Origin of the sequence: Globicatella sulfidifaciens DSM 15739 (assembly GCF_900167405.1) — a bacterium.
GTDB lineage: Bacteria > Bacillota > Bacilli > Lactobacillales > Aerococcaceae > Globicatella > Globicatella sulfidifaciens.
Genome location: NZ_FUWO01000009.1, coordinates 2,484 through 60,154 on the forward strand (window position 1 = coordinate 2,484; position 57,671 = coordinate 60,154).

52 protein-coding genes and 2 pseudogenes (1 of these 54 only partly in view) are annotated in these 57,671 nt (G+C 35.7%); 38 read left to right on the forward strand and 16 right to left on the reverse strand.

What is annotated here, in order from left to right; translation table 11 throughout:
* The 6 genes from B5D12_RS10430 to pyrR all read left to right on the forward strand — a co-directional run.
* Window positions 1-185 (forward strand): hypothetical protein (locus B5D12_RS10430; protein ID WP_234982925.1); only part of this gene is annotated, 185 nt, incomplete at its 5' end.
* A 182-nt stretch (window positions 186-367) separates the two neighbouring features.
* Window positions 368-919: a 5-formyltetrahydrofolate cyclo-ligase gene (locus tag B5D12_RS05770; RefSeq protein WP_078755910.1), complete on the forward strand. Its 552-nt coding sequence runs from the start codon at window positions 368-370 to the stop codon at window positions 917-919.
* A 12-nt stretch (window positions 920-931) separates the two neighbouring features.
* A complete protein-coding gene (locus B5D12_RS05775; protein ID WP_078755911.1) occupies window positions 932-1,627 on the forward strand; it encodes a rhomboid family intramembrane serine protease in 696 nt (231 codons plus the stop codon).
* A 13-nt stretch (window positions 1,628-1,640) separates the two neighbouring features.
* Window positions 1,641-2,615 carry an ROK family glucokinase gene (locus B5D12_RS05780; RefSeq protein WP_078755912.1) on the forward strand — a complete coding sequence of 325 codons (975 nt, stop codon included), beginning with the start codon at window positions 1,641-1,643 and terminating at the stop codon, window positions 2,613-2,615.
* 8 nt (window positions 2,616-2,623) lie between these two features.
* Window positions 2,624-3,019 carry a rhodanese-like domain-containing protein gene (locus B5D12_RS05785; RefSeq protein ID WP_078755913.1) on the forward strand — a complete coding sequence of 132 codons (396 nt, stop codon included), beginning with the start codon at window positions 2,624-2,626 and terminating at the stop codon, window positions 3,017-3,019.
* A gap of 88 nt (window positions 3,020-3,107) precedes the next feature.
* Entirely contained in the window at window positions 3,108-3,647 is a 540-nt protein-coding gene (gene pyrR, locus B5D12_RS05790) for a bifunctional pyr operon transcriptional regulator/uracil phosphoribosyltransferase PyrR (protein ID WP_078755914.1), read from the forward strand.
* Window positions 3,648-3,808: 161 nt separating this feature from the next.
* Here the strand turns inward: pyrR and B5D12_RS05795 are convergent, their stop codons facing one another.
* A complete protein-coding gene (locus tag B5D12_RS05795; protein WP_078755915.1) occupies window positions 3,809-5,512 on the reverse strand; it encodes an Rqc2 family fibronectin-binding protein in 1,704 nt (567 codons plus the stop codon).
* Between the two features lie 130 nt (window positions 5,513-5,642).
* On the opposite strand from B5D12_RS05795, the gene B5D12_RS05800 reads away from it, so the two are divergent.
* The 7 genes from B5D12_RS05800 to B5D12_RS05830 all read left to right on the forward strand — a co-directional run bounded on the left by B5D12_RS05800 (window position 5,643) and on the right by B5D12_RS05830 (window position 17,591).
* Complete coding sequence (locus tag B5D12_RS05800; protein WP_268762617.1) at window positions 5,643-6,839, forward strand: MFS transporter; 1,197 nt, start codon at window positions 5,643-5,645, stop codon at window positions 6,837-6,839.
* Window positions 6,839-7,360, forward strand: a complete 522-nt coding sequence (gene rimM, locus B5D12_RS05805) for a ribosome maturation factor RimM (protein WP_078755917.1) — start codon at window positions 6,839-6,841, stop codon at window positions 7,358-7,360. The genes B5D12_RS05800 and rimM overlap by 1 nt, the downstream gene beginning before the upstream one ends.
* On the forward strand, window positions 7,350-8,090 hold the full coding sequence (gene trmD, locus B5D12_RS05810; protein ID WP_078755998.1) for a tRNA (guanosine(37)-N1)-methyltransferase TrmD: 741 nt from the start codon (window positions 7,350-7,352) through the stop codon (window positions 8,088-8,090). Before rimM ends, trmD begins: the two co-directional genes overlap by 11 nt.
* Window positions 8,091-8,140: 50 nt before the next feature.
* Window positions 8,141-9,058: a manganese-dependent inorganic pyrophosphatase gene (locus tag B5D12_RS05815; RefSeq protein ID WP_078755918.1), complete on the forward strand. Its 918-nt coding sequence runs from the start codon at window positions 8,141-8,143 to the stop codon at window positions 9,056-9,058.
* Window positions 9,059-9,578: 520 nt separating this feature from the next.
* Window positions 9,579-13,127: a PD-(D/E)XK nuclease family protein gene (locus B5D12_RS05820; protein WP_078755919.1), complete on the forward strand. Its 3,549-nt coding sequence runs from the start codon at window positions 9,579-9,581 to the stop codon at window positions 13,125-13,127.
* Entirely contained in the window at window positions 13,128-17,111 is a 3,984-nt protein-coding gene (gene addA, locus B5D12_RS05825) for a helicase-exonuclease AddAB subunit AddA (protein ID WP_078755920.1), read from the forward strand.
* 96 nt (window positions 17,112-17,207) lie between these two features.
* Window positions 17,208-17,591: a VOC family protein gene (locus B5D12_RS05830; RefSeq protein ID WP_078755921.1), complete on the forward strand. Its 384-nt coding sequence runs from the start codon at window positions 17,208-17,210 to the stop codon at window positions 17,589-17,591.
* 868 nt (window positions 17,592-18,459) lie between these two features.
* Here B5D12_RS05830 and B5D12_RS05835 read toward each other — a convergent pair.
* On the reverse strand, window positions 18,460-19,296 hold the full coding sequence (locus B5D12_RS05835) for a DUF7973 family transport facilitator (protein WP_078755922.1): 837 nt from the start codon (window positions 19,294-19,296) through the stop codon (window positions 18,460-18,462).
* A 173-nt stretch (window positions 19,297-19,469) separates the two neighbouring features.
* On the opposite strand from B5D12_RS05835, the gene B5D12_RS05840 reads away from it, so the two are divergent.
* The 5 genes and pseudogenes from B5D12_RS05840 to B5D12_RS10060 form a co-directional block, all read left to right on the forward strand.
* Entirely contained in the window at window positions 19,470-21,221 is a 1,752-nt protein-coding gene (locus B5D12_RS05840) for a DUF2075 domain-containing protein (RefSeq protein WP_078755923.1), read from the forward strand.
* Complete coding sequence (locus B5D12_RS05845) at window positions 21,222-21,566, forward strand: nucleotide pyrophosphohydrolase (RefSeq protein ID WP_078755924.1); 345 nt, start codon at window positions 21,222-21,224, stop codon at window positions 21,564-21,566. It begins immediately after the preceding gene.
* A 596-nt stretch (window positions 21,567-22,162) separates the two neighbouring features.
* Window positions 22,163-22,684, forward strand: coding sequence for a ClbS/DfsB family four-helix bundle protein (locus B5D12_RS05850; RefSeq protein WP_078755925.1), 522 nt, complete (start codon window positions 22,163-22,165; stop codon window positions 22,682-22,684).
* A 77-nt stretch (window positions 22,685-22,761) separates the two neighbouring features.
* Window positions 22,762-23,373 carry a DUF6088 family protein gene (locus tag B5D12_RS05855; RefSeq protein ID WP_078755926.1) on the forward strand — a complete coding sequence of 204 codons (612 nt, stop codon included), beginning with the start codon at window positions 22,762-22,764 and terminating at the stop codon, window positions 23,371-23,373.
* Window positions 23,366-23,533, forward strand: a pseudogene (locus B5D12_RS10060) (nucleotidyl transferase AbiEii/AbiGii toxin family protein); the annotation flags it as partial. The gene B5D12_RS05855 and the pseudogene B5D12_RS10060, both read left to right, overlap by 8 nt.
* A 162-nt stretch (window positions 23,534-23,695) precedes the next feature.
* Here the strand turns inward: B5D12_RS10060 and B5D12_RS10725 are convergent.
* Window positions 23,696-23,866 (reverse strand): annotated as a pseudogene (locus B5D12_RS10725) (transposase); the annotation flags it as partial.
* Between the two features lie 1,138 nt (window positions 23,867-25,004).
* Here B5D12_RS10725 and B5D12_RS05860 point away from each other — a divergent pair.
* Window positions 25,005-27,125: a heavy metal translocating P-type ATPase gene (locus B5D12_RS05860; RefSeq protein WP_078755927.1), complete on the forward strand. Its 2,121-nt coding sequence runs from the start codon at window positions 25,005-25,007 to the stop codon at window positions 27,123-27,125.
* 450 nt (window positions 27,126-27,575) lie between these two features.
* Here the strand turns inward: B5D12_RS05860 and B5D12_RS05865 are convergent, their stop codons facing one another.
* Together B5D12_RS05865 and B5D12_RS05870 are read right to left on the reverse strand one after the other, a co-directional pair.
* The gene (locus B5D12_RS05865) at window positions 27,576-28,925 is read right to left on the reverse strand and encodes a putative glycoside hydrolase (protein ID WP_078755928.1); all 1,350 of its coding nucleotides are present in this window, start codon (window positions 28,923-28,925) and stop codon (window positions 27,576-27,578) included.
* Between the two features lie 10 nt (window positions 28,926-28,935).
* Window positions 28,936-29,577 (reverse strand): YkyA family protein, encoded by a 642-nt coding sequence (locus B5D12_RS05870; RefSeq protein ID WP_078755929.1) that lies wholly within the window; start codon window positions 29,575-29,577, stop codon window positions 28,936-28,938.
* Between the two features lie 117 nt (window positions 29,578-29,694).
* Between B5D12_RS05870 and lspA the strand changes: the two genes are divergently transcribed.
* From lspA to B5D12_RS05890, 4 genes are read left to right on the forward strand one after another with little or no spacing between them, the layout of a single operon-like run.
* Window positions 29,695-30,168: a signal peptidase II gene (gene lspA / locus B5D12_RS05875; protein WP_078755930.1), complete on the forward strand. Its 474-nt coding sequence runs from the start codon at window positions 29,695-29,697 to the stop codon at window positions 30,166-30,168.
* Window positions 30,152-31,087: an RluA family pseudouridine synthase gene (locus B5D12_RS05880; protein WP_200803004.1), complete on the forward strand. Its 936-nt coding sequence runs from the start codon at window positions 30,152-30,154 to the stop codon at window positions 31,085-31,087. The genes lspA and B5D12_RS05880 overlap by 17 nt, the downstream gene beginning before the upstream one ends.
* 12 nt (window positions 31,088-31,099) lie before the next feature.
* Window positions 31,100-31,816, forward strand: coding sequence for a DUF2786 domain-containing protein (locus B5D12_RS05885; protein WP_078755932.1), 717 nt, complete (start codon window positions 31,100-31,102; stop codon window positions 31,814-31,816).
* Window position 31,817: 1 nt separating this feature from the next.
* Window positions 31,818-32,426: a class I SAM-dependent methyltransferase gene (locus tag B5D12_RS05890; RefSeq protein ID WP_078755933.1), complete on the forward strand. Its 609-nt coding sequence runs from the start codon at window positions 31,818-31,820 to the stop codon at window positions 32,424-32,426.
* Window positions 32,427-32,697: 271 nt separating this feature from the next.
* Here B5D12_RS05890 and nth read toward each other — a convergent pair whose 3' ends face one another.
* From nth to B5D12_RS05920, 6 genes are all read right to left on the reverse strand, one after another.
* Complete coding sequence (nth, locus tag B5D12_RS05895) at window positions 32,698-33,321, reverse strand: endonuclease III (protein WP_078755934.1); 624 nt, start codon at window positions 33,319-33,321, stop codon at window positions 32,698-32,700.
* 171 nt (window positions 33,322-33,492) lie between these two features.
* Entirely contained in the window at window positions 33,493-34,467 is a 975-nt protein-coding gene (locus B5D12_RS05900) for a Gfo/Idh/MocA family protein (protein ID WP_078755935.1), read from the reverse strand.
* Between the two features lie 384 nt (window positions 34,468-34,851).
* Window positions 34,852-35,691 (reverse strand): SDR family oxidoreductase, encoded by an 840-nt coding sequence (locus tag B5D12_RS05905; RefSeq protein WP_078755936.1) that lies wholly within the window; start codon window positions 35,689-35,691, stop codon window positions 34,852-34,854.
* 15 nt (window positions 35,692-35,706) lie between these two features.
* Entirely contained in the window at window positions 35,707-36,753 is a 1,047-nt protein-coding gene (gene uxuA, locus B5D12_RS05910; RefSeq protein ID WP_078755937.1) for a mannonate dehydratase, read from the reverse strand.
* Between the two features lie 26 nt (window positions 36,754-36,779).
* Window positions 36,780-37,397, reverse strand: coding sequence for a bifunctional 4-hydroxy-2-oxoglutarate aldolase/2-dehydro-3-deoxy-phosphogluconate aldolase (locus tag B5D12_RS05915; protein WP_143412053.1), 618 nt, complete (start codon window positions 37,395-37,397; stop codon window positions 36,780-36,782).
* Between the two features lie 127 nt (window positions 37,398-37,524).
* Entirely contained in the window at window positions 37,525-38,199 is a 675-nt protein-coding gene (locus B5D12_RS05920) for a FadR/GntR family transcriptional regulator (RefSeq protein ID WP_078755999.1), read from the reverse strand.
* Window positions 38,200-38,365: 166 nt separating this feature from the next.
* Between B5D12_RS05920 and uxaC the strand changes: the two genes are divergently transcribed.
* Window positions 38,366-39,787, forward strand: a complete 1,422-nt coding sequence (uxaC, locus tag B5D12_RS05925; protein WP_078755939.1) for a glucuronate isomerase — start codon at window positions 38,366-38,368, stop codon at window positions 39,785-39,787.
* A gap of 282 nt (window positions 39,788-40,069) precedes the next feature.
* On the opposite strand, the gene B5D12_RS05930 is transcribed toward uxaC, so the two are convergent.
* Window positions 40,070-40,693, reverse strand: coding sequence for a bifunctional 4-hydroxy-2-oxoglutarate aldolase/2-dehydro-3-deoxy-phosphogluconate aldolase (locus B5D12_RS05930; RefSeq protein ID WP_078755940.1), 624 nt, complete (start codon window positions 40,691-40,693; stop codon window positions 40,070-40,072).
* A 338-nt stretch (window positions 40,694-41,031) separates the two neighbouring features.
* Between B5D12_RS05930 and B5D12_RS05935 the strand changes: the two genes are divergently transcribed.
* From B5D12_RS05935 to B5D12_RS05955, 5 genes are all read left to right on the forward strand, one after another.
* Window positions 41,032-42,348: an ABC transporter substrate-binding protein gene (locus B5D12_RS05935; RefSeq protein WP_078755942.1), complete on the forward strand. Its 1,317-nt coding sequence runs from the start codon at window positions 41,032-41,034 to the stop codon at window positions 42,346-42,348.
* Between the two features lie 89 nt (window positions 42,349-42,437).
* Window positions 42,438-43,322, forward strand: a complete 885-nt coding sequence (locus B5D12_RS05940; protein ID WP_078755943.1) for a carbohydrate ABC transporter permease — start codon at window positions 42,438-42,440, stop codon at window positions 43,320-43,322.
* Window positions 43,323-43,325: 3 nt separating this feature from the next.
* Window positions 43,326-44,180, forward strand: coding sequence for a carbohydrate ABC transporter permease (locus B5D12_RS05945; protein ID WP_078755944.1), 855 nt, complete (start codon window positions 43,326-43,328; stop codon window positions 44,178-44,180).
* A gap of 18 nt (window positions 44,181-44,198) precedes the next feature.
* Window positions 44,199-45,329, forward strand: a complete 1,131-nt coding sequence (locus B5D12_RS05950; protein WP_078755945.1) for an ABC transporter ATP-binding protein — start codon at window positions 44,199-44,201, stop codon at window positions 45,327-45,329.
* A gap of 2 nt (window positions 45,330-45,331) precedes the next feature.
* On the forward strand, window positions 45,332-46,069 hold the full coding sequence (locus B5D12_RS05955) for a glycerophosphodiester phosphodiesterase (RefSeq protein ID WP_078755947.1): 738 nt from the start codon (window positions 45,332-45,334) through the stop codon (window positions 46,067-46,069).
* A gap of 404 nt (window positions 46,070-46,473) precedes the next feature.
* On the opposite strand, the gene B5D12_RS05960 is transcribed toward B5D12_RS05955, so the two are convergent.
* Window positions 46,474-47,253, reverse strand: a complete 780-nt coding sequence (locus B5D12_RS05960) for a DeoR/GlpR family DNA-binding transcription regulator (protein ID WP_159443873.1) — start codon at window positions 47,251-47,253, stop codon at window positions 46,474-46,476.
* A 196-nt stretch (window positions 47,254-47,449) separates the two neighbouring features.
* Here B5D12_RS05960 and ulaG point away from each other — a divergent pair, with 196 nt between their 5' ends.
* The 9 genes from ulaG (at window position 47,450) to B5D12_RS06005 (ending at window position 54,681) form a co-directional block, all read left to right on the forward strand.
* Window positions 47,450-48,514, forward strand: a complete 1,065-nt coding sequence (gene ulaG, locus B5D12_RS05965) for an L-ascorbate 6-phosphate lactonase (protein WP_078755950.1) — start codon at window positions 47,450-47,452, stop codon at window positions 48,512-48,514.
* A 27-nt stretch (window positions 48,515-48,541) separates the two neighbouring features.
* On the forward strand, window positions 48,542-48,982 hold the full coding sequence (locus B5D12_RS05970) for a PTS sugar transporter subunit IIA (protein WP_078755952.1): 441 nt from the start codon (window positions 48,542-48,544) through the stop codon (window positions 48,980-48,982).
* Window positions 48,983-48,989: 7 nt separating this feature from the next.
* Complete coding sequence (locus B5D12_RS05975; protein ID WP_078755953.1) at window positions 48,990-50,453, forward strand: PTS ascorbate transporter subunit IIC; 1,464 nt, start codon at window positions 48,990-48,992, stop codon at window positions 50,451-50,453.
* Between the two features lie 50 nt (window positions 50,454-50,503).
* On the forward strand, window positions 50,504-50,794 hold the full coding sequence (locus B5D12_RS05980) for a PTS sugar transporter subunit IIB (RefSeq protein WP_078755954.1): 291 nt from the start codon (window positions 50,504-50,506) through the stop codon (window positions 50,792-50,794).
* Between the two features lie 66 nt (window positions 50,795-50,860).
* Window positions 50,861-51,499, forward strand: coding sequence for a 3-keto-L-gulonate-6-phosphate decarboxylase UlaD (locus B5D12_RS05985; protein WP_078755956.1), 639 nt, complete (start codon window positions 50,861-50,863; stop codon window positions 51,497-51,499).
* Window positions 51,500-51,504: 5 nt separating this feature from the next.
* A complete protein-coding gene (locus B5D12_RS05990) occupies window positions 51,505-52,365 on the forward strand; it encodes an L-ribulose-5-phosphate 3-epimerase (RefSeq protein ID WP_078755958.1) in 861 nt (286 codons plus the stop codon).
* Entirely contained in the window at window positions 52,355-53,065 is a 711-nt protein-coding gene (locus B5D12_RS05995) for an L-ribulose-5-phosphate 4-epimerase (RefSeq protein ID WP_143412052.1), read from the forward strand. Before B5D12_RS05990 ends, B5D12_RS05995 begins: the two co-directional genes overlap by 11 nt.
* Before the next feature lie 253 nt (window positions 53,066-53,318).
* Window positions 53,319-53,978, forward strand: coding sequence for a nitroreductase family protein (locus B5D12_RS06000; protein WP_078755960.1), 660 nt, complete (start codon window positions 53,319-53,321; stop codon window positions 53,976-53,978).
* A gap of 139 nt (window positions 53,979-54,117) precedes the next feature.
* Window positions 54,118-54,681, forward strand: coding sequence for a DUF3267 domain-containing protein (locus B5D12_RS06005; RefSeq protein ID WP_078755962.1), 564 nt, complete (start codon window positions 54,118-54,120; stop codon window positions 54,679-54,681).
* Window positions 54,682-55,685: 1,004 nt separating this feature from the next.
* Here the strand turns inward: B5D12_RS06005 and B5D12_RS06010 are convergent.
* The 3 genes from B5D12_RS06010 to B5D12_RS06020 form a co-directional block, all read right to left on the reverse strand.
* Window positions 55,686-55,874: a hypothetical protein gene (locus tag B5D12_RS06010; RefSeq protein WP_078755964.1), complete on the reverse strand. Its 189-nt coding sequence runs from the start codon at window positions 55,872-55,874 to the stop codon at window positions 55,686-55,688.
* 730 nt (window positions 55,875-56,604) lie between these two features.
* Window positions 56,605-57,390 carry an ABC transporter ATP-binding protein gene (locus B5D12_RS06015; RefSeq protein ID WP_078755966.1) on the reverse strand — a complete coding sequence of 262 codons (786 nt, stop codon included), beginning with the start codon at window positions 57,388-57,390 and terminating at the stop codon, window positions 56,605-56,607.
* Window positions 57,390-57,671: the end of an ABC transporter substrate binding protein gene (locus B5D12_RS06020; RefSeq protein WP_078755968.1), read on the reverse strand. 1,611 nt of this gene lie beyond the right edge of the window; only the last 282 of its 1,893 coding nucleotides appear in the window; the start codon falls outside the window, past its right edge; the stop codon is at window positions 57,390-57,392. The genes B5D12_RS06015 and B5D12_RS06020 overlap by 1 nt, the downstream gene beginning before the upstream one ends.

Here is a 57,671-nt window from a genome sequence, read left to right on the forward strand (position 1 = left end):
CGCAGTGGTTGAGTGGTCTCAATCTGCGTCTTAATGAGATTGAACATAAATTTGAAAATTTCAGTCAAATTAGTGCTTATTCATTAAAAGCGCAGTGGTTGAGTGGCCTCAATCTGCGTCTTAATGACTTGTTTGAGGCCTACTCAACTGTGCGGGGGTGGACAGACAAAGCGAAATTCAACTGATTTTCTACTTGTTGCCCACTCCCAATTTGTATCCAATGTTATAAACGATAAGCTTAACTTTATCTAATGCTATTTTGTCCACTCTCAGCATGATTTTGATAACGTTATTATTACTTGAAAGAACGCTCCCATTTTTCATTAAAATATGTTAAAATAGACTAGTAAACTTAGAGGGAGGTACTATGAAAAAAGATAAACAAACCCTTAGATTAGATATTATCAATAAACTTCAACATTTGAATGGTGAACAACGACATCAATGGGAAAGTGATTTAAAGCAACAATTTTTTGAGTATTTACAAACTATTAATGTTCAAAGAATGGCTTTATTTTATAGCTTTCATCCTGAAGTTAATGTTTTACCTATATTAGAAGAATTAGAAGCACAAGGTTATGAAGTGTATTTACCTTGTTTAGCTCCCAATTATCAATTAGAGTTTGCTCCTTATCAAACAGGAGACACACTTAAAACTGTCTATCGCAAAGTAGTGCAACCAAAGACTGATCAACGACTAGAACCTGAGCAATTAGATTTAATCATTGTACCAGGCTTAGCTTTTTCACGAAATGGGTATCGAGTCGGCTTTGGTGGCGGTTATTATGATCGTCTATTAGCAAAATTACCTACCACCAAAACGGTTTCGCTCGTTTTTCCCATTCAAATGGTCGACAATGATTTATTGCCTGTTGAATCATTTGATCAACCTGTTAAAAAGCTCTTCATTGCGAGATAGAGAGGAGCAATAATGGAAAAAATTAAAAATCCTGAATGGTGGCGTCAGGCGCCATTTGTAACTTATATTTTATTAACACTTAATATTGCTGTTTTTATATGGATGTTATTCGTTTTTGGGACGACACAATCGAGTGAAGCATTAGTAAGAACAGGTGCAAATTTTAGACCTTTCATTGTTCATTTTAATGAATGGTGGCGGTTATTGACTGCCGGTTTTATTCATATTGGAATTGAACATATCTTGATGAATATGGTTTCCCTTTATTTTGTGGGGATTGAACTGGAAAAAATATTAGGTCATGGACGCTATTTAGTTATTTATTTAATCAGTGTGCTAGGTGGAAATGTCGTTTCATTTGGCTTAGCGAGTGCGGGGGCTCTTTCTGCAGGGGCTAGTACTGGTATTTTTGGTTTATTTGCGGCTTATATTGTATTGGGGCGTTTATATCCACAATCAAGCTATTTAAGACAGCGTGGTCAAACCTTTATGACACTATTTGTTATTAATGTCTTGATGAATTTATTTTCTGGAACGATCGATAATTGGGGGCACATGGGTGGCGCTTTAATGGGAGCTTTGATGACTGCGGCGATTGGTATAAAACAATATCATCCATTAACGAAGAAACAAAGATTATTATTATTCATTAGTATCATTTTATTATTGATTTTATTTATTTTTATTGGGATACAAAGAGAATTTTAAAGGAGTAGGAAAAATGGAGAAAAAAATTATTGGGATTGACTTAGGTGGCACTTCAGCAAAATTAGCAATTTTAACACCCGAAGGGGAAATTCAAAAAAAATGGAGTGTTCAAACGAATATCTTAAATGATGGTGAGCATATTGTACCGGATATTATTGATTCGATTAAAGAGCAATTATCATTATTAAACTTAACAGAAGAAAGTTTTTACGGTATCGGAATGGGAACTCCCGGGAAAGTAGATGCTGAAAATAAAACAGTTATTGGTGCTTACAATTTAAACTGGAGTGAATTACAAGAAGTTGGAAAACAATTTGCCGAAGCTTTTAATTTACCTTTTTATATTGATAATGATGCGAATGTGGCTGCTTTAGGAGAACAATGGAAAGGTGCCGGTAATGGTGAACCCAATGTCGTGATGTTTACTTTAGGTACTGGTGTTGGTGGCGGTATCGTTTTAGATAATAAATTATTACATGGTGTCGGCGGTACAGCAGGCGAAGTGGGCCATATTTTTGTTGATGCGGAAAATGGTTTTGAATGTACTTGTGGTAATAAAGGCTGTCTAGAAACGGTTGCTTCAGCAACAGGAATTGTTAATCTTGCACGTCATTACTCAAATGAATTTGCAGGTGATTCAACGATAAAAGCGCGTATTGATAGTGGCGATCAAGTAACGGCTCGTGATATTTTTGATGCGGCAAAAGATAGCGATACATTTAGTGAACATGTAGTTGATATGTTTTCTCACTATTTAGGTATCGCGACTTCCCATATTGCGAATATTTTAAATCCAAGTACGATTGTTTTAGGTGGTGGCGTTTCGGCAGCTGGCAATTATTTAAAAGAACGTGTTGAAAAATATCACCGTCAATATTCATTCCCACAAGTACGTGATGTAACTAAAATCCGTTTAGCAACAATTGGCAATGATGCTGGTGTTATCGGGGCTGCTCGATTAGTACCAGTTGATGAGTTAGGAGAGTAATTAATTTAATGGAAATTTTGAAATTTATTTTAGCTTTAATTGTTTTAGGATTAGTGATTTATGGTGGCTACTTACTCTATTTATGGTGGATTGCACGTAATTCCGCACAGATGATTGAAGCAACTGAATTAGAAGCATTACGTGCTGGAGCACAAATTGTGGATGTGCGTGAAACGCCGGAATTCGAGGCGCGTCACATTTTAGGGGCACGCAATATTCCAATGTCACAGTTTAAACAACGTCAAGCCGAAGTCCGCCGTGACAAACCCGTTTATTTATACGACGAAGATGGTAATTTAGCACCACGTTGTGCTCGTATTTTAAAGAAAAATGGACATGATAATGTCTTTATCTTGAAAAATGGTTTCTCTACTTGGGGCGGCAAAGTGAAATCAAGAAAATAGTATATTTTAGTCAATAAAGATGGTGATAGTTTCATTTTTAATGGGCTATGACGATCTTTATTTTTATCACATTGAAAGGAGTGTTGAAATGGTTGAAAATATTTTAATGGATGAAATGGCCATCAATCGGACACTTAAGCGAATTGCCCATGAAATCTTAGAACGCAATAAGACTTTAGAGGATGTTGTATTAGTCGGGATTAAAACGCGTGGCGAATACTTAGCAAATCGCATTGCGACGAAGATTAAAGAAATTGAAGGGCATGAAGTAGCGGTCGATTATGTAGATATTACCTTTTATCGCGATGATTTGACTCATGCGACTGTTTCCGATGAACCTGAAGTAACTGAAGCGACCTTTAGTCATGATTTAACAGGCAAAAAAGTCGTCATCGTCGATGATGTATTATATACCGGACGTACCGTTAGAGCTGCGATGGATGCGATTTTAGACCAACATCGTCCTTCGCATATTCAATTAGCTATTTTAGTGGATCGTGGACACCGAGAATTACCGATTAGAGCCGATTTTGTGGGTAAAAATGTACCGACTGCCAAAACAGAGCGAATTGCGGTACGTTTAAGTGAAGTCGACAATGGTGAAGACCAAGTGGTCATTGTAAAATAAAAAAGAAACTGAAGTTATGATGTGGTTGTGAGGTCTACTCGACACTCAACTAATTTTGTAACTTCAGTTTTTTTTATTATATTTTTATCATCGTGATAGACGAAAGATATTGCTCGTCACCAAATGGACTGCCTAATACTTGAAAAGTCCATCAGCTTTAGTTAATTGTCAATTTGATAGGTACGTAGTTTCTGTTCATCAGGTGTCACATAAATGGTGCGTTGTCCTTCATAAATCACATAGCCCGGTTTGGCGCCACTGGGTTTGCGTAAATGTTTGACTTGTAATAAGTCTACTGGAACGGAAGCTGAATCACTAAACTTAGAATAATAAGCCGCGAGTTCTCCCGCTAGCGTAATGGTTTCATCACTTGGTTGGTCACTTTCAATAATAACATGAGAACCAGGAATATTTTTGGCATGGAGCCACCAGTGATTTTTACTGGCTTTTTTAAGACTAAGTTCATCATTTTGATGATTATTGCGTCCAACATAAATCATCACCCCATCATCACTGCGATAGCGTCTTGGTTTTGAAGTGGATTTTGAACGTTTTTTAATATTTTGTTTGCGTTGTGCGACATAACCTTCGTTGGTTAATTCTTCTTTAATATCCTCAATGTCTTCTAAATCAGCTTGTTGAATTTGGACAAGTACCGTTTCTAAATACTCATTCTCTGCTTCAGCCAGTTGGGTTTGGTGGTCAATATATTTTAATGAATCACGATATTTAGTATATTTTTTAAAATATTTTTGGCTATTATCAATTGCTGATAACCGTGGATCGAGTTCAACTAATAATGGTTGATTATTGTCGTAATAATTATCCAATGTTACTGCTGTTTGACCTTTTTCAATTTGGTAAGCATAGGCTTTTAAGAGTTCACCTTTTATCCGATAGGTATCCGCAGCTTGGGCTACTTTGCGATCTTCTGCTAATTTGGCAATTTTAATTTGATTGCGTTCAATCACATGTTCTATTCTTTGTATTAAATCGCCTGATAATTGACGAATACGATCTAAATGAATTTTTTGTTGGAAAAAGGCTGTTAATAAAGTTGAAAGTGAAGGGTAGTTAATTTGTTCAGCTTCAAGATGCGTAACTGGATAATAATAAAAGGATAATTTGTCATTTTTTTGCTTGAAAATTGTGGGTTGTGCATTAGTTGTGGCGGCCATCAATTGATTGATGGCTTCACTGGCTGTCATTTTTTCTTGATTCATTAAATACTCAATTTCACTGGCACCGAGTCTTCCTAATCCTTCAATAATGCGTGAAGCGAGGCCATCTGCTAATAGCTGATGATGTTCATTCGCCCAACTATCTAAATCGGTTAAAGCAAAGACATTCGTTTGTTGTGGATTTTTGGGTGGTTGAACATATTCAGCCCCTGGTTGTAAACCACGATAGCTATTAAGACTTGGGGAGACATGTTTAATACAGTCAATAATCGTATTTTTAGCCGGATTAACTAATAGAATATTACTGTGGCGTCCCATCAATTCAAAATAAAGATGGTAATTTTGTTGATCACCTAATTCGTCTAAGCCACTGACAATAAATTGCACGATACGATCATTGTCAATTTGGCGGATGTCTAACACAATGGCATTTTCTAAATGTTTGCGCATCAACATACAAAACATCGGTGCATGAGTGGGATTACTTGGACGCTCATCTGTTAAACCTAAATGGTAGTAAGTGGGATGAATCGAGCTATTTAAACGATAATTGGTGCGATGATTACGAATTACCAATTGTAATTCTTGCTCGAAAGGTTGATATATTTTGGAAATACGGCCACCAATCAGTTGGTCCGCTAATTCCTTGACTAAGGCACGTGTAAAAAAGCCATCAAATGTCATACTTGTTTCCTCCTAAAAAGAGATATAAGTACATTTTACATGATTATCAACTAAAGTGAAAGTTATCGCGATTAATAAACGGTTTTGATAGCGAATTTACGCGAACTGTCGTATAATAGTGAAGGTTATTATGTTAGATTGGAGAGGTTACATGATTCATTTATTATTAGTCATGATTTATTTATCATTTATTAGTCTTGGCTTACCGGATGCTTTATTAGGTTCTGCCTGGCCCGTAATGCATCAAACCTTAGCAGTTGACGTTTCTTATGCTGGCGTTATTTCGTTGATTATTTCTTTTGGAACGATTATTTCCAGTTTGCAAAGTGATCGCTTAACGAAGCAATTTGGCCCTGGTAAAGTAACGGCTTTTAGTGTGCTTTTAACGGCGATGGCTTTATTTGGTTTCTCAATTAGCAATCAATTTTGGATGTTATGTTTATGGGCGATTCCTTATGGTTTAGGTGCCGGCAGTGTCGATGCTTCATTAAATAATTATGTTGCTTTACACTATAAGAGTCACCATATGAGCTGGTTACACTGTATGTGGGGTGTAGGAGCAGCGATTGGACCTTATATTATGTCTTATGCCTTGACGAATGGTTCTGGGTGGCAAAGTGGTTATTTATATATTGCGATCATTCAAATTGTTTTAACGACAAGTCTCTTTATTAGCTTACCTTTATGGCAAACGCATGAAGCCAAAAGCAATGGCAAACGTGCTGAAGGCAAACCACTGAGTATTCCAGAAATTTTATCATTAAAAGGCGCTAAAGAGATTATGATTGCTTTCTTTTGTTATTGTGCGATTGAATCAACTGCAGGACTTTGGGCAAGTAGTTATTTTGTCTTAGTAAAAGGCATTGAACCTGAGACTGCTGCCGGTTATGCTGCTTTATTTTATATCGGTATCACGATAGGACGTGCTTTGAGTGGCTTCTTAACCTTTAAATTTAATGACGAACAAATGATTCGCATTGGGATCGGTGTACTAGCAACCGGGATTATCTTGTTATTATTACCAATCAAAATGCCAGTGATTGCGCTCATTAGTTTAATTATTATGGGATTAGGGTGTGCGCCAATCTATCCAAGTATTATTCATATGTCACCACGTTATTTTGGAAAAGATAAATCACAAGCCATTATTGGGGTGCAAATGGCCAGTGCCTATGTAGGCGCAATGGCGATGCCACCTATCTTTGGTTGGATTACGAAAGTAACAGGCATGGGAATTTTACCGATTTATTTAGGATTATTAACCATTTTAATGTTATATATGTCAGAACGTTTTACCCAAAATGGTCCGATTGAGGAGGAAGGATAATGTATAAAGTAGGGCGAATTGTCAATACTTTTGGTATTAAAGGTCAAATTAAAGTCATTGCGGATACGGATTTTCCTGATGAACGCTTTGCTCCAGGTGAAAAATTAGCGATTGTCGATGGAGACAAGGTGCTAACTAAATTAACCGTAGCGGATGCTTATTTACATAAAGGGACTTATATTTTGAGTTTTGAAGGAATCCATAATATTAATGATATTGAACACTATAAAAATTATTGGTTAGCGATTGAAAAAGACCAACAACAGGCACTGCCTGAAGATGAATTCTATCATCATCAAATTATTGGCTTAAAGATTATCACAACCGATGGTGATGAATTAGGAACTGTTAAGGAGATTCTATCGTTAGGTTCGAATGATGTTTGGGTAGTTAAACGTCATGAACCGAAAAAACGCGATGTGTTATTGCCCTTTATTAATGATGTCGTGAAAGAAGTTGATTTAGCTAATGGTATAGCGACAATTGAATTGATGGAAGGTTTGATTGATGATGCAAATTGATGTGTTAACTTTATTCCCAGAAATGTTTGCACCACTTAATACCTCTTTAATGAAGGAAGCGCAAAATAAAGAAAAAATGACTTTAAATTTACATGATTTTCGTCAAAAAGCGGTCAATAAACATGGCCATGTTGATGATTATCCTTATGGTGGCGGAGCGGGCATGTTATTACGCGTTGAGCCTATTGTAGAAACACTCGAAGCAATTGAACGTAAGGATAAATCGAAAGTCATTTTAGTTGATCCAACCGGCAAGCCTTTTACCCAACAAATGGCTCAAGAATGGTCAACAGCTGAACAATTAATCTTTATTTGTGGTCATTATGAAGGTTTCGATGAACGAATTCGTGATTATGTAACCGATGAGGTGTCACTCGGTGATTATGTTTTAACCAATGGTGAAATGCCGACAATGGTGATGATTGATGCGACAGTCCGGTTAATTCCCGAAGTTTTAGGAAATGCCCACTCAATTGTAGACGAGTCACATCAACGTCATTTATTAGAACATCCACAATATACGCGACCAAGAGAGTTCAGAGGAAAAGTCGTTCCAGATGTCTTATTAAGTGGCCATCATGAAAAGATTGAAAAATGGAAAGCCAAAGAAGCTATCCGCAAAACCTACGAAAGACGACCAGACTTACTTGAGAAGGCTGATTTAACAGAACAAGAACAAGAATGGTTAACAGAAATTCAACAAGAAAATGAAAATATTTCTTTAAAATAGCTTAAGATGTGATAAAATATAGAAAAGACCTTTTTAGGAGGAATTAATAAATGTCTAAATATTTAGTGTTCGGACACAAAAATCCAGATACTGATACGATTGCTTCAGCCATTGCGATGAGCTTCTTTTTAGAGCGTCAAGGATATGACGCAGAGCCTGTTGCTTTAGGAACCCCAAATGAAGAAACCGAATTTGCTTTAAATTATTTTAATGTCGAAGCGCCACGTGTGGTAACCACGGTTGCGAACGAAGTTGAGCATGTTGCCTTAGTGGACCATAATGAACCCCAACAATCAGTCGATGATTTAGCGGACGTGACTGTTGATTATGTCATTGATCATCACCGTATTGCTGGTTTTGAAACAGCGCAACCTCTATATTACCGCGCTGAACCAATTGGATGTACCGCTACTGTATTATTAAAAATGTTCAAGGAACATGATTATGATATTCCAAAATCAATTGCAGGTTTAATGTTATCGGCTATTATTTCTGATACTTTATTATTTAAATCACCCACTTGCACGAATCAAGATGAATCTGCAGCGCGTGAATTAGCGAAAATCGCAGAAGTTGATTTAGAAAAATATGGTTTAGAATTATTAAAAGCAGGAACCAATTTATCAACTAAAACAATTGATGAATTATTAACATTAGATGCGAAATCATTCGATATGAATGGTAGAAAAGTACGTATTGCGCAAGTAAATGCGATTGGTTTCGAAGAAATGCAAGCGCAAAAAGCTGAATTATTAACTGCAATGGATGCTTCAGGATATGATTTATTCGTGTTAATCGTAACCGATATTTTAGAAAGCAATTCATTCGGTTTAGTATCTGGTGATGATTTTACACAAGTAGAAGCCGCTTTTGGTACTACGGTGATTGACAATGAACTATTATTACCAGGTGTCGTTTCACGTAAGAAACAAGTCGTACCGCAATTAACGGCTGCTTACGAAAAATAATAAAACAAGACTGACAGAAAGATGATCTGACTGCCTCCTGAAAATAGCAATAATTAACTATTTGAAGCGAAACCGAGCATGTATTTCTGTTCGGTCTTTTTTTGTTTGTCCTTATCCATCCAGTTTCTGGCATTAGGCAATATAAGATGAGCTTTTATTCAATTATTGGGGCTAAATATGAATTGTGCCAGTAGCTCCTATAAGCATGGGGGATTACTCAATTGTATTGGCTAAACTTCTTTTTGAGGGTAGGACGACGAAGCAAAAATCATTTCATTTTCTACTTCTGGTCTACTCCCAATCATGTGGAGGCTATAATTAACGCAAAAACTAATTGATTTGAGAAATAGTTTTTGCGTTCTAATAAAAGTTAGCATCACTCATTTTACCCTAAAGCATGAAGAATTATCTGTGAGTGGATCATGCATTATTCATCAATAATCAACCAGGAGCTATTTTTAAACAGAAGTGAATTTGATACAATAGGACTATCGATATTATTATAAGGAGGGACGAGAGTATGGCTTTACAAATTGTAACAGGCGATTTGTCAGTTAATAAAAAAGCTCCCCTAATTCAAGAGCTATTTAAAATTAAAGCACAAGATCCGCAAGCAATTATTTATTATTTAGTGCCGGAACATATCAAGTTTGACATGGAAACCTTTGTACTAAAAGAAAGTCAAAAAATGAGCGGTCGTCAAGAATCGGCCATGATGGACATTCAAGTGGTCAGCTTTACACGTTTGGCTTGGTTTATGTTAGATGAGAAACAACATCAACGGACTAATCTATCTGATATCGGGTTAACGATGGTGATTAAGCAAATATTAGATCAATATCAAGACCAATTGATTGTTTATAAAGGGCAACAACATCACTTAGGTTTCGTTGAGAAATTATTGGCGCTATTCGAAGAGTTATATCAAGGCAATGTTAATCCAGAAGCCTTAACCGATGATATGGTGAGTGAACAAGTCATTGATGCGACGATTTTAAATATGGAAGCGCAACGTATTAAAGAATTACAATTATTATATACCGCTTTTATTGATACGATTGAAACGCAATCATTAGCTAATTATCAAACGTATTTGGATTTATCACACTATTTAGCCCAACATGAAGCATTTGAGCATCATTATTTGGTAGTGGACCATCATTATTTCTTTAATGCACAACAATATCAATTATTAGTAGACCTCGCTCAAAAATTTAAACGGGTATGGTTAACTTTACCGATTAAACAATCCCAAATTAGCAGTGCTGAATGGTTACCAATGGTTCAAGTAGTAAAAGACACTTATCGTCAACTTAAACATTATGGACAATTATTTAATTTTGAAGTGTTGCCCGATTGGGAGATTCAAACGCATTATTTTAATTATCAGCCCGCTATTTTAGAAGTCGCCGCACGTTTCCAACAACAACAATCACAATTATTAGCGCCACAAGCTTTAAATAACGCCACAACACATCATTATTTTTGGCAATTTGAAACAGTGCAAAGTGAATTACGTCATATTAGCAATCAAATCCATTATTTAGTGACGATTGAAGGGTATCGTTATCGTGATATTTTAGTGCTGACCCGCGATATGGATTTATATCAACAAATGCTCGGACCAATCTTTGAGATGAATCAGATTCCTTACTTTTTTGACCATGAAGCCAATATGTCGCAACATCCCTTAGTCTTGTGGTTAGAAGCAGTACTCAATTTGTCCTTAAATCATTGGCGTTATCAAGACTTAATGCTTGTCATCAAATCGGATTTATTAATGCCGGAATGGCTTGAAGGGAATATTGAAGAGGCACGCCATCAAAAAGCCCTCCTAGAAAATATTTTAATTGCCAATGGTTATTTTGGTTTCCGCTTTTATAGTGAAAAGTTTGATTGGCAATTTCCGCAATCAGAGCAAAGTTATGTGAATTATCAAGGTGATGAAACGAATGAAACCATTTTTGAGGTGGTCAGTCGTTGGCGTCAGTGGTTAGTATCCTATCTATATCAACCCTTAAGTCGTTGGGACAAAGGGCTGTTAGGTCAACAAGCCGGAGAATGGTTATATCAATTATTAGTCGATACCCAAGTGCATCAGCGTCTTATAGCTTTGCGCGATCAAGCGATTGAACGGGGGCAAATTGAGTTGTCACGTCGCTTTGAACAAGTATGGCAAGTATTGATGGATGCCTTAGATGAATTCCATCAACTTTATGGTGAAAAGAACTTGTCATTAGCGTTGTTTGCTGAATTATTACTAACTGGTTTACAACAAGCGACCTATCATATTATTCCACCAACGATGGATCAAGTGACGGTTACCAGTATTGAAAGTCCACAAGTGCAACCGGCTAAAATTTGCTTTATTCTAGGAGCCGATGATCATAGTCTACCGAAGACCTATACCAGTGATTCTCTCTTAACAGAAGATAATCGTGTGGCAATTCAAGAACGTTTACTACCACATCAAAACCTTGCCGATACCGCGAAGCAACGCAATCAAATGGAACAGCTCATTGGCTATCAATTATTATTGGATGCGACCGATCAATTATATTTTTCAGTGGCACTCAGTGTAGGTGATTCACAAAGACAATTTTCACCTTATATCCTAAATCTGATTAAAGCTTGTCAATTTAAAGTAGAATCATTTGGGAGTGAACAACATCCTTTTTTAAATGAACAGATCCACAGCAATCAATTAGGACGTTTGCCAATGCAATTATCACCTTTACTCGGTGTATTACGTCATCAATATCAAAATAGTTTGCCTATGACGCATCAACAAAAACAATTATTACATCAAGTATTGTATGCGCCAGAAGCCATTGAAAAGAATTGGCAACAGTTGGTTCATCAGATTTTTAAATTTAATGTTTTACCAACGGCACTCACACCTGAAACCGCCATTGCTTTATTTGGCCAAAATATTTCAGCCTCTGTGTCGAAGATCGAGGCATATTACCAAGACCCATTCAGTCACTTTTTAACCTATGGTTTAAGATTAAAAGAGCGTGAACAGTATGAAATTGATGCGGCTAAAACCGGGGATTATTTCCATCATGCATTGGACTTGGTGATGGCTAAAATTATTGCTTCCGGTCGTACTTTAGTCAATTTAACCGCTGAAGAATTAAGGGTCATTTTAAATGAAAGCATTGAGGCCATTAATCAAGAGTGGAAATTCAATATTTTCAGTGGTTATCCACGAATGCAGGCCATTAAGTTACAACTTGATCAACAATTATGGCGCTTTTTACAATTTAGTTATCAACAACAAGCTAAAATTAAGATGCGCACCTTAAAAACGGAAGCCATCTTTGGGATGAATCCACAACATGATTTAAAAGGGATGAGTTACCCATTGTCCAGTGGCGGTAAATTATATATTACCGGGAAAATTGACCGTATTGACGAATTAGTGGGGGCGAATAAATTACAAATCATTGACTATAAGTCAGGTAAAAAGCAATTTAAGCTAGAAGATGCTTATTATGGTCATGATTTACAAATTCTAACTTATTTAAATATTGCCTTACAAAACTATCCGCAGTTTGAAGCATTAGGGGCTTTTTATCAGCCATTGATTCATAATTTTAATGAGGTAACGCCAGATGTCTTAGCCCAAGCGTCCCAAGGAGCCCTTTATGATACCCAATTAAAAAATAATCTTTTACATGGTTTTGTAGCCGCTGATGAAGCGGATTTAATGCAAATTGATCCCGATATTGAGGAACAGTCGGATAGTTTGATTTATCCAGTATCATTAAAGAAAGATGGTCAATATAAGGCCAGTTCAAAAGTCATTCGTGGTGACGATTTACAATTAGTTTTACGCATGACCGATGAGCGCTTTATCCAAGCCGCTGAAGAAATGCAGTCGGGTCGTATTGACTTAGCGCCGTATAAAGATAATCCTTATACAACGGCTTTACAACCGGGGTATCGAGTCATTTCAGGCTTTGATGCTACCGAACATTATCATTTATATCGCCGTAAAACAATCAAAGCTAAAGAAGTTATGAACCAATTGAAAATTGACTTTGAAGGGAAGGAGGAAGGATAGATGTTAATTGAACCAAAACCTAAAGATGCGCAATACAATGACGAACAGTGGCAAGCGATTCAACAAACGGGATCTAACTTACTGGTCGCAGCCTCAGCGGGTTCGGGTAAGACGACGGTCTTAATTGAGCGAATCTTAACCCATATCCGTAAAGAGTTTGCACAAATCGATGAATTACTAGTGGTCACCTTTACCGAAGCTGCCGCTAAGGAAATGAAGGAACGGATGGAAACCAAACTTAAAGCGGTTATTTACCAACCGGAGTACCAAGACAAACAAGCTCTCTTTTTAGAACAAATTACCAAATTACCCGCAGCCCATATACGGACCTTGCATAGTTTTTGTTTACAGGTGATTCAACAATTTTTCTATTTAATTGATTTTAATCCGAGCTTTACTTTATTAGTGGACGAGACTCAAAAGGCCTTGATTTTCCAAGATGTTTGGGAAGTATTAGTGGCTGATATTATTGAGGGCAAGGTTTCTGGACTGGATGCGAATGACTTACAAGAATTATTAAGTCGTTATGCTAATCCTAGAAGCGACCAAGATTTATTTGATTTAGTGCTTAACTTGCATCTCTTTTCTTCATCCCATCCTGAACCGGAAATCTATTTACAAAACTTATCACAATATAGCCGTGATTTTAATCAGTTTAGTCAAACAACCTTATACAAACAACAATTAGCGCCTAATTTACAAAGTAATCTTCAATCGGCTTATCAATTATTATTAAAAGCTGAAAACTTATTAGCAGGTGCTAGTGATGAAATAGCACAAAAATATGGGGATTTCTTAGCGACTGAACGAGAAATGATCGGTCAGTTATTAGATAATCTATACCAAGATCAATTAGCGAACTTTGCTAATATGTTGGCGGGGGTGGAATTTAAGCGTTGGCCAAGTAAACCACGTAAGACCGAAGAAGGCGACTTAATCGATGCGATGAAAGAGGCCCGTGACCAAGCCAAAATACTGATTACCAAAAATGTGCAACCGGTCTTTCCATTAGCTTATCCCGAATTGGAAAAAGTCGAAGCCCAGTTAGCCCCGATTATTGATAAATTAAGCCAACTGACCTTACACTTTAAACAAGCAGTCGCTCAGCATAAAGCTAAACTCAATATTATTGATTACAATGATTTAGAGCATTTAACCTTAAATATTTTAGCGCCTTATAATCAACAGACTGGACGTCGTGAGGCCAGCATTGCCGCTACTTATTATCAAAATCTCTTTAAAGAAGTCATGGTTGATGAATACCAAGATATTAATGAAATTCAAGCGACGATTTTATCTTGGTTATCACATGAACAACGACCGGATTTAACCGGTAATTTGTTTATGGTAGGGGACGTCAAACAATCGATTTATGGCTTCCGTATGGCTGAACCAAGCCTATTTATGAAAAAATATCGGCAATACCAAGCACATGAAGACGGCGAATTAATTGTGTTAGACAAGAATTATCGCTCACGCGATGAAGTGCTGCAATTTACCAATTATGTATTTGAGCGCATTATGGACGAGCAATTTGGCGAAATGAACTATGGCGAACAAGAGTCCTTGAAAACGGGTAATCTGACCTTTGAACCTGTTTCGCCTTCACCACGCTTTAATATTCAACTGTTATTGCATGAAAAAGCCGAGGACGGTGATGAAGAAGCGACAACCAGCTTTAATGAAGAAGCAACTGATACCGATGAGCTAGCAGATGAACTCGCTTTTGATAGTTCGATTGAAGCCCAAGCCCATTTAATTGCCCAAGATATCCGTCAAAAAGTACTGTCTAAGTGGCAAGTCTATGATAAAAAAGCCAAAGGCATGCGTCCGGTTGAGTACCGCGACTTTGTCATCTTATCGTCTACTAAAAAGCCATTTTTAGAAATCCAACGGGCTTTCCAACAGTATGAGATACCGATTAATGCGCAAAAAATCGATACTTATTTCCAAAGACAAGAGATTCAATTAATGATTGCACTCTTAAAAATCATTGATAATCCCCGACAAGACTTGCCTTTAGTGGCGATTTTACGATCATACTTTGTCGGACTGAGCGATGAAGCTTTAAGTAAAATCCGGATTCATCATCCTAGTGGGACTTATTATGAAGCCGTCTTAGATTATATGACTCAAGTAGATGATGCGCTTGCGGATCGATTAAGACAATTTAATCAACAACTGATTCATTGGCAAACGCTCGCCAGTGAGAAACGCTTAGTCGAATTGATATGGCAAATCTATCAAGAAACGTATTTCCTAGACTATGTTGCAGGCTTAACTAATGGAGCCCAACGTCAAGCGAATTTACATGCGTTTTACCAACAAGCCGCTATCTTTGAAAAGAGTAATTTTAAAGGGGTATTTGGCTTTATTCGATATATTGAAGAATTAACCGAACATAATCAAGATATTGCTGAACCGGTCTTATTAGGCGATAATGAAGACTATGTGCGCATGATGACCGTGCATGGTAGTAAGGGATTAGAGTTTCCAATTGTTTATTTGATGAATATTGAAAAGCAATTTAATATGCAAGATATTAATCACAAACGCTATGTTTTATCGAAAAACTCAGGCATGGGTACCGATTTATATGATTTTACCACGATGTTAAAATACCCATCGATGGTAAATAAAGCTATAAAAATCGAAAAAACCATGCAAGCTAAAGCGGAAGAAATGCGTAAATTGTATGTGGCTTTAACCCGTTGTGAGCAACAATTAATTCTAGTTGGGACGATTGATTCACAGGATAAATGGCAAGAAAGAAATGAAAAAACCCGTGAATTAACCGATAAACAAGATAAATTAGTCGTCTTACAAGAACGTCAAGCTGCTAATTCATGGTTAGAGTGGATTCGTCAGGCATTAGCAGTACCGGATACTTTAGCCGAAAAAGTTACTGATTTTGATATAGCCCAAGTTGATGTTATTTTTAAAAATCAAGCAGAGATTTTCCAAACGCAAGGCGAATTAATTCAACAACGACAATTCATCACCGAAGAAAGTTGGCTCGACTTTACACTGAAAGCGATAGAAGAAGTTTCGATGGATGAACCTCTTTCATCCTTAGCGCAAACGATGGCCGCACTAGCTAACCCTGTCTATCCGTATCAATTGGCGAGTCATACGTCCTCTTATCAATCGGTATCCGAGTTAAAACGTTTGTATGAAGAACCGGCACATGATCAATTAAGTCATTTTATTGACCGAACTAAGCCAGTCAATACTGCAACGGACCATCAACTCAAGCTAAGAGAAGGGCAGTTGTCCGCTACTAACAATCAGTTAGCAGCATCGTCAGCAACTGACGTCACTGAACAAGCAGGGATTCAGAGTATTCGCTATACACAGGACACCTTTGAACCGCCACAATTTATGAAACCAAAAACGATGACTTATGCCGAAATCGGTAGCTTAACCCACTTTGTGATGCAACATTTGGCCTTTGAACAGTATCAAGGTGAAGCGATTGAATCCTGGTTGGCAAGTGAAATCAGCCGCTTAGTCAGTGAAGAGTATTTAACACAAGAAGAAGCGGCCTTAATTAAAGTGGAGACTTTAGTATGGTTCTTAAAAGACCCGTATGGTCAACAATTATTTAAGCATCATCAAACCTTACAACGTGAACAGGCTTTTTCTTATTTGTTGCCTGCTAAATGGTTGTTTAAAGCCCAGTTAACCGAGGAAACAATGCCACAGTTGGCCGATGATCAATTATTAGTCCATGGGATTATTGATACCTTTTACGAAACAGACGATGGGTTGGTTATATTGGATTATAAGACAGACCGCTATCGTCAATATGGTAATATCCCGCGCAGTGAGCAAATTGAATTGATTGCCGATAAGTATAAATTCCAGTTGAGTTTGTATGCACAAGCCTTGAGTCAAGCCAAAGCTAAGCCAGTTAACGATGTATGTGTGGTATTGTTAGATTTTAATGTAGTGTATCGTTATGACGAATTATATACCTTTTAGTTGCAATATTTCTGATATATCATAAAAAAGTCCATAGTCTTGAAAGAGATTATTTGCTAAACTATAATTAACAAACTTGAATAGTGAGGGAAATCTATGAAAATTGAACACGTAGCGATATATGTTAATCATTTAGATGATGCGAGAGATTTCTTTGTTAAATATTTTGAGGCAAAATCAAATGAATTGTATTTCAATCCGAACACAGAATTTAGCTCATATTTTTTAACATTTGAGGATGGCGCTCGCTTAGAGTTAATGACAAGACCAGACATGGTGGATACTTATAAAGGCTTAAATCGAACCGGATTTGTTCACATGGCAATGAGTGTAGGCAGTAAGGAAAAAGTCGATGCGCTAACCAAAACATTAGAAAGCGATGGCTATGAATTAATTGATGGTCCACGTACAACCGGTGACGGTTATTATGAGAGTAAGTTCATAATCTTTGAAGGCAATCAATTAGAAATTACGGTTTAAATCAAAGTAATAATGATGACTTGATCGTGAAAATCATTAAAGACTAAGAAAGTAATTTTATATACCTTGATTCAGCATGAGAGAGGAATGGCAATAAAGAATTTGCTGTTCGATGCGACCAGAAGACTGGTTGTTGGAGTGGGCAAGAAGTAGAAAATTAAATAATTTTCGCTTCGTCTGCCCACCCCCGCACAGTTGGGAGTGGACCAGAAGTTGAAAAGCGAATGATTTTCACTTCGTCTGTCCACCCCCGCACAGTTGAGTAGGCCTCAAACAAGTCGAAAGACGAAGTTCGAGGCCACTCAACCACTGCGCTTTTAAATACCGAGCAATCATTTGATTGAATTTGTCAACTTTATCCTCAACCTCATTAAGACGTAGATTGAGACCACTCAATCACTGCGCTTTTAATTTAACAACAATAACTTGATTAAGTTTACCAAATTTATCTTTAACCTCATTGAAGACGCCATTTGAGACCACTCAACCACTGCGCTATTAACTAATGAACAATAATCTTAACTAAATTTATCAAGTTTATGCCCAGCCTCAAGGTATTTTGAATGCTGTTGAAAGGGAATAGGAAATGGGAGCGGTCTAGACTCGTTAAGACGTTATTTGAGACCACTCAACCACTGCGCTATTAATTAATGAACAATAATCTTAACTAAATTTATCAAGTTTATGCCTAGACTCTTCAAAAGCATGTTGTATTGCTGTACCGATATAAGAAAAGACAAGCCCATCTTCCATTATTGTTGCGCCCCAGCTAATAAAGTATTGTGATACCGATATAAGGGCAGACACACAAAAAGTAATAGCCTAGCAAACCCGATGTGAGTTTGTTAGGCTATTTCTATTGCTTCAATTATTTAATGAAGAATGTATTTAAGATGAATGAAAATAATGCTATTGCATAAGCGGGTGGGTCAATATGTGTTTTGACATTGGTATTGAAGAAACGAGCGACTAACTCAAATACGAACCAAGCCATCACACCAAATAAAATCGCTAAGAAATAGTTATTAAAAGCAACCATTGCTAAAGCTGAGATAATCCCGACATGATGTCCAACCGGGAAGTTGGCACCAAAGATGGTAAAGAAGAATAAGAATGCTCCAAAGCCAAAGCCAAAGAATGGAATACCTGTTAATTGGGTTACATAAGCGATGATAGCAGAGTATGCTGCTGACCATAATAAACCAAATACTAAATCATTGGTACTCATATTGAAGACTGGTTGTCCTTCTTCTGGTTGCGACATAAATTCGCCACCACCAAATACTAAACGAGTAATGATTGAACCAATTACGATACCGATTGCGCCACCATCAACTTTTAATCCTAATACTTCGGTAATTAAGTAAGCTGATAAATAACCGATAACGGCGAAGATACCACCGACTAATAAAGCCATTGGATCATTGGAAGCAAATGGTTGTTTATTAATATCTGTTCCATGGAAACCAGAGTTATCTTTAGAACCTAAGTAAGCAGTTGCTGCTACAGCACCGGTGAAAGCGATATGGGGTCCAAAGAAATAACCAAATGCGACATTGTTTAAGAAATCTGCTGAACCTCCAGCAGCCATGATTGATGAACCGATTAAGACGAAGAACCCACATAAACCAATCGCAGGGATCGCTCCAATCGCAGCACCAAATACGCCACCAAAGAAAGCTAAAATAATTGCTAAAATTGACATATTGTCACTCCTTAAAATAATTTTTCACCATATTAATTATAATCATTTTAAAAAATAAAGTCTAATAATTATTATTAATAGAGAAAGATTACTAATTCTATGACTTTAAAGAAATATCTAAGCATATATGGTAAAATAAATTATAATGATCTTTTATATTTAGGAGTTTAATTATGAGTTCAAATGCTTTTATTGAAGAAATAAAATTTAATAAAGAAGATTTAGATTTATTTATTGAAGAAACGAAATCTAAGAATGATAAAAACAGAGAATATTTATTAGAATATCCAACTGTTTATATCGCTAATCATAAAGAAAAAGACGAGTTTTATGTCTATGTCGGTGAAACAACTAATATTAATAAACGAACCCAACAACATTTATTAATTGATCCGAAAATTAGAGAAGATTGGAAAGCCTTATCGGAAGCAAAAAACTCTTCTATGTATATTATTGGACACAAATATTTTAACAAATCTTTAACTCTTGATATTGAAAATCGCTTAATGTTGTATTTATCAAGCGTTGAAAATGTAAAATCAGTCTATAATAGAAGAACTAATGAGCAGAATAAGTATTTTACTTCAAATAAATTAGATGAGGTTTTTTCCGAAATTTGGTTGAAGTTAAGAAGTAAAAATAAAAAACTGTTTCCTTTGGAATCTGTCATTAAAGATTCTGCACTTTTCAAAGCTTCGCCATTTCATAAATTAACTAATGAACAACTAGAGGCTAAGATGGAAATTATCAATACTGTTGCCGAAATTTTACAAAATAATACAACTGGTAATTTAATTATTGTTAATGGTGCAGCTGGTTCTGGCAAAACAGTTTTGTTAAGTAGTTTATTTTATGATTTATTTAACGATACAGAATTTCAATTAGAAAAACTGGAAAAAACCGCTTTAAACAATTACCTTTTGGTGAATCATGAGCAGTTACTAGTAGTATACGAGCAAATAGCAAGTAAGCTTAACATCTTAGGAAAGAATGTAAAACGAGTTTTAAAACCTACTCAGTTTATAAATAGAAATTCGGAGGAAAATAAAGCCGATATTGTGTTAATTGATGAGGCGCATTTACTTTGGACTCAAGGTAAACAATCATATCGCGGAAAAAATCAATTAATCGATATTATCAATAGGAGTAAAGTGACTATTGCTGTTTTTGATGAAGATCAAATTATGCAAACTAATCAGTATATGGAAAAAGATATTCAGCATTTAGTTCCTAAAACCAAACTACATAAAATTACATTAAAAAATCAAATGCGTATTAATGCTAGTTTAAAGACAATAGAATGGATTGAAAACTTTGCAAGATATAACAAGATAGGGAAAATGAATAAAGATGATTCATATGATTTGAGAGTTTTTGATTCTCCGGAAGATTTAGTTCAAGCGATTAAAGAAAGAAATTTTGATTCTAATAAAGGAATATCTAGAACGATTGCTTCATTCGATTGGGAATATTCTTCTACTAAAAAACCAAAAAGTACTGATTTTTGGATGGTGAAAATTGGTACTTGGGAGATGCCATGGAACTTACAGTTACAAGAATACGATAAAACTTTAAAAAAACAAAATAAGAATCGTTCATGGGCAGAACAGCCACACACTATAAATGAAGTGGGTTCTCATTATACTGTACAAGGGTTTGATTTGAATTATGCTGGAGTAATAATAGGACCATCCGTAAAATATAGAAATGGCAAAGTTATTATCGATCCTAACGAAAGTGAAAATAAACATGCAACTCAAAGACGTACCTTCTCAAACAACGAAAAGCGCCATGTTTCTGAAGAACTCATTCAAAATGAGTTGAATGTATTGTTAACACGCGGTGTAAATGGACTATATATCTATGCTGTTGATGAACAATTAAGAAATAAATTATTAGAAGTCTATCGGAATAGAGGAGAATAAATGGAAATCAACGAAATTATTAAAGAAATCAATCAGTTTAGAGATGAGCGTAATTGGCGACAATATCATAACGAGAAAGATCTAGCAATCTCGATTAGTTTAGAAGCGAATGAGCTATTAGAAATTTTTCAGTGGCGTTCGTCTGAGGAAGCAAAGGCAGATTCGTTAGAGCATTTAAAAGAAGAGATTGCTGATGTTTTAATCTATACTTTAATGATGGCTGATAATTTGGATTTAGACGTAAGCGAAATTATTCGAGAAAAAATCGTGAAAAATGGCGTTAAGTATCCAATTAGTCAAGCAAAGGGCAGCAATAAAAAATATACTGAGCTAGAAAACAATTAACTATAGGGAAGCATTCGATTAAGCCGAGGATGCTTCTTTATTTTATATTTTTCATACAGTTCCTAGTAAAAGGACTTTAAAGCATATTTTACAAAATTTTAAGACGAGTAGTAGACATGTATATTATGTTAATATAGCTAAAGCTTAGGTAGTCTCGTAACATGGACCTCGTCATTTTATCTTGGATCATCAGTCCGTAATCAATTTTTTGATAATTTAAACCATAAGATTTTAGTTTGATCTTGTTTCAAATGGGTTATATTGGCCTCTGGATTCTTTCCCTAATGTTACAGATAATTTTATTACTCATTTCTCCTAATAGGAATGTAGAGTCTCAGCTTTTTAAATGTTGTTTCTGCATGATTATCATAGATTTCTTTGAATTGAGATTGAATTTTTAGTAATAATTTACTAATATATTTCCTTAACAATTCTTCCTATCAAATTTTAAATTGGTAATAAAAACTCTTGTTTGATGTGGATGCTTTTTTATAAAATAAGGATAAATGGAAACAGTTTAATTACAAGATGATGAATCAAGGTCAGAAGTAACTTTTTCGGTAAAATCTCTCTATACAAACTACGGAGGTCGACATATGAGAACTTATGAAAGTAAGGAAGCTTTAAAAAGTGAGATAAAGATAACTTTTGAAAAATATATTTCAGAATTTGATAATATCCCAGAAGAATTAAAAGACAAAAGAGTAGATGAAGTTGATAGAACACCAGCAGAAAATCTTGCCTATCAAGTAGGTTGGACTTCTTTAGTTTTAAAATGGGAAGAAGATGAGAAAAATGGACTAGATGTTAAAACACCATCTGATCAATTTAAGTGGAATCAACTTGGAGACTTGTATCAATGGTTTACAGATACCTATGCTCATAAATCGTTAAAGGAACTAAAAGAACAACTATCACAGAATATAGAGGATATTTATATTATGATAGATGAATTAACAGATGAAGAATTGTTTAAACCACATATGAGAAAATGGGCCGATGGCGCAACAAAAAATGCTTTTTGGGAAGTGTATAAATTCGTTCATGTCAACACGGTAGCACCATTTGGAACATTTAGAACTAAGATTAGAAAATGGAAAAAAACAGTAAATTTGTAGAATAAGGATATGAAATTTAATTGTACATGTTGTTTGTCCCAGATATGATATAACATTTGGGACAAAGGAGGATTGTAATGAGTTCATATACAGAAAAAATATCAGATAAAATAAATGATTTTGACTCACATAAAGTATTTTTTGCTAATGACTTTTTAGATATTGCTTCTTATGAAACTGCTAGAAAGACATTGAATAGAATGGTTAATGAAGATAAAATTAAGCGTGTAATTGATGGCATTTATTACAATCCAAGATTTAGTGAATTAATTGGAGAGTACGAAGCAGTATCAATTCACGAGTTAGCACTTGCTATAGCGAGAAAATACAATTGGAATATTGCACCATATAGTAGCACAGCCTTAAACTTATTAGGACTTTCAACACAAGTACCAACTCACTATAAATATATATCTAGTGGAAGATATAAAGAATATAAAATTGGGGATACAATTTTAGAATTAAAAAAAGTAAATCCAGGAGAAATTGCCAATATGTCCCTAAAGACTGCAACAGTTATTCAAGCAATTAAGTCTTTGGGTAAAGAAAATATAAGTAATGAAGTTATACAAAAGATAAGAGAAAATTTAACTGAAAAAGAAAGAACAGACTTAATGAATGAATCAAAATCAGTGCCATCATGGATATATGAAGTAATAAGAGAAATTTGTGAGGGTCAAAATGAATAAGTTTTATATAGAAGACAAAGAAGACTTAAGAGTTTTAATAGTCATTACTGCAAGAAAGAAAAATATATCTGAAGCAGTAATTGAAAAAGACTATTGGGTTACTTTTATCTTAGATTATCTATTTAATGAAAATAAATGGAAAGAATATTTTACCTTTAAATGAAAATATAGGAGTGGGTATGATTTATGATGTGAACTTAGAACAAAATGTTTGTTTGCTGGGTATAGTTCTAAATCCAGAGTATTGAAACAAAGGTTTGGGAACGGTTATACTTGAAGATTTAATTGAAATTGCTAAAAATTCATTGAATGTTACCTCAATTAAAAGTGTTGTGTAGTCACGATCGTAATAGCCATTACGATATGTCATTCTATTGGGATCATGTTGATAGGCTTCGTTATCTAAGTATTCATTCTGTTATTTCTTCATCAGTGGATTAAATATCTTGGTTAAAATAATCTTAGACATGTTGTCTTTTACTTCTACGTCAATTAAGTTTTAAATTTCTTCTAGATTCAGTGTAAAATGTACTTGGGTCATTTTAATTCCTCCTGGTTTGTTTATTTTTCCTAAAAACATTGTACCAGTTATGGAGGGATTAGTGACCCTTTCTATTTACAAAATTATATGGACTTTATATTTTAAAGCCTCAAAATATTTCAGCAATACGAGTATAATTGAAAATGATATTAACGGTTTACAAGTTCTATAGGAACTGAAAATCCCTTGTTGTAATTGAATAATCAAATTTTTAATTCTTTATGTTCTTTAATAATTGCAATGATTGAAAAAACTTGACACTATCAGTTTACAATTGTAAACTAGAATTATATCTTGAAACGTAATATAAATGAATGGCTCAAAATCAGTTCCAATTAATTCTTCTAAAGGGAAAATCAGCGAGGTATCTGGATTTCAGGAAAACAATGAGTACAGTAAATTGATTATTATGAATAATATAATTAGGTGGAAGCCAAGTATATTCAAAATTTTAAATGCCGCATAATCAAAAAAGACATAGGTGAGAATCTATATATTTCTCTACGACATGAAAAAGAGAGTATTGATGAAGTGGCAATTAATTTATTCTAGCATATTTGCTACATAAAAGTAGGAATAACATTATCGAATATCATGTAAGAAGCCAAACCTAATCAAGCAATTATTGATTCTGTACTAAGCGGAATATTATTTGACGATATAGCAGCTAAAAGGGAAAAGCTACAAGAAAAGTTAAGAAACAACATTGGTAGGGGATGGTATCAAGAGTCACCTATCTTTGCTCATTAAGATATCGTAATAGCGATTGGATTGGGTAGAGACTCGCACGGTTGAATTAGCGGATATTGTTCTTATGTGTCATGAGGAATTAGCATAGCAATTATGACAAAAGAGCTCATAAAAAATGAAGAAAACATGACTGGTCATGTTGTTTTTATAATCAAAATAATAAATTATTTATTTGAGAAGTTACGATTTGCTGTGGAAATACAAAGAGTTAGTGTGTTATCAAGACCTATTATTTAGAAATATGACATAATAACCAAGCAATGAGATTAATATTCGGGTTTTTAATGATTTTCCTGATAGTCAAAAAGATCTTTAAATATATATTATATGGAGGATTAACATGAAAAATAACCAACAACATCATCATAATCATAAAGACCACATGGAACACAATTTTAACGAACATGAACCACGTCATAAGCATGAAGAATATGATAATCATACTCACCATGGTCATCATGAAGTGCAAGTAGAAGAAGGATTGCATGATCACCATGGTCATCATGACCATAGTGGGGGTGGACATGAACACCACCATCATGGAAATTTCAAAGAGCTCTTTTTAAAATCATTACCATTGGGGATTATTATTCTGTTGCTGTCGCCTATGATGGGAATCACGCTCCCATTTCAGTTCACTTTTCCATATTCAGATATTATTGTTTCCATATTATCCTCTATCTTGTTAATTTATGGCGGAAGACCATTTTATCAAGGTGCGTTAGAAGAATTTAAGCAAAAAGCACCCGGAATGATGTCACTGGTTTCTTTAGGGATATCCGTCTCCTATTTGTACAGTATTTACGCAGTAGTCGCTAAATATTTGACAGGGGAACACGTCATGGACTTTTTCTTTGAATTTGCGTCATTAATTTTGATTATGCTACTTGGACACTGGATTGAGATGAAAGCCATTGGGGAAGCTGGAGATGCTCAACAAGCACTTGCTGAATTATTACCAAAAGATGCGCACGTCGTTCTTGACGATGACTCAATTGATACTCGGCCCGTTTCCGAATTAAAAGTAGGTGATATTGTTCGCGTACAGGCAGGAGAAAATGTGCCAGCAGACGGCATTATTAAGAGAGGAGAGTCCCGAGTTAATGAAGCACTATTAACCGGAGAATCTAAGCCTGTTGAAAAAAAAGTGGGTGAAGAAGTTATTGGGGGCTCTACCAATGGTGAAGGTGTTTTATATGTAGAAGTACAGGAAACAGGAGATAAATCATTCATTTCTCAAGTTCAATCGCTAATTGGACAAGCACAGAATCAACCTTCACGAGCTGAGAATATTGCCAACAAAGTGGCTGGTTGGTTATTTTACATTGCGGTCATAGCTGCAGTAATTGCTTTTATATATTGGATGTTGACAACCGATGTACAAACTGCCATCATTTTTATGGTTACAACATTAGTGATCGCCTGTCCGCACGCTTTAGGTTTAGCGATTCCTTTGGTCGTTGCACGAAGCACTAGTTTAGGAGCTAGCCGTGGTTTGCTAGTTAAAGACCGAGAAGCATTGGAATTAGCTACAAACGCAGACGTTATGATTTTAGACAAAACCGGTACATTAACAACCGGTGAATTTAAAGTATTGAATGTTGACTTGTTAAGTGACCATTATACTAAAGAGGAAGTTATAGCTCTTATGGCCGGAATCGAAGGCGGATCGAGTCATCCAATTGCTCAATCCATTATTAGACATGCCGAGCAACAAGGTGTAACACCTGTAGCGTTTGATTCCATTGATGTTATCTCAGGTGCTGGTGTGAAAGGTGAGGCCAATGGTCATCGCTATGAATTAATTAGTCAAAAAGCATTCGGGCAAAACTTAGATATTGATGTTCCTAAAGGGGCAACACTTAGTATATTGGTTGATAACGGACAAGCTATCGGTGCGGTAGCTTTGGGAGACGAATTGAAACCTTCGAGCAAGGAGCTCATTCAAGTCTTGAAAGAACAAGGAATTACCCCTCTGATGGCTACTGGCGATAATGAAAAAGCAGCGCAAGGAGCTGCTGAAGCTCTAGGAATTGAATATAAAGCGAATCAATCTCCACAAGATAAGTATGATTTGGTAGAAGAATTTAAAAGACAAGGACAAACCGTTATTATGGTTGGTGATGGAGTTAACGATGCACCATCTCTTGCATTAGCAGATGTGGGAATCGCTGTTGGAGCTGGAACACAAGTAGCACTGGATTCAGCTGATGTTGTTCTAATGCAGTCAGACCCTGGCGATATCGAGTCATTTATCGAATTAGCTAATAATACAACTAACAAAATGAAGCAAAACCTTGTTTGGGGAGCCGGCTATAACTTTCTTGCAATACCTATTGCAGCGGGTATCCTTGCACCATTTGGCATTACTCTAAGCCCTGCAGTCGGAGCAGTTTTGATGTCCTTGTCAACAGTTATCGTTGCAATTAATGCTGTGACTTTAAAACTAGATAAAAAATAATTTTATCAAGTGAGGTATGACTAAATAGTTACATTTTTAATAAGGAATAAAACTTTCTATAATTTTTAAATAAAAAGCAGATGGGCTGGTATACATTCGATAAGGTTTGAATGTATATCAGCCCGTTTTGTTTCACATACTGATTAAAATGAATTAATTTTATGTCCATAACATTGCGAAAATTACAAGTACATAAGCGAAGTTGATTTATTAAAAAGGATATTAGCATTGATATTCGCTAGCTTTATACTTTGGCATATCGTTAATACTTTAAGAAGTTTCAAAAATTAATTATTTAGCGATTGTATTTCAATTGAGACAACAAAAAGCACAAAACGGACAATCTTTTTATCTATATTTTAGCTATTACCATTCAATCATTCCATACAAAATAAAAAGAAGCTTTAGAGGATAACGAAATCTTCTAGAGCTTCTTTTAACTATTTATCATTATTGTGGTTGACTCGTGGTATCTGTATTTTCTGTTTGTTGTGCCGCAGTTATTTCTGGTGCATAATCGACATTTTCGATATAGTCACCGGAAGCATTCCATAATAAGTACTCATAAACACCATTATCAGCTAAAGCATTAATTTGTGCCTGTACTTCAGCATCACCATAGAAAGAGTAATCAGAGAAGTTTTGTAACCATGGTCGAGTCGTAACAGGATTATTCACATTTTCTAATAATTGTTTTTCCGACAACATATACTCATTAATCAAGTCATACGGTTGGAGGTCAGGGTTTTCTAAGCCAAAGAAACCGACATTCCAGTGTGAAGGGTAAACCATTGAGGATATAACATCGACTTGGTCGGCAATTCCTGCAAAGTTTTGCCCGATACCACGAACATCTTCAGAATTATTAGCAATAGCCGTATAACCAAAGACATCGGCGCTGACATCCACACCATAGGGTGCTAATTTTTCTTTTGCATACGCTAAAAACTCCGTAATGGCCGCAATTCGTTCTTCACCTTTATCGTTTGGATCTTCGGAAATATAATTTTCAAAGCGTCCTTTAGGATAAGATAGGTTTTCTTCTTCATACATAAAGGCATCAGAGAAACGAACGTAGTCAAATTGAACCTCTTTAAAGCCCATTTTGGCAGCTTCAATCGCGACGGCTACGTTATAATCCCATGTTTCTTGTAAGAAAGGATTAGTAAAGTAATCTTCACCGTCCGGAGTCCAAATTTCACCATCTTCCGTTTGGAATGATAGTTCTGGATGTGAAGAAGCTAAAAAGTTGTCTTTAAAGGTTACAATACGAGCAATCGGATAAATATTATTTTGTTCAAAAGTTTTAAGCACTTCCTTATAATCGGCTAAACCTACGACGTTTTCATTAACCATGGGATTATCGGATTCTAAGATTGGTAGAATTTGACCAGAGTCATCTTTAAAGTCTAACACCGCACTGTTTAATGCTGTCGAATTTAATTTATCGATGCTTTCTTGGAAATACTCAGTATTGATCACACAATCAATTGGCAAATAAATACCTTTAACGCCTTCTTTAGGATAGCTAATATTAATGCCGCTATCATAGAAAAGCGAAGAGGGCAGGTCATCGGGACGTGTTAAAATATTGCTTTTATTAATCACGAGCCCTTCATAGCGATTTCCCTGATTTTGTTTGCGGCGACTACTAAAGTCACTAATGGTCTGGGCGTCTAATTTACTTTCAACTGTCGGTAACTCTGTATAGGTCGGGGTTGATGTTTGATTTTGTGCTTGATTACAACCACTTGCTAGAAGGATGGTCGCTGTAATGCTTAATAATCGTTTTGTATTCATCTTAACACCTCTATTTCGCTTCCTGTAAAGTAACAATCTTTACTTTAGTGTCGACCAATAATCCATTCAACGGTTCAAAGTGTTTCAATACGGCATCTAAATAATAGAGATTGTCTTGTGATAAGGTATTAATATTATCAAATACTTTGAAGAAAGAATTATAATCCACATTAGGATTACCGATTGATTGAAACGTTTGGGCTTCTAAATCAAGATTAGGAAGATAGTTATCCGTGTAAGTCGTTAAATCTGTTTGCAAATTGGTAATCATCGTCGCTAATTTATCAAAGTCACCAACCGGCAAATTCTGATTCTTTTTCGTACTTTCCAATTCCGGTACCAAACTGTTTAATTCTTTCATCGCATCTTTCATATTGTTTAAATGCGTCTTACGTTCAGAAATATTTTGCATCACCAAGATTTCATCTTGATTAAAATACTCTAAATTATCGTTGGCATTGGCTAAATCTTCTTCAAAATCTGATTGAAGGGTGTTTTCTAAATTTTGAACTTCATATAGTTCATTGACGATTTTCGTCACTTGGTCTTGCATTAATCCAATTGTGTTACTAGCTCTTTCAAGAGAATTGTCACAGCCAGCCACAAATAGCGTTAAAACGACCGTTAGTAGAAAAGGTTTTATCTTCTTCATAAAGTCTCCTTAATAAAAAGTCTTAAATACATGACTTTTCACCTAAAATTAAGTATAATAAACGTTGTATGCTTATTATTATACCAAATATAAAAGCATTTTCACAAGGAGGACACCATGATAATTGGACTTTGCATTGCATTTTTTATTGTTATTATTGACCAATTAGTTAAATATTGGACAATCAACCAAATTGAATTACACAGTTCATTACCAGGGATACCCCAAGTGTTTGATTTTTATTACTTACGTAACACGGGGGCTGGTTGGGGAATACTTTCTGGAAAAATGAATTTATTCTACGTTGCCACCATCTTAATCCTAATATATTTAGTATATTTACTTTATAAGACTACACCACAACAACGACTTAGTCAAATTGCATACGGTTTGTTGATTGGTGGTGCCTTAGGTAACTTTATCGATCGCTTGTTAAATGGCTATGTCGTCGACATGTTCCGTTTATTATTTATTGATTTCCCTGTATTCAATGTCGCAGATATGGCATTGACATTTGGTGTCATCATTTTAATGATCGTTATTTTATTTGACTTAGAAAAAGAAGGAGTGCATGATGTCACAAATATTTAATTTACAAGGGGAAACGGGACGTTTAGATAAAGTCTTGACGACCTTATTACCGAGCGAAAGCCGGTCAACGATTCAAAAAATAATTAAACAAGATTTAGTCCAAGTCAATGGTGTAGTTGCGAAAGCTAATCTTAAATTAGAAGGTCACGAGAGCATTACCATTGTCATCCCTGAAGTTGAAGAACCAGAAGAAGAAACGTTAAAAGCAGAAGACATTCCCTTAGACATTGTTTATGAGGATGAAGATTTAGTGGTCATCAATAAAGCAGCTGGAATGGTGGTTCATCCTTCAAAAGGCCATTATTCAGGTACGTTAGTTAATGCTTTATTATATTATTTGGGTCATAACCTAGCCTATCCGGATGATAATACGCGTCCAGGATTGGTGCATCGCATTGATAAAGATACTTCTGGGTTAATAGTAGTCGCTAAAAACAATGCGGCGCATCATTTATTGAGTGAGCAATTAGCCGATCATTCAATGGGAAGAACTTATTATGCATTGGTTCATGGCACTATTAAAGAACCCGAAGGTACGATTGAGGTGCCTTTAAGACGCGACCCAAGTAATCGATTAAGATGGTCTGTTCAACCAGATGGCAAGTATGCTTTAACTCATTTTAAAGTTTTACAGCGTTATACCGATTCAACACTCGTTGAATTACAATTGGCAACCGGACGTACTCATCAAATTAGAGTTCATATGGAATATATTGGGCATCCATTAGTAGGGGATCCTGTTTACCGCATCGGTGTCGGTCAAATGCGAGGGGCGTTGACGCGATTAACCGATGGACAATTATTACATGCCAAAGAAATTCATTTTAAACATCCTATTAGCAATCAATTAATGAGTTTTGAAGTGCCGTTGCCTGAACATTTTGAAGACATCTTAAGAACATTAACGCCCCTAGAATAAGGAGGTATCGTTATGATTGCTAATGATAAGATTTTAGAAAAAATCCGCAATCTACTCGAATTAGCCGAAGACGGTGGCAATGACGAGGAAAGTCAGACAGCTTTGATTATGGCGCAAAAATTAATGCTGAAGCATAAAATTTCCCAAAATGAATTAAGTAAGTCAGACAAGCAAGAAATCGTCTTACGCTCATTATCGGTTTATAAGCGTTTATATTGGTGGGAAAAATCATTAGCGATGGTCATTGCTGATAATTTTAGAGTGATGTTATACGTTCAGAGTAATCGTCTCCCTCATCAAACTTCAACCGTCCGTAAAATTGTCTTTATGGGATTTCCAGAAGATACGGATTTAGCTTATGAAATATTTCATTTAGCGGCTGATAGCATGCGTTATCATGCGAGTAATCATTTAAAAGCGATTCAAAAGGAAAATAAGAATGTCGCTTTAGTAGAGTTGCGTAAAGCTTATTACAAAGGGTTTATCGATGGTTTAGAAGAAAAATTTGCAGCTCAACGTGAAGAAATGCAAACGGAAAATGATGCCTATGCACTCGTGATTCAAGTGCCAGATGAAGTGAAAAAAGCCTTTCGTGATCAAGTAGGAGGTCAAAAATTATCGTATAAAGCGCCACGCTATACGAAAGCAGATGCCGCCTATTCGGAAGGGTATATTAAAGGAAATACGGTGAGTTTAAACCGCCAATATTTGGAGAATCATGAGTCATAATATGGACAATCATCAAATCGATGCCCACCTAGGGATTCAGACTCATCACTTAATTGAACAAGAATTTGGCGATCACTTTTGGCATTATCATCGAACAGAATCAACTGATTATCATGTCCTTGATCATCTTTTTCGTGAGTTTGAGTTTAGCGATACTGATCAATTAGTGGATATGGGCAGTGGTACCGGTCGAGTATTGATTTATTCAGCTTATAAATTGAAAATTCCAGTGGTAGGGGTTGAATTCATACCAGCTGCTTTTAATATTGCTCAGCGCAATATTTTGGCATTTAATGAAAAAATGGGTCAACAATATCCGATAACAATTTTGAATCAACCAGTGGAAGAGTATCAAATCTCAAGTCGTGATACAGTCTTTTACTTTTTCAATCCATTTCAATTGGTCATTATGCGCCCGGTTATTTATCGTATTATGCAATCGGTAGTGGCCTTTCCAAGAAAAATAACTTTGATATATTATTATCCACTTGATAGCTGTATTCAATTTATTGAAGAGAAAACTGACTTTCAATTAAAAAAGACGATTTTATTACCCGGTAATCAACAAGATTCACGAGAAAAAATCGTCATCTATCAAAATAATTTTTAAGAGCGTTCATTCGTTTATTTTCCTGTAAGTAGGAAGTAGAGAAGAAGATAGGTATCAATTAAAGTATTTAGTTAAGTTATTGATAAGCGCATGGCCTGAGTGGCATCAAATAATGTCTTAAAGTCTAATTTAGTAACTATTTTATGCTTGGGTGGGCAAATGAAGCGAAAATCATTTGATTTTCTACTTTTGGTCCACTCCCAACTGTGCATGGGTGGGCAGACGAAGCGAAAATTATTTAATTTTCTACTTCTTGCCCACTCCCTATTTTTTAGTCAAATTCGTATAATTGAGGATATAAGTGACATTGTGGATTACGCGGATGACAAATTTCACGTCCAAAGTAGATCATCGCTTGATGTGCTTTCAGCCATAACTCAGGAGGGAGGACATCGCATACTCTCTTTTCAACTTCTAAAGCAGTAGCTGATTTTTTAACAATGTCATGATGTTTACAGATGCGGGTGACATGGGTATCAACAGCAAATGCTGGGATGCCAAAACCGACACTTAGTACAACATTGGCTGTTTTACGACCAACTCCAGATAAACTCATTAATTCTGCTCGCGTTTGTGGGACTTCGCCATTGAAATTCTCGACTAACTTTTTACCACATTCATGTAAAAATCGGGCTTTATTGCGATAAAGTCCTAAAGTAGCGATATAGGGCTCGATTTCACTTGGGGGGACTGAAGCCATCGCTTCTGGTGTTGGAAATCGTTCAAACAGGGCAGGGGTTACTTTATTGACTGCCACATCCGTTGTTTGGGCACTTAAAGTGACAGCCACCACTAATTCAAACGGATTAGTAAAATCTAAACTAGGTGGGACATCTGGATACAGGGCTATAATTTCTTCAATTACTTTTCTTGCGCGTTTTTTTGATAAAACCATTGTGACTCCTTTAAAAATTATCTTATCTTATTTCATTATATCTGAGGGATATTCTCATGTTTTTTTGCACTTTATACATTATTAGTTATACAAAATAGTATAAAAAGCAGGTAAGAATAAGGCCATTAACATACCTATATTCTCACCCTTATCGCGTTTTGTCAATAATGCTTATTTTTCTTCAGGATACTTAAAGCCGTGTTGTGCTCGCACTGTATCCATTAAACGCATGACAACTAATGAATCTTCTAAGGATACAATATCTGATTCAATTTTACCTTGTTCAATTAAATTAATAGCTTCGCGTAATTGGAAGTCAAAGCCACCATTATCAGCCGGTCTTTGATAAGTTTCGACTAATTGATTATCTTGGTCATACAGACGCATCAAATCAATATGATTAGAACCGTCAATTCTAAACATTCCTTTATCACCAATAATTAAGACATCGGTGTAGCGCATAGTTGCCATTGTCGTTAACATTTGAGCCATCCGGCCATCTGGATAGGTGAGGGTAATGGCGGTAGTACGATCAACTCCTTCATCTGTTAAATCCATTGAGGAGCTAACAGTGGCATAATCATTGCCAAACATTTGCATCACAAAATGAACATTATAGACTCCTAAGTCTAACAGGGCGCCACCAGCTAAATCAGGACGATACATTCTTTCCTTATCTTCAAGTAATGCGCCATGATTAGATTGAATTAAACGTGGCGTCCCAATCACACCTTCATCTAGCATTTGTTTTAATTTTAATTGCAGTGGCATAAAGCGACTCCAAATGGCTTCCATAAAGGTAACTTGTTTTTCATGGGCTAATTTGATTAATTCAGCTAATTGATTGGCATTAATCGTAATGGCTTTTTCACAAAGAACATGTTTACCATGATTCATCGCTAATTTACAATGTTCATAATGGAAGTTATGGGTCGTTGCCACATAAACTAATTCGACTTCAGGATCTTCCACTAATTCTAAATAGGATCCATATGCCTTTTCAAAATCAAACTCATCGGCAAATGCTTGTGCTCGTGTTAAATCACGTGCTGCTATAGCATAAGCTGTTGCTTTTTCTTCACAATTAATCGTATGTGCCATTTTACGCGCAATATTGCCCGCACCGATAATACCTACTTTTACCATCTCAAAACCCACCTTTAATATATAATAACCTTATTATAAACCATTCATCATCAATAGTAAAAAGGAATGAAAGTGTTTTTAAAAGGAAATTGACAACCATCGCTACTACATTACTAATAATAACGTTCAATAGGAGCGGGCATAAGTTTGGTAAATTTAGTAAATTATTGTTCGTTAATAAAAAGCGCAGGGGTTGAGTGGCCTCAAACTGCGTCTAAATGACTTGTCTGAGACCTACTTAACTTGTTCACTCCCAAAAAAAGACTAATAATCAACTGTGAGAAGGGGAGTAGAAACCCTTGTACAATTGATTATTAGTCATAATTAAATATATTCCTTATAAAATTGTGTGTAGGAGGAAGGAATATGATTTAAATCAGTTTATTAAACACCGGAATAGGCAGCAAACCCACCATCAATTGGTAAAACGACACCATTAACAAAACTTGCTAAGTTTTCGTCGGCTAAGAAGAAAGTACCACCGACTAATTCTTCAGCTTCTCCAAAGCGACCCATTGGCGTATTGGTTAAGATTTTGTTAGCACGTGCAGTTGGAGTGCCATCTTCATTAAATAATAAACCACGGTTTTGATTGGTTACTAAGAAGCCAGGTGCAATCGCATTACAGCGAATGCCAACGTGAGAGAAGTGAACCGCTAACCATTGTGTGAAGTTAGAAATAGCCGCTTTAGCTCCCGAATAGGCTGGAATCTTAGTTAATGGAGTAAATGCATTCATACTTGAAATATTAATAATATTTGCGCCTTTACGTCCTACCATGTCTTTAGCAAATACTTGAGTTGGTAATAAAGTACCTAAATAGTTTAAATTAAAGACGAATTCAATACCTGCTTTATCTAATTCGAAGAAAGATTTCGTTCCTTCAGGTAAATCTGTTTCATGGAATTCATTATCGGTCGTTGCTTTAGGATTATTACCACCAGCACCATTGATTAAAATATCAGTTGGTCCTAAATCATTTAAGACTGCTTCACGGACTTCCTCTAAGTTCGCTTGGTCTAATACATTGGTTTTATAAGCTTTAGCCACGCCACCTTCAGCCACGATTTCGTCTACAAATTTTTGTGCTGCTTCTTCATTTAAATCTAAAAGGGCAACACGAGCGCCTGCTTTAGCAAATTCTTTTGCTAAGAAACCACAAAGGACGCCACCAGCTCCGGTAATGACTACTGTTTTATCTTTAAAATCAATTGTTTTTGTCATATAAAGTTTCCTTTCCTAGCCTTTAATTTTATCGATTGCTTCCCATAATCCTGATAAATAAGTCGCACCTAATGCACGATCATATAATCCATATCCAGGACGACCGGTTTCTCCCCAAATCATACGACCATGGTCTGGACGAATCGGTCCGTTCCAATTATGATCATGTAAAGCTTTTACGACTTCAAACATATCAATTGAACCATATTCAGAAGGGTGGGCTGTTTCTTTAAACGATTTACCTTCTTCTAATTTAATGTTACGCGCATGCATGAAGTTTACACGTTGACGTTCTAAAGCGTATCTTAAAATTTCAATTGGATCATTATCTGGTGTTGATGCGTATGAACCGACACATAATGTCACACCATTGTATTCACTGTCATATAAGTCTAAGAAACGCTCAACGGCTGCTTTATTCGTGATAATTCTTGGTAAACCAAAAATAGAATATGGTGGATCATCCGGGTGGATTGCCATTTTTACTTTGACTTCTTCCGCAACAGGCATAACACGTTTAATAAAGTAAGCTAAATTTTCCCATAGTTTTTCTTCGTCAACATCAGCATAAGCATCCATTACAGCTTTCATGCTTTCTTTGGTATAAGAAGAATCCCATCCTGGTAAAGATAATTCACCATTAATTGGGTCCATTTTTTTAGAAACTTCTTCGTCAAAGATTAGGGCAGTCGATCCGTCTTCATAACGATAAGCTAAGTCTGTACGAGTCCAGTCGAATACTGGCATAAAATTATAACAAACGACATTCACACCTTCTGCTGCTAAATTACGAATCGTTTCAATATAGTTATCAATTAATTGGTCACGAGTGTCACGTCCTAATTTAATATCTTCGTGTACTGGCACGCTCTCAATAACGGACAATTTTAAACCATTTGCTTCAATTGTTTCTTTTAATTGTTTAATACGTTCTCTTGGCCAAACTTCACCAACCGGTACATCATAAATTGCTGATACAATCCCTCTCATCGTCGGAATTTGACGAATATTCTCTAATGTTACCGGATCGTCTTCTCCATACCATCTAAATGTCATTTCCATATTCATTCACCTCTATAATTATTTTTTTATTGACATGCTTTTACAAACTCTTGAGCTTTTGCGACAACACTTTCATAACCTTTTTCCTTCACATCAGCCGCTAGGGCAGAGCCAACACCGACTGCACAAGCACCGTTTTGCTTCCATGTTGCAATATTATCGATGGATACACCACCAGAAGGCATTAGCTCAACATTCGGAATCGGTCCGTGCACATCTTTAATAAAGTTAGGCCCTAAAACTCCGCCAGGGAAACATTTAATAATTTTAGCACCGCCATTCATTGCTTGAACAATCTCGGTCACCGTGCCACAACCTGGGAAGTATAATACCTCTTCAGAGAGGGCATAGCGTTGAATTTCTTTATCATAATGGGGACTGACTAAGAAATCGGCACCCGCTACTACCGCTTCTTTGGCTAAGTCAAGATTCATTACCGTCCCTGCGCCAATGACTACTTTATCATCTTCACTGAATTCTGCCTTTAGTTGTTTGATAACTTCAGAAGCGTCGGGGGTAGTATAAGTTATTTCCATATTATAAATACCACCTTTGATCGCGTGACGAGCAATCTCTAAAGCATCTTCAGCACTTTTACCGCGAATGACAGCAAATATATAATTGTCTTTCAATTTATCTAAAATCATTCAATCATTCTCCTTTTCTGATGTTGGCTAAAAAAATAAACACATCAGACATAACTCAAAAGTCATCTGATGTATTTATCATATCATATTTTTTTAAATAGTCAATTGAAAACGGTATATTTTTTTAATCTTCTAAAGAAATTCTATTATGGGATAGATGAATGACCATCGCATCATAGGCTGCGCTTGGATTTCGATCTTGAATTGCTTTAAAAATATTACGATGCGCTCGAATTGTTTGGTCCATTATTGCATCACTGGTAAAATAGTCATCGTACAAGTTAATTGATTGGATAATAATCGGGATTAATTGTTGCATGGCTAAATTACCACTTGCTTCAGCTATTGCTGTATGGAATTGAATATCTAACTCACGATGTTTGGAGTCTTCTTTATGCTTACGGATTTCAGCTTCAGTTGCTAACATTAGTTTTTCTAAGATTTCGATTTCTTCATCGGTACAATGATTAGCCGCTAAGCTAGCCATCCTTGGTTCTAGTAGAAAACGTACTTCAAATAAATCACGCGTTAACTTTAAATAATCTTCTACATCCTCAAAACTTAAAGGGCTATCACTCGTATCGACAAGATTTTTAATATAAGTCCCAGACCCTTGACGTACTTCCACAATATTGCGTGAAACTAACATCCGAATGGCTTCACGCAGGGTACTACGCCCAACTTCTAATCCTTGTGCTAATGTATATTCATTCGGTAATTTATCGCCAATTTCGAATGCTTGTTCTTGGAAATAATCCATTAATCGTTGAGCCGTAATATCCGCTAAACTTTTTTTCATATCATCACCTCGTTCATCTTCTAATTCTACCACATTCATCTAAAAAATTAAACATTATCAAGATAGTCATCAGATGACTATTGAAAAGTTATCTGATGAGTGATACACTATAAGTATCAAATGAAAACGTTCATATGAATAAAAATTAAATGCAGGAGGGACAATCATGGCGTTTATAAAAAAAGATTTTATGATTACAAGTGAAACAGGGCAGCATTTATATAAAAAATATGCAAAGGATTTGCCGATTTATGACTATCATTGTCATTTAAGTCCAGAATTAATTGCGACTGACTATCAATTTGAAGATATTACCGATGTTTGGTTATCTGGTGATCATTATAAATGGCGCGCTTTACGTGCCAATGGTGTGCCGGAAAGTCATATTACTGGTAAAGAAACGAGTGCTAAAGAGAAATTTATGGAATGGGCTCAAACCGTTCCTAATACAGTAGGGAATCCTTTATTCCATTGGACAGCTTTAGAGTTAAAACGATATTTTGATATTGACGATATTTTAACAGCTGACAATGGTGAGGAAATTTTTGATCAATTAAACAAACAAATTCAAGAAAAGAAAATGACGACTCGTTATTTTATTAATCAATCCAATGTCGCTCTAATTGGTACGACTGATAGTCCAGAAGATTCTTTAGAATTCCATCAACAAATTGCTGAGGATGATTCCTTCAAAACAAAAGTCGTCCCTTCATTTAGACCCGATAAAGCTTTAAAAGTGAATGATCCAGCGTTTAATGAATATGTGCAATTAATTGGTAAAGTAGCGGATAAAAAGGTTAATAAATATCAAGATTTTGTCGATGCTTTAGCTCAACGTATCGCATTCTTTGATTCAGTGGGAACTGTTGCTTCAGACCATGCTTTAGAAGAAGTCAATTATGTCGCAGCGACTAATGAAGAAATAGAGGCAATTTTTGCCAAAGGATTAAAAGGGGACACACTCACTGCACAAGAAGTGAACCAATATACTAGCCGTTTACTAGTCGATTTAGCAAAACTTTATGCGGATTATGATTGGACGATGCAAATTCATTTTGGTGCTTTGCGTAATAATAATACTAAAATGTTTGAAACACTAGGTCCTGATACTGGATTTGACTCCATTCGTGACTCGAGTAATGATGCAAGTGGATTAAACCGATTATTCGATGCAATGAATCAAAATAATGGATTACCTAAGATGATTATATACCCATTGAATCCAACGCAGTTTGATGTTATCGGCAGTGCTTTAGCTAACTTCCAAAGTAATGATAAAGGCATCAAATCTAAATTACAATTAGGTTCTGGTTGGTGGTTTAATGATACCGAACGTGGGATGCGCGCTCAAATGGCTGCTTTATCTGATCAAGGACTTTTAATGAATTTTGTCGGTATGTTAACCGATTCAAGAAGTTTCTTATCGTATCCACGTCATGAATACTTCCGTCGTATTTTGTGCCAATTTATCGGTGAACAAGTCGATGCAGGTAAAATTCCTAATGATGAATCATTATTAAAAACTTTAGTTCAAAATATTTGTTACTACAATGCCGTAAATTACTTCACCAAAAATACGGATAAATAATTAGCTGTCGTTGTTTAGATAAATGACGAGCTGACGAAAGTTTAACGAAGAGATAAGAGATATTATTGTGTTTAACGAATGCTTTTATCTTATTATAAAATAGACCTCAATTAAAAAGACTCTCTCAATTATAGCGTACTTCACCACAGTACTGCTTTAATTAAGGGAGTCATTTTTTATTATTTGATTGAATAGGGCAAGTTAACATTTTACTAACTCTTCTTTCATCGTAGATAAAGACCGAGCGAAAAAGTTAAGCTTATTAAGTACCGAATAGTTATCTTAAGCGTGACAAGCTGCTACAAAGGCTTTGGCTTTAGTAACCACACTTTCATAACCATGTTCCTTCACATCAGAAGCTAGGGCAGAACCAACCCCAACAGCACAGGCACCATTTTTCTTCCAGGTAGCAATATTATCTAATGAAACACCACCGGAAGGCATTAAATTAACTTCTGGAATCGGTCCATGAACATCTTTAATAAAATTAGGTCCTAAGACGCCACCAGGGAAGCATTTAATAATGTTAGCCCCACCGTTCATTGCTTGCACAATTTCAGTGACCGTTCCACAACCTGGGAAGTATTCGACTTTCGCTTCTTTAGCATAAGCCAAAATTTCAGGATCAAGATGAGGACTGACCATAAGATTAGCACCTGAAACTACTGATTCCTTCGCTAATTCCAAATCCATCACCGTTCCTGCACCAATCACCACACGACTATCGTCTTTATATTCTTCTTTTAATTGTTTAATAGCAGCAGATGCATCCGGCGTTGTTAAGGTGATTTTCATATTAAAATTACCACCTTTAATTGCATGACGGGCAATTTCCAGCGCATCATCGGCTGATTTACCACGAATTACTGCGAAAATATAATTATCTTTCAATTGTTCTAATGCCATCTAGACCACTCCTTTATTCATCTAAATAAAAATTTATCACAAGCAACCAATCGTGTAAATGTAAACCCTTTAAAATAGCAGTTATTAATATATTTTTGACAAGATTGACTCGTTTAGTCGTTCATCAGTGATACCCTTTTTACAGCAGTCAAAATAATGAGAAATGTAAACGTCAAATCAATTTTCTGAAAACAATGTAAAGTAATTTTGCTCATTGTAAATGATGCGTAAATTTCTGATGAGTTTTTAATGAAGTCAATTGACTTTATCTATTGCAAATTAGATACTGAATAGCGGGTGCTACAGTACTCGAACTTTATTCTGGAGGTCTATAATAAATGAAAAAATGGATTAAAAAATTAGTTTTTGCGGCTTCATCAATTGCCATTTCAAGTGCGGTTTTACCGATCAATCAATCAGTGAATGCAGCTGAACCAACTAAAATTACATTCTGGCATGGAATGGGTGGTAGTGTTGGGGAAGCTTTACAAAAATTAGTAGACGAATACAATGCCTCTCAATCAGAAGTAATCGTCGATGCGCAATATCAAGGTTCTTATGATGAAACTTTAACTAAATTACGTTCTACAGCTTCTGGTTCAGAAGTGGGGGCTGACTTAGTTCAAGTTTTTGAAGTTGGCTCAACTTTTATGATTGATTCAGGATTAACGGTACCAGTTCAACAATTTGTCGATGAATCTCAATTTGATTTATCTCAATTAGAGCCAAACTTATTAGCTTACTATACAATCGGTGGTCAATTAAATTCAATGCCATTTAACTCTTCTACACCGTTAATGTACTACAACAAAGATTTATTTGAAAAAGCGGGTGTTGAAGTGCCGACCACTTTAGAAGAAATTATTGAAATTGGTCCTAAATTACAAGAAGCGGGAGCACCAATGCCAGCAACTGTTTCCATCTATGGTTGGTGGATTGATCAATGGTTTAACAAAATGGAAAAAGACATTTTCAATGAGGCCAATGGTCGTGGTGACCAACCTTCCACTGCGGTAGACTTTATTGAGAATGGTGGGATGGAAAAAATCTTAACGATGTGGAAAAAAGGGGTAGACAGCGGTATGATGCCAAACGTCGGTCGTACTGGAGGACAACCAGAATTTATCGCCGGTCAATCTGCGATTACTTTTGGTTCAACTGCTAGTTTACGTCAAATCTTAACTGAAGTTGACGGACGTTTTGAAGTGGGCGTAGCTTATTATCCTGGTATTGATGCGGAAGATAAAGGTGGCGTTTCAATCGGTGGTGCTTCATTATGGATGATTGAATCAGGAGATGACGCTCGTAAAGCAGCAACGTGGGACTTCATCCAATACTTAGTATCAGCACCAGCTCAAGCTCAATGGAATGTTGACACAGGGTACTTCCCAGTAAATATTGGTGCTCATGATGAACAAGTCTTCAAGGACAATTTAGCAGAATATCCGCAATTCCAAACCGCAATCGATCAATTACATGATGCTAAACCAGAAGACCAAGGCGCATTATCAGGTGTAGCCCAAGAAGCCCGTCAAATCTTTGAAAATGAAGTTGAAAAAGTATTTAATGGTGAATTAGAGCCAGCAGCGGCAGCTCAATCAATGGCAGACCAAATTAATAGCGCAATCGAAAACTATAACAAAGCAAATCAATAGTCAGCTAAGTTTGGGAAAGTTATCAATCGGGAGAAAGGCAGCTTGCTTTTGATCTCGATTGACTTTCTTTTTATAGATTGGAGTACAAGATGAATCAAGATGTAGTAATTATAAAAGAAGAACAAACATTCTTTGACAAAATTAAAGGTTACCTTTATCTATCGCCGGCCATCATTATTTTGAGTCTATTTATGTTTTGGCCCTTTATCCAAACCTTATATCGCTCAATGTTTTTAACCAATAATATGGGAGCTAATGTCGAATATTTAGGATTTGGCAATTATACTGAACTATTGAGTAGTGATAGTTTTTGGAATAGTGTCAAAACCTCTTTTGTATTTGTTGTGATCGTCGTAGTAGTCGGGGTTACGATTGGTTTCCTAACGGCCTTATTATGTCAAAAATCATTTCCGGGTGTGAAATTCTTTTCTACTTCCTATGCGATGCCGATGGCGATTGCTTCTGCTGGAATGGCGATGATTTTCCAAGTCATGTTAAATCCGACAGTAGGGATTATCAATCGTCTCTTAGGTACTTATATTAATTATTTAACTAAACCTGAAACAGCTTTATTAGTTATCGGAGTATTGACGGGGTGGTTAAATAGTGGCATGAATTTTCTCTATTTTTCTTCTGGTTTAGCATCGATTGATGATGCCTTATATGAAAGTGGGCAAGTAGATGGAGCCAATGGTTTTCAGCAATTTTTATATATTACTATTCCATCGTTAAAACCGACATTGTTTTTTGTGATTGTGACCAATATCATCAATGCCTTCCAAGGTTTTGGTCAGATTAATATCTTAACTAAAGGTGGCCCTGGACAAGCGACTAATGTCATTGTCTATGATATTTATCGTAATGCCTTTATGAACTATCGTTATGGATTTGCTTCAGCAGAATCGGTTATTTTATTCATAATCGTCATGTTGTTAACCATCGTGATGTTCAAATTACGTCGAAAGGAGCAGTAATCCATGAGTCACAAAGCTTTTAATGAAAATGAATTATTTTGGAGTCGTTTTTGGATGGGGTTACGATTAGTATTAAATATTGTTGTCTGGCTAATTGTCATGTTTCCCTTATTATATGGTTTTTCAATGGCCGTTAAACCCGCCGGAGAATTATACGATCCTACGTCCATTTGGTTTCCTAAAAGTCCAACCTTATCCAATTTCGTTGATGTCTTTCGGACGGCACCAATCGGCACTTATATCCGTAATTCCATGATTGTAGCAACGAGTATTACCATTTTACAAATTATTACCTCAGCATTAGCAGCTTTTGCTTTTCGTTTTTTAGAATTTAAGGGCAGAGGTATTTTGTATGCTTTAATCTTATCGACGATGATGATTCCCGGTGAATCGGTTATCATTTCACAATTTTTAATGGTCTCATCATGGGGTTGGACCGACTCACTGAAAGTTTTAATTATACCCTTTATGATTTCAGCCTTTAATATCTTTTTATGTGTGCAAGCTTTACAAAATTTTCCTTATGAAATTTATGAAGCAGCCAAAGTCGATGGTTGTCCTGATTTACGCTTTGTCTTTAGGATCTTAATTCCATTAATTAAACCGACACTCGGTGCAATGGCGGTTCAATCTTTCTTAGGTGGTTGGAATATGTATATGTGGCCATTATTAGTGACCAATCAAGATAGTAATCGTACCGTACAAATTGGTATCTCCATGTTAAATAGTGCCGATTCACAATCATTAGTCTTAATGGTTGCCGGTGTTGTTTTATGTATGATACCAAGTTTAGTAATCTTTATTGTTGGTTCACGCAATATGGTGAAAGGTTTAACAGCAGGTGCTGTTAAAGGTTAGAAAAGGGGATTGAATGAAATGGCAAATGTTAAGTTAAAGAAAGTAGCCAAAATTTATGAAGATGGCTATAAAGCAGTTAAAAATATTGATTTAGATATTCAAGATGGCGAATTTATTGTCTTTGTAGGACCTTCCGGATGTGGAAAATCAACTACTTTGAGAATGATTGCCGGCTTAGAGCGTATTTCAGAAGGGGAATTATTCATTGATGATGTATTAGTCAATAATATGTCGCCCAAAGCACGTGACATCGCGATGGTCTTCCAATCTTATGCACTGTATCCACATATGACCAATCGTGATAATATCGCTTTTTCCATGAAGCTTTCCGGTGTATCTAAAAAAGAACGCTATCGTCGTGCCGAAGAAGTCGCTAAAATCTTACAATTAGAACCCGTTCTTGATAAGAAGCCTGGCGCTTTATCAGGTGGTCAACGTCAACGGGTAGCATTAGGACGAGCAATGGTGCGTAATCCCAAAGTGTTTTTATTAGATGAACCTTTATCTAACTTGGATGCGAAATTACGTGTGTCGATGCGTGCTGAAATCGTGGCCTTACATCGTGAATTAAAAAACACCTTTATCTATGTAACCCATGACCAAACTGAAGCCATGACCATGGGGAATCGAATTGCGGTGATGTCGGTTGGGAATGTCGAACAATTTGACACACCAGCTAATTTATATCATAATCCTGCAAATGTTTTTGTCGCAGAATTTATTGGTAGTCCGCAAATGAATATGTTATCATCTAAATTAGTCATGCAGAATGGTAAACCAGCATTTGCTTTATCAGATCGCACGATTGAACTACCAAATGAAATCGCCGAACGCTTAATTGTGCCGGTTGGCAATCAAGAAATATTAGTCGGCATTCGTCCTGAAAACATTAAATATAAAAAGGTGAATGATGACTCTTCTGTGTTCACGGTAACGGCTAACAATGTCGAACAAATCGGTTCTGATACCTATGTTTACTTTGAATTCCCAGATGCTATCCGTCAATGCGCTGCACGTTTTAATCCGCCACGCATTATTTCATATGGTCAAGCTGTTCATGTAAAAATGGATTTAACAAAATTAAGTCTCTTTGATAAAGCTACTGGTAAAACCATTCTCTCACCAAAAGAATTAGCAGAGGAGTTGTAAAAATGACATTTGTAATTGCACATCGGGGTTATAGTGAGCTATACCCAGAAAACACCATGTTAGCCTTTAAAAAATCGGCTGAACATGAGGCTTATGGCATTGAATTAGATGTTCATTTAACTAAAGATGAACAAGTGGTCATTTGTCATGATGAAAAAATTGATCGGACCTCGAATGGAACGGGCTATTTAAAAGATTTAACTTTAGAAGAAATTCAACAATTTACTTTCACTAATGGTCTAGAGATTCCTGAAGGAACGAACCATAAAGACATTACCGCACCTACTTTAGATGCATTTTTTGAATGGTTAATTGAAACACCTTTAATGGTCAATATTGAAATCAAAAATAATATTTTTGTTTATCCTGGCATCGTCGATAAAACCCTTGCCTTAATTGAAAAATATAGCGTTGAAGACCGTGTCATTATTTCATCTTTCAATCATCATACAATCCAAGAAGTGAAAGAAAAAGCACCGCACATTGCTTGTGGGTTCTTATCGGATACAGCCTTATTAGAGCCTGGTAATTATTGTGCTCACTATGGTGTTGAATATTATCATCCCGTTTTCGTTAGCTTAACGAAAGAAGATTTTAAGAATTTAGCTGATAAAGGTATTAAAACCAATGTCTGGACTGTCAACGAACAAGAACATCTTGAAATGATGGTAGCGCGCAAGGTCAATGCGGTCATTACCAATTGCGTAGAATTAGCTAATAAAGTCGTAGCTCACGCATAATAGTTTGGTCGTATCTGCGGCTCAACGTATCTCCAATATTAAGTAGAATAGGTATTTAAGCAATCAATAATTATAACAATGAAAATAACGCGTCTCACATAAAGAGTGGGGCGCGTTAATTTTTAAAATTATAGTTTATTTTTTAAGAATGGATAATGCCTTTAAATAGGTTATATGCTTCCATTATTACCCAGCTTCAACTGCGACAGAGTCAACATACGAAGCAATACTTATTCATTTTTTTACTTCTGGTCAACTCCCATCTGTGCTTAGGTGGAAGGCAAATCAAAAATCAAGCAATTTCTTACTTCTTGCCAAATCATATCTTTTAAAAGTCGATAGTAAAAGCGACATCCAATCAACTTCCTGTTCTGCTTCAGTCTAATTTCAGCAAAATTATCTTTTTAAATTGGCAATTGAATGACTTGAATGCCTTGTTGTTCAAACCTTTCAATAATGGCTGGATTTGCATATGAATCAGTGATGAGGATATCAATGACATCCGTTGGCGCAACAAAAAAATTCGCATCATAACCAATTTTTCGATAATCTGCAACGACAATGACTTTCTTGGTTGTATTTTGAATAAAAAGGGCATTAACAGCTGATTCATGAATGTTCACTGTCGAAATGCCTCGTTCAGGACTGATACCCGAACAGCCTAAAACTAATACATCCGCTTGAAAATTCATTAATGAAGCTAATGCTAAATCACCAACCAAAGCTTCTTTCGGGAAGCGGACTTCACCACCTGTTAAAATAACGGAGGTCTTAGGATTATTTTTCATGTCGATGACATGGGCATTATTGGTTACGACTACTAATGACTTATCAATTAAATGATTCAAGGTCATTAAAGCGGTACTACTACTATTGATAAAAATTGTCATATTATTTTCAACGTAAGAACTGGCTTGTTTAGCAATTTTGTATTTGATTGCTTCGATATGTTCATTATTGGTATTACCTTCAAAGTGGGGTTTCTCTAGTATTTTTGCTTTTCCATGTAGACGATTTATTTTCCCCATCGTTTCCAATTCAGTTAAGTCTCGGCGAATGGTCATAGGCGAGACTGCTAATCGTTTAGCTAGCTGATTCACACTCAATACTAAATCGGGACTTGCTTGTAATAGTTGCAAAATATTATAACGTCTTTCCTCAACAACTTCTTTTGACTGTTTCATCACATCCACCTCTTTTTCAAACATATTATAATCAAAACAAACATTAAAATAAAGTATAATTCCTTAACAAACGATTAAACGAACATAAAACGCATAAAATTATCTTATTCAAACATTTAACTGGGTTGTCAGCTTAAATAGTATCGTTTATTATTAAATTAATGAAAGCGTTATAAACGTTCAAGGAGGAATTAAAATGAACATTCAAGATGTAACAAAAGAAAGTTGGTTAAAAAGTACTTTTCCAGAATGGGGTACTTGGTTAAATGAAGAGATTCAAGAAGCTGAAGTTCCCGCTGGTTCATTTTCCATGTGGTGGTTAGGTTGTACAGGTATTTGGCTAAAATCTCATGAAGGCACCAATATTTTATGTGATTTATGGACAGGTACTGGTAAGAGAACTCATGGGGCAGGGGATATGAAAAAAGGACACCAAATGATGCGAATGAGTGGTGTCAAACAATTACAACCAAATTTACGTAATCAGCCATTCGTATTAGATCCATTTGAAATTCAAAATGTAGATGCCCTTGTTGTCACTCATATCCATTCAGATCATTTAGATATTAATACGGCAGCTGCAGTAGCCAAAAATTGTCCAAAAGCTAAATTTGTTGGACCTCAAGCAGTAGTAGACACCTGGGTAAAATGGGGTGTACCTGAAGCAAGAACTATCGTGGTAAAACCTAATGACGAATTGATGATTAAAGACATTAAAATTACCGCTTTAGAATCATTCGACCGTACTGCTTTAGTGACTTGGGACGGTGATCCTGAATATGAATTAAAAGGTAAAATGCCACAAGATATGGATCATATCGCCGTTAATTATCTATTTACTACATCAGGTGGCAGTGTTTATCATGCTGGTGATTCACATTTTTGTAATATGTTCGCCAAACATGGAAATGAACATAAAATTGATGTTTGTTTAGGTGCATTTGGTGAAAACCCACGTGGTATTACCGACAAACTAACATCAGTGGATATTTTAAGAATGGCAGAAAACTTAAATGCCAAAGTCGTTATTCCAGTGCATCACGATATTTGGACAAACTTTATGGCTGATCCTCAAGAAATTGTTCAAATTTGGAAAATGAAAAAAGATCGCTTAGACTATCAATTCAATCCGTATATTTGGCAAGTAGGTGGACGTTTTAACTACCCACAAGATTTAGGAAAACTTGAATTTATGTTTTATCGTGGATTTAAAGACGCCTTCCACTATGAAAATGATACACCATTCCCATCATTCTTATAATTTGACATAACCGTAGGAGGATTCTTTATGTTAGAAAATATCGTTGAAAAAGGCTTGTATTCCTTTCATCATCAATTTGAAAGTTGGGAAGATGCCATTAAAGCAGCCTGCCGACCTTTAGAAGAAAAAGGAATTATTTCGACCGACTATTCACAATATATTATTAATAATGTTCATGAATTTGGACCTTATATTGTGATTGCACCTGAAATTTGCATTCCTCATGCTCAAGAAGGTAAAGGTGTGTATCAAACTGAAATTGGCTTTATGAAAACAGAAGTACCGGTAGATTTCGGACCTAACTGTGACTATACAGCCCGCTTGTTCTTTGTTTTAGCTTCAATAAATAATGACCAACATCTTGAAAATTTAACTCAATTGGTCACTTTATTGGAAGATGAGTCTTTAGTTAAAAAACTGCTGTCAGCTCAAAACGCAGAAGATTTATTATCACTCACAAGAAAGTAGGATTTATATGGAAATCATTATTAATCTTTGGAAATTTTTCCAAATTAACATTTTAACCAACCCGGCATTCTTTGTTGGTTTTCTAGTGCTAATTGGTTACGTATTGATGGATAAGAAATGGTATGATGCGTTAGCTGGGTTTATTAAAGCCGTTGTTGGTTATTTAATATTAAACGTTGCGGCTGGTGGTTTAGTCTCTAACTTCCGTCCAATATTAGCGGGTTTAAAAGAACGTTTTGACTTACAGGCTGCGGTCATTGATCCATATTTTGGTCAATCTGCTGCGCAAAGTGCCGTTGAAGAAGCAGGTCGTTCATTTAGTTTAATGTTAATGGTCTTATTAGTCGCTTTTATTGTCAATATTATCTTAGTTATCTTTAGAAAATGGACCAAAGTACGGACCGTTTTTATTACTGGACACATCATGGTTCAACAATCATCAACGGCCTTATGGTTAGTGCTATTTGCCTTTCCACAATTACAAGATACGCAAGTTTTAATCATTTTAGGTGTAATCTTAGGGGTTTATTGGTCAGTTTCTTCAAATTTAACAGTAGAAGCGACTCAAGATTTGACTGGTGGAGCCGGCTTAGCTATTGGGCATCAACAAATGTTTGGTGTTTGGTTAACAGATAAAGTAGCCCCTTTCTTTAAATCGAAAGATGGAAAAGGTATTGATGAAATAGAATTACCAGGTTTCTTATCGATTTTTAAAGAAAGTATTGTCGCAACGTCTATCTTAATGTTTGTCTTCTTTGGTTTGATTATGGGTATCTTGGGTAAAGACTTAATGATGACCATCGATACGACATATGGTAGTTCAGGTGGTGCACAAAACTATGTATTCTATATTTTACAAAAATCATTAACCTTCACGGTTTATTTACAAATCTTACAACTCGGTGTTCGGATGTTCGTATCAGAATTATCAGAATCATTCCAAGGTATTTCTGATAAATTATTACCTGGATCAATGCCAGCCATTGACTGTGCAGCCGTTTATGGGTTCGGGCCAGAAAATGCGGTCACCATCGGTTTTTTATTCGGAACATTAGGACAATTTATTGCGATTATGGGGTTATTAGTATTTAAGAGTCCAGTTTTAGTTATTACCGGTTTCGTGCCAGTATTCTTTGATAATGCAACCTTCGCAGTTTATGCAAACCATAAAGGTGGCTTTAGAGCTGCGACCATCATTCCATTTTTATCCGGAATTATTCAAGTATTAGGGGGAGCCTTTGCCGCTTCTGTCTTCCAATTAGCAAAATATGGTGGCTGGCATGGTAACTTCGACTGGGATACCATCTGGGTCGGATTTGGATTGATGATGAAATATGGTGGTTTTATTGGCGTGGCAGCCATTCTATTAATCTTATTAGCAATACCTCAATTACAATATATGAAAAATAAAGAGCATTATTTCACCGTGGCTGAAGATTATGAAGGCTATTTAGAGGCGACTCAACAGTAATTATACATAATGAATTGTCATTATAAAAAATAATAATGGAGATGATATAAATGATCAAAGTATTAGCAGCATGTGGCAGTGGTATGGGATCAAGCCAAATTATAAAAATGAAACTAGCCAATGTTTTTAAAAAGAAAAATATTCCGGTTGAAATCCACCATTGTGCCGTGTCGGAAGCAAAATCGCTTGCCAAACAATATGATATCGTATTTGTTTCTAAAGCATTATTGGATGTTTTTAGTGGTTTAGATTTACCTAAAACTCATGTGATAGGCTTACAAAATCTATTATCTGAAAAAGAAATCACGGAACAATTAGAAGCCATTCAGATTAAAGCATAATTCAAAAAACGAAAGAGGGACGTGGTGAAGAGCCCGTCCTTTTTAACGAAGAAAGGGGAAGATAAAATGAGTATTCCAAATTTACAAGTCGCGTTGGATCATTCCAATATTAAAGATGCCATTAAAGATGCGGTAGCAGTAGGACAAGATGTTGACATTATTGAAGCAGGTACCGTTTTGATGTTAGAGGTAGGGAGTGAAGTCGTTGGTGTATTACGCGAGTTGTTTCCTAATAAAACAATCGTAGCTGACACAAAATGTGCCGATGCCGGTGGTACGGTAGCGAAAAACTGTGCTAATCGTGGAGCAGACTGGATGACATGTATTTGTTCAGCAACCATCGCTACTATGAAAGCAGCGGCCAAAGAAGTAAAAGAAATACAAGTTGAATTATATGGGGACTGGACTTATGAGCATGCACAACAATGGTTAGATGCGGGTATTAATCAGGCAATCTATCACCAAAGTCGTGATGCATTATTAGCTGGGGAAACTTGGGGCGAAAAAGATTTAAACAAAGTTAAAAAATTAGTTGAAATGGGCTTCAAAGTAAGTGTCACCGGCGGTTTAAATATCGATACTTTAAAATTATTTGAAGGCATTGATGTATATACCTTTATTGCAGGACGTGGCATCACTCAAGCTGAAGATCCGGCGGCGGCCGCACGAGCTTTTAAAGACGAAATACGTCGTATTTGGGGGTAATATCCATGGCTACTTTAGGAATTTATGAAAAAGCATTACCTAAAGACATCAGTTGGCTAGAACGATTGCAACTTGCCAAAGAGTTAGGATTCGATTTTGTAGAGATGTCAATTGATGAAACCGATGAAAGATTAGATCGACTTGATTGGACTTTAGATCAAATTTGTGAAATCCGTGCTGCGATTGATCAAACAGGTATCTTCATTCCATCAATTTGTTTAAGTGGTCATCGACGATTTCCGCTTGGTTCTCATGATAAAAATACCCGTGAAAAAGCATTAGACATTATGCAAAAAGCCATTAATCTGGCAAGTAAATTAGGCGTTAGAACGATACAATTAGCCGGATACGATGTTTACTATGAAGAAAAAGATGTGCTAACCAGTGCTTATTTTATTGAAAATCTCAAGAAATCGGTTTGCATGGCAGCTGAAAAACAAGTAATGTTGTCTATCGAGATTATGGATGATCCCTATATTAACTCACTCACCAAATTTAAACAAATAAATCGGGCAGTGCCTTCACCGTGGTTACAAGTTTATCCAGATATTGGCAATCTATCCGCATGGCCAGAAAATAATGTGATTGAAGAATTAACATTAGGCTTAGCATCTATCACGGCTATCCATCTTAAAGACACTAAAAATGTTACCGCTGATTCACCGGGCGTCTTTAAAAACGTCCCATTTGGTGAAGGGGATGTGGACTTTTTAGGATGTTTAAAAACTTTGGAACGTCTCGGATATCAAGGTGCTTTTGTTATTGAAATGTGGAGTGAAACCGATTCAGAACCAACAGCACGTATTCAAGAAGCCAAAGATTATTTGTTACCACTTTTAGAGGAAGCGGGGTACTATTTTGACTAAAGAAATAATTAGAGAAATGAAAGAACGCGTCTTTCAAGCAAACTTACAATTACCAAACTGGGGATTAGTAAAATTAACTTGGGGAAATGTCAGTGAAATTAATCGTGAACTAGGTGTCATTGTTATTAAACCGAGTGGTGTGGACTATCAAGCGATGACCGCAGAGCAGATGGTAGTGGTCGATTTAGATGGCAACCCATTAGAGAAAAGTTATCGACCTTCATCTGATTTACCAACTCATGTCTATTTATACAAGCATTTCGCGAATATTAAGGCTGTAGTCCATACCCATAGTACTAATGCGGTCGCCTGGGCACAAGCCGGTCGTTCTTTGCCTGTATATGGAACAACACACGCTGATACTTTTTATGGCGAAGTGCCGATTACGCGTCATCTAACAAGTGAAGAAGTCATAGAAGCTTACGAATGGAATACTGGCAAAGTCATTGTGGAAACTTTTGAAAATCAAAACCTTGATCCCTTAGCTATTCCAGCAGTGTTAGTCAATGGCCATGGTCCTTTTACATGGGGAACCACTACGCAAAAAGCCATCGAAAACAACTTAGTTTTAGACGAATGTTGTCAAATGGCACAGATGACTGAAGCCGTTCGTTCAAACGCAGAAAAATTACCCCAATATGTGCTTGATAAACATTATTATCGCAAACACGGTGTTAATGCGTATTATGGACAAAATTAAATCAAAATATTAATCGTAAATTAAATATAAAAACAAGAGGCTACGCAGACGAAGCGAGAATCGTTTGATTTTCTCCTTCTTGACCACTCCCAATCGACAACAATAGCATAGTTTATAATAGGAGACTGGATAGAAATAATAATCTATCTGGTCTCATATTTATTTTAATAAACTAGTTAAACTTTTCACAAATCCATTGAAAATCCACTAGCTTAGTGATAAAATTAATTTATAAGAAAAGGAGAGGGTTTTCATGAGAGAGAAATTTTTAGCAAGAGATTATGTTAATAATGACTATAAAGATATCGTATTCAATCGTCGTTCTTGTCGCCGATTTGACCCTAGTCAAAGTATCAGTCGTGATGAAATCGTCGAAATGTTAGATGAAGCGACAATTACACCATCCGCATGTAACTTACAATCATGGCACTTTGTCGTCGTTGATAATGAAGAAGCTCGTAACAAAGTCAAAGCAATCACGATGCCGTTTAACTACCCTCAATTAGAAACAGCACCAGTTACAATCTTTATATTAGGCGATACTCACTCACATAAAGTTTATCGCGAAGTTTGGACCAAAGTGTATGAAGAGGGCAAAATTACCAAAGAAAAATTAGACGCCATCTTCAATTCATTTTTACCATTATATGAGAAAGCTGATCGCGACTTTTTAATTAAAGATGCGACCTTAGACAGTTCAATGTTAGCAATGCAATTATTATTGGTTGCTAGAGCACACGGATATGAAGCAAATGCATGGGCAGGCTATAATTCAAAAGACTTAGTTTCAACTTTAGAACTTGATAGCGAACGTTTTGTACCCATTATGGCCATTTCAATTGGTAAACCAGGCGAAGGACCACTTGAATCAACACGTTATGATGTTAATTCTAAAATTAACTTTTTAGCATAAAAATATGAGACCATTAGAAGCAGGAGAGAGTGCTTTTAATGGTTTTTTAGTACAAATAATTAATCAAAAGTACCGTTAAATTGCTTATAAATGGGTGATGATTTGATATAATAAATAAAAATAACTAGGAGGATGCTAAATGAAGAAATGGAAAGAAATTAATTTAGTTGATGACCCCAATACGTTAAAAAGGTTAAGTCGTTATTCACTCATTATTCTTATTGCATCCGTCATTATATTGCAAGTGATTATCGGCATTTTGCAAGCTTTTTACCAGTTTAGTAAAGCGTCAATTCCATTAGATATTAAGCAAATTTTTATTGAACTGATTAGTTTTGTGGCTCTGTTTATGATGAACTTAATCATTCACGAAGCAATTCATGGCTTCTTCTTTAAACTATTTGATCCAAATGCTACAGTTAAGTTTGGCTATCAAACCGGAATGGTATACGCATCAAGTCCGGGCAGTCGTTATACACGCACTCAAATTATCGTTATCGCATTAATGCCTTGTTTAATCATTACTTTGACATTAATCGCTTTATTTCCTATTGTAGTACCTCATTTAGCTTTATTTGATATACTAACCGCAACGCATCTATCTACTTGTATCGGGGATTTTTATTTAATAAACCAATTGTTAAAAGCACCAAAAGATGTGAAGGTCGAAGATACTAAAAAGGGCATTACCTTATATTTATAGATTTGGAGCAACTTATGTCTTTATATGTATCAAACTTTTAAGTATTCTATTTAAATGAAGAGATAATATGAAGGGAGGCTGGGCATAAACCTGATAAATTTAGTTAAGATTATTGTTCATTAATTAATAGCGCAGTGGTTGAGTGGTCTCAAAAGGCGTCTTAACGACTTATTTGAGACCTACTCAACTGTGCGGGGGTGGGCAGACGAAGCGAAAATTAAATAATTTTCTACTTCTTGCCCACTCCCTTAGAGGCAAGTTATTGATCCTTCATTAAAATTAATATCCCTTATTTAACGTCGTTTCATGAATAATCACCCACGTTAATGATTGAAAGAAGCTTAAAACGCGAATTAATGAATTAGTTGCAACAAACAGTCCGATGCATTAGACATATAGACTACATTATAACAACATAAAAACGAGTGGGGAGTCGTGCTGGAAAAATAATATATTTGGGTTAACATAATATACATTACATTTCGATAGTGGTAATTTATAACTTAATTTATAAATATAATTTTTAACTGCTATATTAATAACAATACAACGTCATCCATAATTTAATCTCATTCAAACAAACTCGATCGTTGCATTCATTGATATACATCGTTTGTTAGAGCTGACTAACCTTATTAAATTGATTGTTTCATAAGTATCTTGAATTGTAGTCCATTAAACAAATTTGATCTACATCGTATATTAGCATTAATTACATGTTCTTCATCGATACCATTTGATAATCCAAATGATATATTTTGTTCCTACATCTATCATATTAGCATTTATTTTGTAGTTCCATTTTAATGTTACGATACATTTAGATTCAATCATTCATCATTTGATTGTTGTTAAGATCTGTGATGCCTCATTTAACACTTCAGCTAGCATTTACAACCGGATCAAACTTTTATTAGTATAAATATTGATGATAACCATTCGTCTTTATGATTAGAATAAAAAATACCGGTCAGAAATTAATTCTCTGTCCGGTATTTGTAACATTATTTAAATAATCTGTCAAACCAATTTGCTTTTCTTACAATAATCGAGGTGTTTTCATTGGGTGTATAAACTTTACGATTTTCCTGAACCTCCTCGGTATTTAAGAAACTTACTGGTTGGTATTTACAACTTCTAGCCATTGTTTGGATAATTAATTTGGGTTGTTTTTTCACTGTATTTTGTTCCATGATCCTTTTCCTTTCAAAAAAACATCTAATGCAACCTACAGTTATATTGTAACATATTTCACTAAATTTCACAATAAAGATTAGATTTAAAACATCTTAATTCATTTTCATAAAATGATGATTAACTTTATAATGTATGCGCTTATATAAGTATTTTCAAAGTTTATATTAATCAGATTATCATTATTAATTAAATGATTTTTCACAATCTGTTTAACATTGCTAACTTTTTTATTAATTCTAAATTATCAATTTAAAATGATGATTCTTAATAAGCAAATGATTAGAAACTCCATTTAATCAAAGAGTAAAAACTGGCAATGTCTTATTTGCCGCCCTGTTCTTCATTTGACTTTTTAATCCTGGATTAACGACATCTTTTGTCAATATTTTTCCACTTTAAAATAGATACTATCAGATTTTTCCTATTTTCTAATTAAAATAAAATTTAAGCCAGTATCGTTATATTTAGTATTAATGGGGCTGGGCAGATGAAGCGAAAATCAACTGATTTTCTACTTCTTACCCACTCCCTAACTAAATTATGATCAATACTAGCTTGTTTTGCGGCTGGACAAAAACTTAAAGTTCCGTTTGGTTCAATTAGCCCAGTGGTTAAATAGCATTAAGTAAGTATCAAATGGCATATTTTAAAGACATATTTGATATCTAGTCGATTGGAAAGGAAGATCGACCATCAATCGATGGCCCACTCCCTTTTATATAGTCATTATTGAGCATCTTCGATGACCAGATTTTCTAATGTTTGGTATAAATCGCCTGCGGTCAATGAGGCCAACTCTGTCTTTTGATAAATACGACTAATTTGTCCACGATGCATCACAATTAAACGATCACAATAATCAAGCGCATCTTGCAAATGGTGAGTAATCATTAAAGTTGTCAAGCCATAATTTTTGATCATCAATTGAGTCATGGCCATCACTTGCTTGGCAGTTCTAGGATCCAATGCGGCTGTATGTTCGTCCAACAATAATAATTCTGGTTTTTGGATGGTCGCCATAATCAGTGATACCGCTTGTCTTTGACCTCCTGATAAATTTTCCATGGGGACGTCTAAACGGTTTTCTAAATCTAGTTTAAAGGCTGCTAATTCCTTCAACATTTTTTGATAATTTTCCTTCGTTAGTGAGCGAGAAAAGCCTCGTTGTTCACCTCGTTTTTGAGCTAGCATTAAATTTTCAAAGACGGTCATTCGTGGAGCGGTGCCCATCTGAGGATTTTGGAAGACACGCCCTATTTTTTTGGCAACATCACGCTTCTTCATTTTCCGGATGGCGACTCCCTCAATTAAGATTTCACCACTATCAATAGGTAATTGACCGGTTAAACAGTTCATCAAAGTTGATTTACCGGCTCCATTAGTCCCAATGACGCCAATCACTTCGCCTGCATTGATTTTTAAATTGATATTATTTAAGCCAACTACTTGTTCACCTGTTTGACGTTGAAAATGTTTCGTTACTTGATTTAATTCAATCGTTGCATGACTCATTATTGAGCACCACCTTTCTTAAGTTTTTTGAATCGTTTAGAAATTGAAGGTAAAGCTAAGAAAATCGCTAAAACGGTAGCAGAAATTAATTTAAAATCATTGGCATTAAATCCTAATTGCAGTACATAAACAAGGATTAAACGATAAATAACTGCTCCAGCAACAATCGATAACAGCCTTAAGGGTAAAGTTAAATTTTTCAGCAATACTTCGCCAATTACTATCGATGATAAGGCTACTACCACGGTTCCGACCCCCATTGAAATATCCGCATAACCATT

Coding starts and splice junctions, on each gene's coding strand:
- B5D12_RS05770 (WP_078755910.1), top strand. CDS start 368: ATGAAAAAAGATAAACAAACCCTTAGATTAGATATTATCAATAAACTT.
- B5D12_RS05775 (WP_078755911.1), top strand. CDS start 932: ATGGAAAAAATTAAAAATCCTGAATGGTGGCGTCAGGCGCCATTTGTA.
- B5D12_RS05780 (WP_078755912.1), top strand. CDS start 1,641: ATGGAGAAAAAAATTATTGGGATTGACTTAGGTGGCACTTCAGCAAAA.
- B5D12_RS05785 (WP_078755913.1), top strand. CDS start 2,624: ATGGAAATTTTGAAATTTATTTTAGCTTTAATTGTTTTAGGATTAGTG.
- pyrR (WP_078755914.1), top strand. CDS start 3,108: ATGGTTGAAAATATTTTAATGGATGAAATGGCCATCAATCGGACACTT.
- B5D12_RS05795 (WP_078755915.1), bottom strand. CDS start 5,512: ATGACATTTGATGGCTTTTTTACACGTGCCTTAGTCAAGGAATTAGCG.
- B5D12_RS05800 (WP_268762617.1), top strand. CDS start 5,643: ATGTTAGATTGGAGAGGTTACATGATTCATTTATTATTAGTCATGATT.
- rimM (WP_078755917.1), top strand. CDS start 6,839: ATGTATAAAGTAGGGCGAATTGTCAATACTTTTGGTATTAAAGGTCAA.
- trmD (WP_078755998.1), top strand. CDS start 7,350: ATGCAAATTGATGTGTTAACTTTATTCCCAGAAATGTTTGCACCACTT.
- B5D12_RS05815 (WP_078755918.1), top strand. CDS start 8,141: ATGTCTAAATATTTAGTGTTCGGACACAAAAATCCAGATACTGATACG.
- B5D12_RS05820 (WP_078755919.1), top strand. CDS start 9,579: ATGGCTTTACAAATTGTAACAGGCGATTTGTCAGTTAATAAAAAAGCT.
- addA (WP_078755920.1), top strand. CDS start 13,128: ATGTTAATTGAACCAAAACCTAAAGATGCGCAATACAATGACGAACAG.
- B5D12_RS05830 (WP_078755921.1), top strand. CDS start 17,208: ATGAAAATTGAACACGTAGCGATATATGTTAATCATTTAGATGATGCG.
- B5D12_RS05835 (WP_078755922.1), bottom strand. CDS start 19,296: ATGTCAATTTTAGCAATTATTTTAGCTTTCTTTGGTGGCGTATTTGGT.
- B5D12_RS05840 (WP_078755923.1), top strand. CDS start 19,470: ATGAGTTCAAATGCTTTTATTGAAGAAATAAAATTTAATAAAGAAGAT.
- B5D12_RS05845 (WP_078755924.1), top strand. CDS start 21,222: ATGGAAATCAACGAAATTATTAAAGAAATCAATCAGTTTAGAGATGAG.
- B5D12_RS05850 (WP_078755925.1), top strand. CDS start 22,163: ATGAGAACTTATGAAAGTAAGGAAGCTTTAAAAAGTGAGATAAAGATA.
- B5D12_RS05855 (WP_078755926.1), top strand. CDS start 22,762: ATGAGTTCATATACAGAAAAAATATCAGATAAAATAAATGATTTTGAC.
- B5D12_RS05860 (WP_078755927.1), top strand. CDS start 25,005: ATGAAAAATAACCAACAACATCATCATAATCATAAAGACCACATGGAA.
- B5D12_RS05865 (WP_078755928.1), bottom strand. CDS start 28,925: ATGAATACAAAACGATTATTAAGCATTACAGCGACCATCCTTCTAGCA.
- B5D12_RS05870 (WP_078755929.1), bottom strand. CDS start 29,577: ATGAAGAAGATAAAACCTTTTCTACTAACGGTCGTTTTAACGCTATTT.
- lspA (WP_078755930.1), top strand. CDS start 29,695: ATGATAATTGGACTTTGCATTGCATTTTTTATTGTTATTATTGACCAA.
- B5D12_RS05880 (WP_200803004.1), top strand. CDS start 30,152: ATGTCACAAATATTTAATTTACAAGGGGAAACGGGACGTTTAGATAAA.
- B5D12_RS05885 (WP_078755932.1), top strand. CDS start 31,100: ATGATTGCTAATGATAAGATTTTAGAAAAAATCCGCAATCTACTCGAA.
- B5D12_RS05890 (WP_078755933.1), top strand. CDS start 31,818: ATGGACAATCATCAAATCGATGCCCACCTAGGGATTCAGACTCATCAC.
- nth (WP_078755934.1), bottom strand. CDS start 33,321: ATGGTTTTATCAAAAAAACGCGCAAGAAAAGTAATTGAAGAAATTATA.
- B5D12_RS05900 (WP_078755935.1), bottom strand. CDS start 34,467: ATGGTAAAAGTAGGTATTATCGGTGCGGGCAATATTGCGCGTAAAATG.
- B5D12_RS05905 (WP_078755936.1), bottom strand. CDS start 35,691: ATGACAAAAACAATTGATTTTAAAGATAAAACAGTAGTCATTACCGGA.
- uxuA (WP_078755937.1), bottom strand. CDS start 36,753: ATGGAAATGACATTTAGATGGTATGGAGAAGACGATCCGGTAACATTA.
- B5D12_RS05920 (WP_078755999.1), bottom strand. CDS start 38,199: ATGAAAAAAAGTTTAGCGGATATTACGGCTCAACGATTAATGGATTAT.
- uxaC (WP_078755939.1), top strand. CDS start 38,366: ATGGCGTTTATAAAAAAAGATTTTATGATTACAAGTGAAACAGGGCAG.
- B5D12_RS05930 (WP_078755940.1), bottom strand. CDS start 40,693: ATGGCATTAGAACAATTGAAAGATAATTATATTTTCGCAGTAATTCGT.
- B5D12_RS05935 (WP_078755942.1), top strand. CDS start 41,032: ATGAAAAAATGGATTAAAAAATTAGTTTTTGCGGCTTCATCAATTGCC.
- B5D12_RS05940 (WP_078755943.1), top strand. CDS start 42,438: ATGAATCAAGATGTAGTAATTATAAAAGAAGAACAAACATTCTTTGAC.
- B5D12_RS05945 (WP_078755944.1), top strand. CDS start 43,326: ATGAGTCACAAAGCTTTTAATGAAAATGAATTATTTTGGAGTCGTTTT.
- B5D12_RS05950 (WP_078755945.1), top strand. CDS start 44,199: ATGGCAAATGTTAAGTTAAAGAAAGTAGCCAAAATTTATGAAGATGGC.
- B5D12_RS05955 (WP_078755947.1), top strand. CDS start 45,332: ATGACATTTGTAATTGCACATCGGGGTTATAGTGAGCTATACCCAGAA.
- B5D12_RS05960 (WP_159443873.1), bottom strand. CDS start 47,253: ATGAAACAGTCAAAAGAAGTTGTTGAGGAAAGACGTTATAATATTTTG.
- ulaG (WP_078755950.1), top strand. CDS start 47,450: ATGAACATTCAAGATGTAACAAAAGAAAGTTGGTTAAAAAGTACTTTT.
- B5D12_RS05970 (WP_078755952.1), top strand. CDS start 48,542: ATGTTAGAAAATATCGTTGAAAAAGGCTTGTATTCCTTTCATCATCAA.
- B5D12_RS05975 (WP_078755953.1), top strand. CDS start 48,990: ATGGAAATCATTATTAATCTTTGGAAATTTTTCCAAATTAACATTTTA.
- B5D12_RS05980 (WP_078755954.1), top strand. CDS start 50,504: ATGATCAAAGTATTAGCAGCATGTGGCAGTGGTATGGGATCAAGCCAA.
- B5D12_RS05985 (WP_078755956.1), top strand. CDS start 50,861: ATGAGTATTCCAAATTTACAAGTCGCGTTGGATCATTCCAATATTAAA.
- B5D12_RS05990 (WP_078755958.1), top strand. CDS start 51,505: ATGGCTACTTTAGGAATTTATGAAAAAGCATTACCTAAAGACATCAGT.
- B5D12_RS06000 (WP_078755960.1), top strand. CDS start 53,319: ATGAGAGAGAAATTTTTAGCAAGAGATTATGTTAATAATGACTATAAA.
- B5D12_RS06005 (WP_078755962.1), top strand. CDS start 54,118: ATGAAGAAATGGAAAGAAATTAATTTAGTTGATGACCCCAATACGTTA.
- B5D12_RS06010 (WP_078755964.1), bottom strand. CDS start 55,874: ATGGAACAAAATACAGTGAAAAAACAACCCAAATTAATTATCCAAACA.
- B5D12_RS06015 (WP_078755966.1), bottom strand. CDS start 57,390: ATGAGTCATGCAACGATTGAATTAAATCAAGTAACGAAACATTTTCAA.